Origin of the sequence: Robbsia sp. KACC 23696, assembly GCF_039852015.1 — a bacterium.
Taxonomy (GTDB): Bacteria; Pseudomonadota; Gammaproteobacteria; order Burkholderiales; family Burkholderiaceae; genus Robbsia.
In genome coordinates this window covers 1-57671 of record NZ_CP156627.1, presented here as the reverse complement: position 1 = coordinate 57671, position 57671 = coordinate 1, and the positions used below count along the sequence as shown (strand labels likewise).

The following is a 57671-nucleotide window of genomic DNA, read 5'->3' as shown; positions in this document are numbered from 1 at the left end:
GCCGAAGCGATGCACCGGCACGGCGCGAAGATCATGATTCAGGCAACGCATATGGGGCGGCGCTCATCTTATTATGGCGAGCACTGGCCGCATCTGATGTCGCCCTCCGGCGTACGCGAGCCGGTGCATCGCGGCAATGCGAAAATCATCGAGGTCGAGGAAATCCAGCGCATCATCGGCGACTTCGCGGCGGCGGCAAAGCGTGTCAAAGCGGCCGGCATGGACGGTATCGAGATCTCGGCGGCGCACCAGCATCTGATCGATCAATTCTGGAGTCCGCGTACCAATTTCCGGACCGACGAATGGGGCGGCTCGCTTGCAAACCGGCTGCGATTCGGCAAGGAAGTGTTGCTGGCCGTGCGCGAAGCGGTGGGCGCCGACTTCTGCGTGGGTCTGCGCATGTGCGGTGACGAGTTTCACGAAGACGGACTCGACCATGAGCAGTTGAAAGAGATCGCGCACGCGATGTCCGAGACGGGATTGATCGATTACATTGGCGTTATCGGCTCCGGTGGGGATACGCATAATACGCTCGCGAATTGCATGCCGCCGATGGCGCTGCCGCCGGAGCCGTTCGTGCATCTGGCGGCCGGAATCAAATCCGTGGTGTCCGTGCCGGTCATGCATGCCCAAAGTATTCGAGACGCCGCGCAGGCCGAGCGTTTGCTTGAAAACGGCATGATCGATCTGGTCGGCATGACGCGGGCGCAGATCGCCGACCCGCATATGGTGATCAAGATTCGCGATGGTCGCGAAGACGAAATCAAGCAATGCGTCGGCGCCAATTATTGTATCGATCGACAATACCTCGGTCAGGACGTGCTCTGCGTGCAAAACGCGGCAACGTCACGCGAAGCGACGATGCCTCATGTCATCGCACCGTCGTCCGGCCCGAAGCGCAAGGTCGTGATCGTGGGTGCGGGTCCCGCGGGGCTGGAAGCCGCGCGGGTGGCCAGATCACGCGGCCATGACGTGGTGCTTTTCGAGAAAAACGCGCAAGTAGGCGGCCAGATTTTGCTGGCGGCGAAAGCGCCGCAGCGCGAGCAGATGGCCGGTATCGTCCGCTGGTTCGATATGGAGACGAAGCGGCTGGGCGTGGATCGGCGCCTCGGGACGGCGGCCGACGACAAGATGATCATGGCGGAGAAGCCCGATATCGTCATCCTCGCCACCGGTGGCAGCGCTTTCACGCAGCAGGTGCCGGCCTGGGGCGTGGCGGAGGGGCTCGCGGTCAGTGCCTGGGATATCCTCTCCGGCAAGGTCGCGCCGGGAAAGCGCGTGCTCGTTTATGACGGCATCAGCACGCATGCCGGTGCCGGTGTAGCGGATTTCATCGCGAGCCGAGGCGGTCAGGTCGAGATCGTCACGCCGGATGTCAAGGTCGCGGATGACGTGGGCGGCACCACATTCCCGATTTTCTATCGTCGCCTCTATGCGCAGGACGTGATTCATACGCCCAATTTTTGGCTCGACAAGGTGTACGAGGAAGACGGCCAGAAGATCGCGGTGCTGCGTAACGAATATACCGAAGCGCTGCAGGAGCGCGCCGTCGATCAGGTGGTCATCGAGAACGGCAGCACGCCCAACGACGCCTTGTACTGGAAGTTGAAGCCCGAGTCCGTCAATCGCGGGCAGATCGACGTGCATGCCTTGTTCGCTTCCGAACCGCAGCCATCGTTAAGCGAGCCGCTCGGCCGGGGGCGCTTTCTGCTGTTCCGCGTGGGCGATTGCATCTCGATGCATAACATCCATGCAGCGATCTATGACGCATTGCGTCTTTGCAAGGATTTTTGATCATGGCGCCCGTCTACGTGATCACCGTCCTGTTATGGCTGTCCGTTGCCAGTTTGGGCTTTGCAATGGCGCGTCGCGCGCGCTACTGGCGCGCGGGGCGCGCGAGTGAGGCAGGCGAGACCCGCATCTGGCAATTGCTCACGGTGCCAAAACGCTATTTCGTCGATCTGCACCATGTTGTCGCGCGCGATCCTTATATTGCAAAAACCCATGTGGCCACGGCAGGCGGCGCAATCATGGCGATCGCATTGGTTTTCCTGAATTACGGCTTCGCACTGTATGCGCGCTGGCTCGACAAGCTGACGCTGCTGGCCGCGCTCGTGATGTTGGGCGGGGTATTCTTCGTATGGCGTCGTCGTCATGGCGCACAGCCGGCGCCGACGCGCCTGTCCAAAGGCCCGTGGGATGGCCTGCCATGGTTCCTCGGCGCCTTTGCCGCAGGTCTCGTCCTTTGGATGATACTGCCGGCCGGTGCGCTGTCCGGCGCGCTCGCCGTGATCGTCGCGTTACTGATTGCCGCCGGCGCGTATGCGATGACCTTCGGCGCCGCGGCGGGCGGTCCGATGAAGCACGCGATGGCGGGTTTGCTGCATCTGGCGTTTCACCCCAGACAGGAGCGCTTTTCAAGCGGCCCCGTCGCACGGGACGCGGTGCCACCCACGGCGCTGAAGCGCGTTGCGTTGACGGCCGCGGATTACGGTGTCGCCAAACCGGTGGAATTTCGCTGGAATCAATTGCTTGGCTTCGACGCCTGCGTGCAGTGCGGCAAATGCGAAGCGGCCTGTCCTGCTTTCGCCGCGGGTCAGCCGCTCAATCCCAAAAAGTTGATTCAGGACTTCGTCAGCGGCATGGTCGGTGCGAGCGATGCAGCGTATGCCGGCAGTCCGACACCCGGCATTCCGGTGGGACAGCATCATGGCGCGCCGGACAAGCCGTTGCTGGCGTCGATGATCGAAGCCGACACGATCTGGTCGTGCACGACCTGCCGTGCCTGTGTGCAGGAATGCCCGATGCTGATCGAACACGTGGATGCCATCGTCGATATGCGCCGTAATCGCACGCTGGTTAGCGGCGATGTACCGGGCAAAGGCCCGGAGACGCTGGCCAATCTGCGCGAGACCGGCAGCGCGAACGGGCATGACATCGCGGCACGCTACGACTGGGCGGTGGATCTGCAAGTGCAGCAGATCCGAGCGGGACGCCCGGTGGACGTCCTGCTGTTGGCTGGCGAGGGCGCGTTCGACATGCGCTATCAACGCACGCTGCGTGCGCTGGTCAAGATTCTGAATCGCGCAGGCCTTTCTTTCGCGGTGCTTGGCGCGAGGGAGACGGACTGCGGCGACACCGCGCGCCGGCTCGGCGATGAAGCCACGTTCCAACAACGTGCGACGACGCTGATCGCCACCTTGTCCGAATTCGATTTCAAGCGTATCGTCACGGCCGATCCGCACGTGCTGCATAGCCTGCGGAACGAGTACCGGACGTTCGGCGCTTACTTCACGGTACAGCATCATACCGCGCTGATTCAGGAATTGACGGATGCCGGCAAGGTCGTGTCGGCGTTACCGACGGCTCTCTCGGAAAAGCGCATCACCTATCACGATCCTTGCTATCTCGGCCGCTATAACGGCGAAATCGACGCGCCACGGAACGTCTTGAAAGGGATCGGCATTCGCGTTGTCGAAATGGAACGTCACGGCCTGCGTGGACGATGCTGTGGCGGTGGCGGCGGGGCGCCGTTGACCGATATTCCGGGTACGCAGCGTATCCCGAATATCCGGATGGCGGATGCAGGCGCCGTTGGCGCCGACATCGTCGCCGTGGCGTGCCCGAATTGCACGGCGATGCTGGAAGGCGTCCAAGGGGCAAGGCCTGACGTGCAGGATATCGCGGAGCTGTTCGCCGCGGGCTTGGAGTGACGATGACACAGCATTCTGCGCCGAACGGGAGGCCACCGCGCATCACGCCGCGGCGCCCCTTTACCATCGGCCCGTGTGGATTGATCCGCATCACGCTGGGCACCACGCCGTTGGCGGCGCTTTGTGACGACGACGCGGGTCCGCGCCACGACCATCGCCAGACGTCGAGCAAGCCGACACGGTTGGAAAAAGTCGCGGCACGCAGCCTGATGGTGCTGGCGTACTCCGATAGGGGCATGCTCGATGCGCATGCGGCGGAGGCCATTGCGGCCGCTGCCTTGTTGGCCGATGCGGACACCGAGGTCGTCTTGATCGTGTTTGGTGCCTGCCATGATGATGTTGCCGCGCTGGGTGCCGACCGGGTCCTGGTGTATCCCGAAAAGGAGCGGCACCTGTTCGCGCCCGACGCCAGCGTTCAGTTGCTGCGCGCCTGCGTCGATCGCTATCGACCGCTGCACCTGCTGATGCCGGATCGCGCCGGCGAGGCTGACCTGGGACGCCGTTATGCGGCATCGTCCGGGAAGTCCATCGCGACGCAGATCGTCGAGATCGATGCGCATCATGTCGCCGTCTACGCGGACGGCACTCGCCAATTCGCATCGCGGACGGTACCGGACATCGTTCTGCTCGCGCGCAACGCGGTCGTGCCGGCACTCCCGTTCGTGGGGAGCGGCGTAAGGATCGATGCGACGGAAATCGACGCGCTCGCAACGGGTGCCGGAAAGGCGGACACGCGCCCCGCGCGCTATCGCGACCTCGGCCTCGATGCGATGGATTCGATGCGCTTGCCATTGGAAGAGGCCGATGCCATCGTCGCGGGCGGCAACGGCGTACGCGACGTGTCGGCGCTGGAACGTCTCGCCGTTGCCTTGGGCGCCGCGGTGGGCGCGAGCCGCGTGGCCGTCGACGATGGTCGCTTTACCCGCGATAAGCAAATCGGCGCGACCGGCAAGACAGTGGAAGCCAGTGTGTATGTCGCGTTCGGCATCTCCGGCGCGGTCCAGCATCTGCAGGGGATCAAGTCCTGCAGGCATGTGATCGCCGTGAACACCGACGCCAGCGCACCCATCTCGAAACGCGCGAATCTGCTGATCGTCGACGATGCGGAGCGCGTCATCGCGGCCTTGACCGACGTAATCGAGACAGCAAGGACAGCGCACGAGCAATCGCGTGTACCGAGCGCGGCAACGGCAGTGTCGGCGGTGGCGCCGAGCGCATCGGCACCGCGAAGCGCCTCCCGCGACATCGACGCATCGATCGACGAAAACGCCGGAGCCGTGGCATGACGAAAATAGCGGTAATGGTCTCGATAGGGCGTCACCCGGTGAGCGGGACTTGGCGTTACAGCCGCAACGACGCCGCTGCATTGGCCTGTGGCCTGGCACTCGTTGCCGAGGACAGCGCGCAAGCGACGCTCGATGTCTGGCACGCCGGCGACCCCGGCAATCCTGCGCTGCGCGATTACCTGGCGCTCGGCGCTGGCAGGATCAATGTGATGCCGCTTGGCGACGACGAGGATGCAGTGGCGGCCCTCGGCGACGTCTTGAAAAACTACACGCTGATCTTGACCGGATCGCGTGCCGATCTCGGACTGGCCAGCGGCATGGTGCCGTATGCGCTGGCGTCGCGGCTAGGCGCCAGCGTCGTGCCGGATGCCGTGACACTGACGGTGCGAGGGGGCGACGTGGCGGTGCGCCAGTTCCTGCCGAAAGGCGTGCGCCGGACGGTCAGCGCGACGTTGCCGGCCGTGGTCGCCGTGCATCCTTTGGCAGAAGCCACGCCGCGTTTCGCGTATGCCCGCATGCAGGCCGGGCGTGTCGTGACGGCGCAGCGAGCGGCAACGCGCGACGACGCGGCCGCGTCTGGCGTTCATGCCGCGTGGCGCTGGGCGCCGGCCAATGCAAAGCCGGTGCGTTTGGCGGCAGTCGAAAAGCGCAGCGGGCACGCACGGATGCTGTCGGCGACCACGACGGAAAGTCGCGGCGGCAACGTCGTAAATGCAGGTAGTCCTGTCGAAAAAGCACAAATGATCCTGGCGTATCTGCGCGAGCATCAACTCGTTGATTACTGAGAAAACGTCGCATACGGAGCAGATGATGAAGGTGTCGGCGGAGGTTCGCGCATTGGTCGCGCGGCGGGAAAAAGGCTATACCCTCGAAGCGCCCTTTTATACGAGCGAGGCGCTATTCGATGTCGACATGGCGGCCATCTTCAAGCGCCATTGGATCCAGGTGGGCGTGGCGCCGGACGTGCCCGAGCCGGGCGATTTCATCACCGTCGATATCGGCAATGATTCGATTCTGATCGTCCGCGACGACGATATGCGGATCCGCGCATTGCATAATGTGTGCCGGCATCGCGGCGCACGGCTGTGCGAAGAGAGCAAGGGCTCGTTGTCGAATATCGTTTGCCCGTATCACAGCTGGACCTATGATCTGAACGGCAAGCTGTTGTTCGCCGAGCAGATGGGCGATACGTTCGACCGCTGCAAGCACAGCCTCAAGACGGTGCATCTCGAGGAGCTGGGCGGACTGCTCTTTATCTGCCTTGCCGACGACCCTCCCGACGATTTTGCCGCGATGCGCGAGAAGATGACGCCCTATCTGGCGCCGCACGAACTGGTCGACTGCAAGATTGCCGCGTCGATCGATATCGTCGAGGAAGGCAATTGGAAATTGGTGATGGAGAACAATCGCGAGTGCTATCACTGCATCGCGAACCATCCCGAATTGACGATCTCCTTATTCGAGTACGGTTTCGGCTATCAACGTACCGACGACAACGAGGAAGGCATGACGCACTTCGAGGACATCGTCGCGACACGCACCGCGCAATGGGACGCGATGAAACTGCCTTCGGCGGAAATCGATCACCTCGACGATAGGGTGACGGGTTTCCGTACGCAGCGCTTGCCGCTGGATCGGGATGGCGAGTCGCAGACGATGGATGCCAAAGTCGCGTCGCGGCGCTTATTGGGCCGTTTTCAGCGTGCCGATCTGGGAGGACTGTCATTTTGGACGCAGCCGAATTCCTGGCATCACTTCATGAGCGACCACGTCGTCAGTTTTTGCGTGATCCCGCTTTCCGCCGGGCGCACGCTGGTGCGGACGAAATGGCTGGTGCATCGCAATGCGGTCGAAGGCGTCGACTATGACGTCGACAATCTGACGGCGGTCTGGCGCGCGACCAATGACCAGGACCGCGCGCTGGTCGAGCGCTCGCAACGCGGCATCGTCAGCAGCGCGTATCAACCGGGACCGTACTCGCCTTTTACGGAAGGCTTGGTTGAAAAGTTTTCGGCCTGGTATATCGGACGTCTGGAAGCATACGACGCGCTCCCGGACCGTACCGACGATAGCGCTGCATCGCACACGCATGTGATCTCGCTGGTCCGCTGACGCACGCAGCGAAGCGATACACCGGACCGCCCGTCTGGGGGTCTCTTTGCATCGCGGAAAAGGTGATACGACGATGCCGTATTCAAGGTGACGAGGATGATGCGCGATTCCATAGAGTTGACACCCCCGAGTGGGGAGGCGTTCGCGGCGGCCGAACAGTCGCGCCACGCATCGGTTTCCGCGCCAGTGCACCGTGTCGCATCGTCCGGATTTTGGGATGCGTTGGCGCCGCGCTGGCATAGCGATACCGAGGAGACATTGATCTGCGCGCAGGTTCGGCAGGAAACGCACGATGTGAAGACCTTCGTGTTTCACGCGCCGACCGCGCGGACCTTCGTCTACGAGCCGGGCCAGTTCATTACGCTCGAATTGGAGATCGATGGGCAGGCGCTGAATCGGTGCTATACGATTTCGTCTTCTCCCACGCGTCCGCACACGCTGGCAATCACCGTGAAGCGCGTACCGGGCGGTGCCGTTTCGAACTGGCTGCACGATCATCTGCGGCGCGGCGACAGCGTACGCGCACTCGGTCCCGCCGGTGCGTTTACCAGCGCCCGTCATCCCGCGGAAAAATATCTCTTTTTGTCCGCCGGCTCGGGCGTCACCCCGCTGATGTCGATGAGTCGCGCGTATCACGACCTAGCCGAAGATCGCGATATCGTCTTCGTCCATAGTGCTCGGACGCCTGACGATATCGTCTTCGAACATGAAGTGGCCGCGATCGCCGCTGCCCAAACTCAGTTCCGCAGTGCCTTTGTCTGCGAGCGACGTGGCGCGCGGGCCGCATGGTCGGGCGTGACCGGCTATCTGACGCTACCGCTCTTGACGGTGATCGCGCCGGACTACCTGGAGCGGGAGATCTTCGTGTGCGGCCCCGCACCGTATATGAAAGCGGTGCGCGAGCTGCTTTCGGTCGCCGGATTCGATTCGCGTCACTATCACGAGGAAAGCTTTTCTTTCGAGACGATCGTCGATGTCGCCGCGCAACTGGCAACGGCCCATGTGGGCGCCGCCTTGGCGCCCGCCGATCAAAACCTGCTCGCCGATCCGGGCAACTCGACCGAGCCTGTCGAGCTGCCCCACGCGACGTTCGGTTTCCTCGAACACGACGGCATCACGTCCCCGCCAACCGACGCGGTGCCAACGCAGTACACGGTGCGTTTCGAGAAAAGCCGTCGCGATATCGTGTGCGCCAGTGATCAACTGGTGCTGGATGCCGCGAAGAAGGCCGGCGTCCGGATGCCGTCCTCATGTCGCCAAGGGATGTGCGGCACCTGCAAGGTAAAGTTGCTGAGCGGCGAAGTGGACATGCAGCATGCCGGCGGCATCCGTCAGCGCGAGATCGATCAGGGAATGGTGCTGCTCTGTTGCAGCAAGCCGAAATCGGATCTGCTGCTGGATAAGTGAGTATGCGTCGATCGTCCGGATGCCATTGCGCGTCGTATCGCGCCATTGGAGTCGTTTTCGAACAAGTGCCTGTCGCCTGCAAGCAGATTGGCGAATTTATGGGTGGATAAATTGTCTTTGGTTCGTGATGAAACGGTCTACATATAAGGGGTTAAAGGCAATGCGTACGCACGGTAAAAGACTGGCTTTTGCGGCACTCGTGGTATCGACGTTGAGCCTGTCGATGGCGGCGTCCGCTGCCGACAAGCCGACGATCAAGATCGGCTATGTGGACGGATGGGACGACAGCGTGGCGACGTCGAACGTGGCGGCGCTGATTATCGAGAAGGAACTCGGCTATCCGGTGCAGTTGGTTCCGGTCGCCGCCGGCATCATGTGGCAGGGCGTGGCACGCGGCGATCTGGATGCGACGCTGTCGGCGTGGCTGCCCGTCACGCACGCGGACTATTACAAGAAATTCGGTGCCGACGTGAAGGATCTGGGCGCGAACTTCAACGATGCGAAGATCGGCTTGATCGTTCCAGAAAGCGCGGACGTCACGAGCGTTGCCGATCTGGAAGGGAAGAAGGCCGAGTTCGGCGGCCGCATCGTCGGTATCGATGCCGGTGCGGGCGTCATGCGGAAGACCGATGACGCGATCAAGGCCTATGGCCTGAGCTATACCTTGATGCCGAGTTCCGGCGCGGCCATGACGGCCGAACTGGCGCGTGCGGAAGCAGCGAAGAAGCCGATCATCGTGACTGGCTGGAAACCGCATTGGATCTTCGCGAAGTACAAGCTGAAGTTCCTCGACGATCCCAAAAAGATCTTCGGTGAGTCCGAACACGTCGATAATGTCGTCGGCTTGGGCTTGGAAAAGAAAGCCCCGGATGTCGTCGCCTTCTTGAAAAAGTTTCAGTGGAAGCCGGGTCAGATCGACAGCGTTATGCTCGCGACGCAAGGGGGTGAAAAGCCGGCCGCCGCCGCTGCCGATTGGATAAAGGCGCACCAAAGCGAAGTAGACGGTTGGACGAAATAATAAGCAGCACGTCTATGTAGACGCCGCGATATATGCGGCGCGACCCGAGGAAGCCTGACGCCGCAGCCGAATGGACTGCGGCGTTTGCATTTTACGGTGCCTGCTGATTACAGCACGACCGTCCGATCGCCGTTGATGAAGACGCGCCGCTCGATAAAGGCTTTGACGGCACGTGCCAGGGTGATGCACTCGACGTCCCGACCGGTGGCGAGCAATTGCTCGGGCTTGTGCGCGTGATCCACCCGTTCAACTACTTGCTCGATGATCGGACCTTCGTCTAAGTCGTCGGTCACGAAGTGCGCCGTTGCGCCGATCAGTTTGACGCCGCGCGCATGGGCTTGATGGTACGGCTTTGCACCCTTGAAACCAGGCAGGAAGGAATGGTGGATATTGATCACACGGCCTGCGAGCGCACGGCTCGTCTCGGCAGAGAGAATTTGCATGTAGCGGGCGAGTACCAACAGCTCCGCGCCTGAGCGTTCATACAGGCCGAGCAGCGCGCTCTCCTGTGCCGCCTTTGTTTCGGGCGTGATGGGAAGATGGTGGAAGGGGATATCGTGCTGATGCGCCAGCCCTTCGAAATCGCGATGGTTCGACACGATGCCGACGATATCCATTTTCAGCTCGCCCATGCGCCAGCGGAAGAGCAGGTCTGCAAGACAATGCTCGAGTTTCGAGACCATGATCAAGACCTTCGCCGGCCGCGCCTGCGGATGCATCGACCATTGCATGGAAAACGGTCGCGCCACGGTCTCGAATTCGCGCATGACGTCGGCCGGCAATCCTTCGCCGGAATCGACTACATGAAAGACACAGCGAATAAAGAATCGCCCGCTGAGATCGTCATCGTAGACGGTGAATTCGTCGATATAGCAGTGATGCCGTTCGAGAAATCCGGCCACGGCCGCGACTTGACCTGGCGCGCTGGCACAGGTGGCAGTCAAGACCATCCGGGCATTTTTCGACGTATCGGGTAAGGCTGGCATGCTCTCTCCACGCATCAAGAAGCGCCGCGAGCGGGGTGCCGCAGCGGTAGAAGAGAGCAGTTAATCAGACGCCAATTTAAGCCGATAGAAGGGAAGCGCCGTGCGCATGGAAGTCTTTCGCCTTTCGCTTCACGCGCGATTTCGCGCCGAAAAAAGGCCGGTTCCGCGATGGTTTATTGCCGTGCGACGTCAGGCTCGAAGAACACCCAGCGCGCCGCGGGAAAACGCTGCTGCAGTTCCGTCTCCACGTCGTTGATCGCATCGACCTGCGCGCGTCCACTCGGATAATCGATCATCTCGGCCTGCACGGCGACGACGATATGCTCACCCCATTGCAACGTGATGAGGCTGATGATGCTGCGAATTTCGGGACGTGCCGTCAGAAAGGCGCGAATCTCGGCGCGGGTTTCCGGCGCGGCGGACTCGCCGATGATCATCGACTGCACTTCGCGTAGCACGAGGCCGGCCACCAGCATCAGCACCAGTCCGACACCGATGGACCCGCAAGCGTCGTAGACCGGATTGCCGGTCAAGGTAGAGGCGACAATCGCGATAAAGGCAACGGCCAGGCCGAACAAGGCCGCCGTGTCTTCGCCGGTGACCACCAATAACTCGGACTGCCGGGTTTCGCGAAACCATCGCCATATCGACTTGGTCGGGTTGCGGCGGCGGATCTGTTTCAGCGCGCCACGCAGGGAAATGCCTTCCAGCACCAACGACACCAGCAGCACGATGATCGCGACATAGGGATAGGAAAGCGGCTCGTGATGGGCAAGACGATGCACGCCCTCGTAGACCGAAAAGACGCCGCCGATGAAAAACAGCATCAAGGCGACGATCATCGAATAGAAATAGCTGACCCGTGCGTTGCCGAGCGGATGCAACTCCGAGGAGGGTTCCTTGGCGTGACGCAAGCCGACCAGCAGCAATAACTGGTTTGCGCAGTCCGCCAGCGAATGGATTGCTTCCGCGAGCATGGCGCCAGAGCCGGTGAAGGCGGCGGCACCGAATTTGCAAACGGAGATCAAGGCGTTCGCGCCCAGTGCTAAAAAAATGGCGGTTGGGGATTCAGTAGCCATGCATGTCCTAAAAAGGGGCGTTGGTAATGGGGCGCGCCGGGATGCACGTTATTGGTATGGCAATTAGATTAACGTATTTCACTGTAATCGACGCGAAAGGGGGCGCTGCGACAGCCGGCTGCGCCGTACCAGCTCGTCATCACGATTGTCGATAGCGCCTTTAGTAACGACGTCCAGTCAGTCTGTCCCGGCAAATGGCGGTAGCTTTTACCTGAAAAAGTGCCGTTTCGCACTTTCTTTCGATTAACCCTTCACTTTCCATCCCGCACGTCGTTATGACTGGCATATCACGAGACATACCTTCTGCCGCGGCATGCTTTTTCGGCGCATTGCGGCGGCCATTTTCTACCGGAAAGCAGGAATAAGCATGTTCAGCGGCCTCACCATCAAAGCAAAAGTCGGCATTACCATGCTCGCTTTGGCTGTTTTAATGACCGTTATCGGCGTATTGGGTCTGGCCGGCATGTCGTCGACCGACAGCGCCTTCGCCGACACGCACGGCAATAAGATGCCCGGCATGTTGAGCGCCGGCATGGCCAACCTCTTCGTTGCACGGGAACGGTTGAACTACGATCGCGCGGTCATGGTGATCGGGACTTCGGGCGTCGACACCGCCGTCGAGAAAGCGAAAGCGTTTCGCGCGCAAGCCGAGAAGGCGCTGAAGACATACGAGACCTTGCCGAATGCGCCGGGCGAGGCGAGTTTGCAGCAAGCGGTCAGGCAAACGTATGACGCGCATCAGCACATGCTGGATGAAGGCTGGGCGGCAGTGAAGGCCGGCGACGAAACGACGTCGAAGAAGATCGCATCCGATCTGTCGGTACGCTTCAACGAGTACGCCCAGGCAAACGAAGCCTTGTTCGCATTCCAGCAGAATGCCACCGACACGGCCTTCCTTGCTTCGGAAAATCAATTCAAGACGATTCGATTGGCCAGCATTGTCGCGATCGTCTTGGGGATCGGTCTCGCGATCTACTCCTGGCTGGCCTTGCGCCGCGCGATTGGCGCACCGCTCGCGGTGGCGCTGGAACACTTTCAGGCCATTGCAGCAGGCGATCTGACGCGACGCGTGGAGATCCATTCGAACGACGAGATGGGGCAGCTGTTGCAAGGTCTGTCGACGATGAAAACCGGCCTCGCGGAGACGGTCAAGTCCGTGCGGGCAGGCAGCGATGCCATCGCGTCGGCGACCGGCGAGATCTCGGCCGGCAATACCGATCTCTCGTCGCGGACGGAAGAGCAGGCCAGTGCCTTGCAGGAAACGGCGGCCAGCATGGAGCAGTTGACCGGCACGGTGCGTCAGAATGCCGACAATGCCACGCAGGCGAGTACGCTGGCTGCAAACGCCTCCGAGATCGCCTCGCGCGGCAACAAGGTCGTGGTGCAGGTCGTCGAAACGATGGGCGGGATCAATCAAAGCTCGTCGAAGATCGCGGACATCATCACGATCATCGAAGGCATTGCGTTCCAGACGAATATTCTGGCGCTGAATGCTGCGGTGGAAGCCGCGCGCGCGGGGGAACAGGGACGCGGTTTTGCCGTGGTGGCGGGCGAAGTGCGCACACTCGCGCAGCGCTCGTCTACCGCAGCGAAGGAAATCAAGGAGCTGATCGATGCGTCCGTGACGCGCGTGAAATCCGGAACGGCATTGGTCGACGACGCCGGCCGCACGATGACCGAGATCATTGCCGCCGTACAGCGTGTCACCGACATCATGGGCGAGATTGCCGCGGCGTCGAAGGAACAAAGCAACGGCATCGATCAGGTCGCGCAAGCGGTCGCGCAGATGGACGATGCCACGCAACGTAATGCCGCCTTGGTCGAGCAGTCGGCCGCCGCCGCCCACTCGCTGGAAGATCAGGCCGACAAGCTGCGCCAGACGGTGTCGGTGTTCCGCGTCGCTTGATTCTGGTACAGGTCCGCGCCGCCTGCGAGGTCGCGATGCGCCGCGGCGGGCTTGGATTCCAGCCTATTCCAATACGTCGGGCTCGGCCGCGACCAGGCCCTCGTACAAGTTCTGAAACGCATGCAGCGCGCCGCCGGGACGGCCCACTTGTTGATGCGTCAAGGCGGCGACGTCGTCAGGAATCGGCGACGGTGTGCCGGCTGCTTCTGCCAGTAATTGCGTGTGGCAGGCGTTTTCCAATGACAGATACCACCAGGCGGCCGCCTCGACCGTCGGGCCGGCCGTCAGAATGCCGTGGTTTTTCAAGATGACCGCCTTGCGGGAGCCGAGCGCTTCCGCGATGCGCGCGCCTTCGCTCGTATCGAGCACGACCCCCTGAAAATCGTCGAACAGCGCATGATCCTGATAAAAGGCGCAGGCGTCCTGCGTCAGCGGTGACAGTTCCCGACCGAGCGTCGACCAGGCCTTGCCGTACAGCGAATGCGTATGGGCGGCTGCCACCACTTCCGGCCGCGCCTCGTGAATCGCCGCGTGTATCGCGAATGCGGCTTGATTGACCGGGCCCTCGCCCACGACGATCTCGCCGTTCCGATTCACCAGCAACAGGTCGGACACGCGAATCCTACTGAAGTGCTTACCCAATGGATTGACCCAGAAGTGATCGTCCCATTCGGGGTCCCGCGCGGTGATATGACCCGCAAGACCATGCGCGAACCCATTCTGTGCGAATAAGCGAAACGCGACGGCAAGTCGTTGGCGTCGATGCAATCGCTCCTCGGCAATCGATCGCGGTGTTTGTGGATCGTCGAACCAGAAGCGGCGTATCGGTGGGTGCCGGATATCGTCGTGTTCGCGCGCGCGGTCCGCGAACGCGATGTCGTTGGTGTACGTGGGTAAAGTCGAGGGAAGGGCGCTCATACCGTAGGAGATTTATGCATTCGTGAGGAATCGTGCCTTCAGGCTAGCACCGATTTTCCCGCGATCGAAATCACGAATCGCGATAACGTTATCAGGAAAAGGCGTGCGTGCGCCGACATATGCAAAGGCGATAACGTTAGTCCAAATCCTTCGTTGTGCGCATCTAAGGGCGCTCCCTATCCTGTCAGACCATCAAAAAATTGAGACGGGAATATGGGCATCATGGCTGCACGCAGGACCTCGGATCGACAGGACGCGAACCCGTTCGACGCGCCGGTCGGCAGATTTTCAAGATCTGCCGCAGCGCAAGGCAGCGCATGGGTCATCGTGCCAGTGCGGGAAATCGCATGGCGCAGGCACACGGCGATTGTCTTGATGGCCGCGGCCTTGGCGGCCTGCGGGAAATCGCAGCCTTCGTCCGATGATGCTGCCCATGCCACGGCGTCTTCCGCTTCCGCTGCAGCAACCACGCAAGTCGCCGCGACATCCACCGGATCGGCGAGCGGCGGCAACGCGCAGCCGGTCAAAGGCGGCACCTTGACCTGGGGCGTCACGACCGAGCCGGTGTGTTTCGACCCGCACCGGGCCTCGCAGCAGAATGCCTTTTGGGTTATCCGAAACTTTATCGATTCGCTGATTTACAAGAACGCCGATGGCAGCTATTCGCCTTGGCTGGCAAAGTCATGGCAGGTTTCCGACGACGGAAAGCAGTACACCCTCGACCTGCGCGACGATGTGCATTTCACCGACGGCACGCGCTTTGACGCCGCGGCGGTGAAGGCCAACTTCGACTACATCCTGGCCAATATCAGCACGACGTCGGCATCGGCATCCTTACTGGTGCATCTGGATCGCGTAGAGGTGGTGTCACCCTATGTCGTGCGTCTGGTGATGAAACAAGCGGACTCGACAACGCTCGAATCGCTGTCGAGCGTCAAACTCGGTTTCATCTCGCCCAAGGCATTGGCCGAGGACAAAGACCTCTGCGCCGGCGGTCCGGGCCTGGTCGGCACGGGACCGTTCGTGTTCGCGGCGTATCAACGCGGACAATCGGCACGCTTCTCGCGGAATGCGGACTATCAGTGGGCACCAAAGAGTTCCCCGCATCAAGGGCCGGCTTATCTGGATCAGATCGTGTATCGCTTTCTGCCCGAATCGTCGGTTCGCACCGGGGCGCTCAGTTCGGGGCAAGTCGACTTGATCGAAGGCGTGCAACCGACGGACGTTGCGGTATTCGACCATGTAGACGGTTTCCAGTATGTGTCGGGACCGTCCGCCACGACTTCGTTCACGTTGAATATCAATTACACGGTGCCCCCGGCAAGTGATATCCGCGTGCGCCGGGCATTACGAGATGGCTTCGATCTGGACGGCATCGTGAAAAGCGTCTATCTCGGCACCGTGCCGCGTGCGTGGTCGAATATCGGTCCCGATAATCCCGAATACAATGCGGCCCTGAAGGGCAGTTGGGGCAATAAGATCGATGCAGCGAACCGCTTGCTCGACGAGGCGGGTTGGACGCAACGCGACAAGGACGGTTTCCGCACGAAGGATGGCAAGCGCTTGTCGATCGAGGTGGGCTATCCGCAACCGTATGTACGGGACGATCGCGATACCCTGATCCGTGCGATTCAGTCGGCGCTGCGACAAAACCTGGGCTTCGATCTGAAGCTGCACATCACGACCGCTGCCGATTTTTCGAATCAAAAAGCTACGGGCAATTGGACGATCTATCCGAATACCGACAATCCGTCCGATGTCGCGATGGAATTGTGGGACATGCTCGGCGATCAAGGCTTCCTGTACAACGCCATCCCGCACCCCGATGCAACGCTCGTCGGCGATATCAATCGAGCGCGGCTATTGCCGGTTGGCGCGGAACGGACAGCGTTGCTGCGGAAGATCCAGCAGTATGCCGTCGATCAAGCGTATATCCTGCCGCTCTTCGCGCCGTCCTACCATCTGGCGGCGAAGTCGAGCGTGCACGGAATCAGCTTCGAGCCAGAGCTTGATGGACCGTCGAGCGCCTACAGTCTCTGGCTCTCGAAATAAGGAAGGGCGATACCATGCTGCGAGCGATCGTCACGCGTTTATTGACCGGGCTGGTCGTGCTCTGGGGCGCGGCCACGGCAACATTCCTGGCGCTGCACGCCTTGCCGGGACGCATCGAAGATGTGCTGGCTGGGGATCTATCCTATCCCGGTCTGCGTGAGGCAATCGCCGCGCAATGGGGACTCGATCATAGTTTGCCCTGGCAGTACGGGCATTTTCTATGGCAATTGCTGCACGGCGATCTCGGCACGTCATACGTGATGCAGCAACCGGTCAGTGCGGTGCTGTCATCGCAGTTATGGCCGACCTTGCAGCTGGCAGCGGCAGCCGCGCTGCTGGCCATTGTCCTGTCGTTCGTGATCGCTTGCTCGACGGCTGGCATCGGCGGCAACGCCCACCCATTCGGCGGGGGCGCACGTCGCCTGCCTCGGATGGGTGTCTGGGCGGGCGCCGGCGCATCGGCCGTCGAGCAGGTGCTGACGTCGACGCCGGTCTTCTGGCTGGGCTTGCTGCTGTTGATCGGCTTTTCCTTTCACTGGCACTGGTTCCCGGTGTCCGGCGCGGCGGGTTTTTCCGCGCTCGTCCTGCCCGCGGTAACGCTCGCGCTGCCGACGGCAGGCGTGTTGTCGCAAGTCATGCGCGAATCGCTCGAACGGGCGCTGACCCAACCTTTTGCAACCACGGTGCGCGCACGCGGCGCCTCCGAATGGCGCCTGCGCGTGCGCCATGCCTTGCGCCATGCGCTCTTGCCGGTACTGACGTTGGGCGGATGGATGATCGGCGGTCTGCTGGGCGGCGCGGTCATCACGGAAAAGCTTTTTGGTCGGCCAGGATTGGGAACGGTCACGCTGGATGCGGTGACGTCGCAGGACGTGCCTGTCGTGCTCGCGGTGGTTCTGTTGGCGGCTTTCGTGCATGTGGTGATTTCGACGCTGCTCGATATTGCCTACCTGTTTGTCGATCCCCGGCTGCGGCGTGACTGACGCCGGACAAAAAGAGATAAGGTGCCTCATGTCCAAAAGCTTTTTGACGCCGCCGCCCAGCGGTAACATGCTCGACGCCGTCGGGCAGGCGGAAAGGGTGCGCGAGCGCTCGCGACCGGGCGTTGCGGCCCATGGCCTGCTGCAGTTGCCGTTGCCGGTGCAAGTCGCCATCGCCTATCTGACGTTGCTGCTCGTCGTCTTGGCGCTGCCGACCGTGTTCACCCATCACGACCCTTTGCTCAGCGATGTGGGTCATGCATTGCAGTCGCCTAACGGGACGTTCTGGTTCGGCACCGATCGCATCGGACGCGATGTGTTCGCCCGCGTCGTCTACGGCGCGCGCTATTCTTTATTGATCGGCCTCGCGGCAATGGCGGTGAGCTTGCTCGTGGGATTACTGATCGGTCTCGCCGCAGGACTGAGCAATCGCATCGTCGATGAGTCGGCCTCGCGTTTTCTCGATGTGCTGTCCGCCTTTCCGCCGATATTGCTGTCCCTGTTCGTCGTGTCGTTCATGGGCCAGGGGATCGTCAATATTGCGGTCGCCGTCGGCATCGCAGGCATCCCGAAATTCGGCCGTGTATTGCGCGCGCAGGCGCAGCGCGTGCGCCGCGCCGATTACGTGACCCATGCCGTGACCTTCGGCGCATCGCCGAGCCGCACCTTTTTCAAACATGTTTTGCCGAATGTCCTGTCGGCGGTGCCCGTCATTGCGACGTTGGATATTGGCGCCGTCATCATTGCCGTGTCGGCATTGAGCTTTCTCGGTTTGGGGCCGCAGCCGCCCACGCCCGAGTGGGGTGTCATGCTCGCCGAAGGTCGGGACGTGCTGCGCGTGGCTTGGTGGCCCAGTGTCTTCCCGGGAGCCGCCATCACGCTGACCGTGATCGCGTTTACAGTCATCGGCAAATACGTCTCGCGCCGATACGGAGGAGCAGGTCAATGAGGCATATCGAGACAGGCAGCGCGGGAACGGCGCAGGGCCTTGACGGCGGCGGGGCGCTCGACCGCGCCGGAGAGTCCGCGGCAGGGTCCGGGCGCCTATTGGTCGACATCCGCAATTTGTCGATCGCGTTTCCCGATCCCGCGCGCGCCCGGCATGCTCAGACCGTCGTGCGCGGTATCGATATTGCCGTGCGCGCTGGAGAATGCGTCGCCTTGGTAGGCGAGTCGGGGTCGGGCAAGAGCGTGACGGCGCGGAGCCTGTTGGGCCTGGCCGGCAATGGCGCGCGCATCGATGCGGAGCGATTCCTGATCGACGGTCGCGATGCACGGACCTTCGGTACCCGCGATTGGCGTGCGCTGCGCGGCGGTTTTGCCGGACTCGTCATGCAGGACGCGTTGGTATCGCTCGACCCGTTGCGGACCATCGGCGCCGAGATCGGCGAGGCCAGAGCGCTGCATCATCGTCGCGAGCCGCGGCGCGAACGCGAGGCCGGCGTGCTGGCTTTACTGCGCGCGGTGGGTATGTCGCGTCCCGAAAAACGCGTCGGGCAACGTGCCGATGCGCTCTCCGGCGGCTTACGGCAACGCGCGCTGATCGCCGCGGCGATGGCGGCGCAGCCGGCCTTGCTGATCGCGGACGAACCCACCACGGCGCTCGATGTGACGGTGCAGGCACAGGTGCTGGATGTCTTGCGGCAACGTCTGCGCGCGGGCGTGGGCCTGTTGCTGATCAGCCATGATCTGGCATTGGTCTCCGGTATAGCCGATCGGGTGATCGTCATGCACCACGGCGAAGTGGTCGATAGCGGACCCACGGCGGCGGTGCTGACCTCGGCGTCGCATGCGTACACGCGGCGTTTGTTGGCGGCACGTCCCTCCTTGCAGTCGCGCGGCTTTGCGTTGCGCTCGGCCGAGATCGTCCCGTCGGCGGGAACGCACCCGGGCGCGCGCGACGCGCGGATCGTCAGGCAGCCGCTGCCCGCGCCGACGCCGACGCGTGTATCGTCCACATCGGCGCAAGCAGTCGGGGATGCGGCGCCGGACGAGGCGCCGATTTTGGCGGTCCGGGGAATCGGCAAGCATTACGCCGAAAAAGGCGCGGAGAAAGGGCAGAGCAGACGGTTTCTCGCTGTCGACGACGTGTCGTTTTCGGTAAAGCCGGGCGAAGTCCTCGGCATCGTCGGCGAGTCCGGATCGGGCAAGAGCACGATCGCGAAGATCGCGCTCGGTGTGATGACGCCCGATGTGGGCAGCGTCCATTTTGCCGGCGCATCTTGGAATCATCCCGGTGCGGTCGAGCGCGACCGGCAGCAACGTCGTTCGCGCCTGCGCTACATCCCGCAAGATCCGTTGGGCTCGTTCGATCCGAGATACACGGTACGGCTGCTGTTGCAGGAAGCGTTGTTCGACGTGCAGCGCGCAGAGCGACTCTCCGCGCGGGCGGTGCACGAGCGAAGCGTGGCCCTCCTCGAGCAGGTGAGCCTGGATGCGAGTGTGCTGGCGCGGCATCCGCTGACGCTCTCCGGCGGCCAGCGGCAGCGGATCGCGATTGCACGCGCGGTAGCGTCGAAGCCCGACCTGATCGTCTGTGACGAACCGGTCTCGGCGCTCGACGTGCATGTGCAGGCACAGGTGCTCGACACGCTGACGACCTTGCAGCGTCGTCATGGCACCGCCGTGTTGTTCATCTCGCACGACCTCGACGTGATCGCGCACGTCAGCGACCGAGTGCTGGTGCTGAAGGACGGGCGTATCGTCGAGCAGGGTGCTACGCCAACCGTGTATGCCGCGCCGTCGCACGATTACACGCGTACGCTACTCGCGTCCGCGCCGAAGCTGGCGATATTCGAGACGGCCTGAACCCGCTTGCCAAACCGCGCTGCGCGCGTACGGCGCTTGGCGGCTTAGGGACGGACCGCGGTAGAATCTGTCTGACAGCTTGCGGCGTTTCCAGTCGATTTAATTGGAAATGCCGCACGCTAGCGGCCAACCGTTTCTTTGCCTCCGCCTCCGCCTCCGTTGCACGCGCCTATGTCCTCTCCGCCGATCGACCCGTCTGACGCCGCCCCCACCACGCGTAGCGACCATGCCTATGCCCAGCTGATTGTTTTATTGGATGAAGGCGACAAGACCCCTCATACGCGGCTGCCGGGCGAGCAGACGCTATCGCGGCAGTTCGGCGTCTCGCGGCCGGTGTTACGGCAGGCCTTGACGCGCCTCCATACGGAGGGGCGTATTTATTCCAAGAAAGGTGCTGGGCACTTTGTTTCCGAGATAGGGGCACAAGGGCCCGTGATCGCCTTGGGTACGCTGGCCAGCCTCGCCGACGTCCGGCGTTTTCTCGATTTTCGCTGCAGTCTGGAGGGGGAAAGTGCGCGCCTGGCGGCGTTGGCGCGCTCGCGCGGGGACCTGGCGCGTATTCAGCAATGCCGACGGAGGTTGGAGGCCGCGTTTGTGGCGGGAGAATCGGGGATTCAGCAGGACATCGCGTTTCACGTGGCCATCGCCCACGCCACCGGCAATCGATTTTTCGCGCATACGATCGCCGCATTGTCCGCGCCGATGCAGTTCAGCATTCGCTTGGTCCGCGATCTGTCCGAGGAATCCCCCGACGCACGCCGCAAAGCCGTCGTGCGAGAGCATGCCCGGGTTGCCGAGGCCATCGCCGACCGTGCCCCCGATGCGGCGCGCGCCGCGATGATCGCGCATTTGCAGCAGGGGATCATCCGGCTTTTCGGCGAAAAATCTGTCTGACAGATTTTGTGACTTGTTTGACGTCCCACGTCGCAGTAGCGAGAATCGTGTTTCCAACACTCGGACCCTGTGGCCATGCCGAAAATCACTGCACTGCGTACCATCCGTCTTCCTGAGCGGCCGAAACTGATTTGGGTGGAGATTGAAACGGAGGACGGTCTGACGGGATTGGGTGAAACGTTCCGCGGCGCACAGGCGGTGGAAGCCGTATTGCACGAGCAGGTTGCACCGGCGATCATCGGTCGCGCCGCCGAAAACGTCACGGCGATCTCACGCGAACTGTTGACGCCGTATGTCGGCTTCAACAGCAGCAGTGCCGAGACGCGTGCGGCGAGCGCCGTGGACATTGCCCTCTGGGACTTGGCCGGGCAGCGTCAGAACGTGCCGCTGCATGTGGCCTTGGGTGGTGCGATGCGCGACACGATTCCAGTGTACAACACGTGCGCCGGCTACGACTACAACACCAGCGCCGGGGGGCGCCGTGCGATCGGCAAGGGCGAGCAGCTCAGTGGGCCGTACGACGATCAAGTCGCGTTCATGCGCGATGCCGGGGCCTTGGCGGAAAGCCTGGTGGGGGAAGGCTATGCGGCAATGAAAATCTGGCCCTTCGACGACTTCGCGGTGAACAGTCCCGATAACATCACGCTCCAGGATTTAAAGATCGGCCTCGAACCCTTCCGCAAGATTCGGAAAGCGGTTGGGGACAAGGTCGAGATCATGTGCGAGTTGCATAGTCTCTGGGGCACGTTCGCGGCATCGCGCATTTGCAACGCGTTGGCGGAGTACGATGTGCTTTGGATCGAGGATCCGATCGCCAAAATGGACAATGTCGCGGCCCTCGCGGATCTCCGGCGGCAAACGCGGGCGCCGATCTGCGGTGGCGAAAATCTGGCGGGCGCGCGTCAATTCCACAATCTCCTGGTCGCCGATGCACTCGATTTCGTCATGCTGGACTTGACGTGGTGCGGTGGATTGAGCGAAGGGCGAAAGATCGCAGCGATTGCCGAGACATTTGGCCGTCCGCTCGCGCCGCACGATTGCACCGGGCCGGTAGCGTTGATGGCGGGCTTGCATCTGGCCATTCATGCGCCGACGGCGATCTACCAGGAGGTCGTCCGCGCGACACTGGCAACGTGGTATCCGGAACTCGTCGACCGCTTGCCGATCATTGAAGACGGCAAGGCGCTGGCGCCGCGCGACGCCGGTTTGGGTACCGCCCTGTTGCCGCAGGTGCGCCAGGGGAAAGGTGCCATCGTGCGGGAGAGTGGTACGCCCCGCTGAGCAGGGGGCAGACGATGCGAGACATCATTGCTCGTCTGTTAATGGCACGGCGCGTCGGACGTCAGATCCTCGCTGCTTCCGCCCTCTGATGCCAGCGCGTTGGCGTCGTTCGCGTGCGATGCGACCGAGCCGTTCGTCGTGACGGCGGTCGGTTGCGCGGATCCGGCTTGTCGCGTCGTGGTCGATGAGGGTGAAATCGGCGCCACGCGGGGCGTCGCGACGGATGGCTGATTACCGGGCGTCTGTGCGCTTGCCGCCGACGTCAGCATCGAACCCGTCAGGAAAAGGAGTGCACAGCAAGACAGCGTCATCCGCCTTGACGGTGTCAGGCGTCCCTCGCCAAAGCGGGCGACTGACAATGCGTTTCGTGAGGATAGGCCACGCGACAACTCCGACATCGCAATATCTCCTGACTGATCGCACGATACTAGGCATTTCCGCATTCGGGCGAAACGAATAAATTGCGATAACGATAGGCGGGATGCCGATTATCGCCGCTCATGACCATATACGAAATGATGCTTTGACAGTGATTTACCGTGCGAATTAGCATCGATGGCGTTGTTCTATAAAAACGCTTCGAAGCTTTCTCAAAGGGTTATTCCTTTCAACGTCGATTTCAGGGTCTGCACGCGATGCTTCGTTTGAATGCCTCTTCACGTAGGACGACCATTGGTCGCCAAAAGGGCCGTGTGCTGCGGCGCACCTTGGTCGGGCTCATTGCAGGCACTGCAGGCGTAGGCGGTATCGCCTATGCCTTCGCCGCAACGGATGCGCCTGCCGCAAAGCCCGCATTGACATCGATCACGTTGCAGCTCGATCCCATCACGGCGATCGCTCAGGACAAGGGCTTTTTAAAGCAGGAATACGCGAAAATCGGTGTCGACAAGGTGACCTTGGTGGCACCGGGCAGTTCGCAGATGATCGGCGCCGAGGCCGCGCAGTTGAACGGCGGCGGAATCGCCGTCGCGCAGCGGATGATTTATCCGGCCGTCGTGCATCGCGCGAATGGTCTCGATGCGGTGATCGTGTGGGAATCCCAGCCATCCGATAAATATCGTACGCCGCTGTTGGCGCGTGCCGATAACGATCAGATCAACAGCATCAAAGATCTCGACGGCAAGAAATTTGCCAGTAGCCGCGTCAGTTGCTATTGGACTGCACCGTTCGAAGACTTCACGAAGGCCGGTCTGCCATTGGACAGTCGGGAAAAGCAGGGCCGAGTGCGCTATCAATCGGTTGATTCTCCGAGTGTCGTGACGGCAGCGCTACTCAGTGGCGCGATCGATGCGACGGCAATGCATCTCGGCACATCGAACGCTGCGGCGCTCTATTTATCGCATCAGGTCAAGGTAATCGGCCGGAGCCCGGACAACGGCGAATATGTGAATGGCGCCGGGCGCGTCTCGTATTTCGCGATGCGGTCTTTCGCCGACAAGTATCCCGAGGCGATCCGCGCCTTTTTGCTGTCCTTGCAGGAAGCCCGTCAGTGGACGCTCGCGCATCCGGACGAAGCCGCACAGATCGTCGCCCGCGAGACCCGCGTGCCAGTCAATATCGCGCGCTTCCAGATCAGCGATCCGTCGCAATTCTTTTTCATGGGCGGTGAGCCGAACGCGAATAACGTTCGCTCGACGATCAAGCAGTTTCAAGCGTGGTATGTCGACCATGGCGACGATATTCTGTCCGAACGCCATCTGAGCGATGCGCAGATCGATGCCCTCGTCGATGGACGTTTCTTCGCCGGCGGGCAATATTCGATTTATCAATAAGCGTCATCGTCGCCGTCGTAACGTATCAAGCCTTGGCGTCGCGCGCGGCGGCCGTGCAGTGCAATAGGAGAGTATTCGATGGAACGCGCCGTACTAAGCGATCAATCCGCGGCACAGCGCGAGGCATTTCACGACGGCGCACGAACGACAGCCGCGTCTTCTGGGCGCGATGCCAGAGCGTCGTCGACGGAGGGCGGGTCCGGTGCGCTGGCGCAGCGCGTTTCGGCTATCGCGCGTATTGGCGCGCTCGCCTGGTCGTCGCTTCTGCCCGCCGGGATCGTGTGTGTCTGGACACTGGCGAGCACGCGCCACTGGATTCCGGCGGTGTTCCTGCCGACGCCTTTACGCACGATCGAATCATTTTGGGACATGCTCCTGCATCAGTCCTTCCTGCACGATTTTTGGGTCAGTATCTCCCTTGTCGTACAGGCTTTTGTTTACGGCGCCGTCGTTGCGATCGTATTGGGCTTCGCTGCCGGTCTGTCGCGTCCGGTAGAGCGCTTCTTTGGCCCAACGTTAGACACGATTCGGCACATTCCAGGCGTTGCGTGGTTCCCCTTGATCGTGTTGTGGCTTGGCGTAGGCGCACCGGCCAAGACCTTGGTCATCGCAAAGACCGTGTTCTTCCCGGTATTTCTCAATACGCTGCAGGGGATGCGAAACGCCGAGGCGAAGCATGTCGAGCTCGGGACGGTCCTGACGTTGAATCGTCTGCAACTGTTGCGGCATATTTTGATTCCTTCGGCGTTACCGACGATCATCGTCAGCCTTCGATACAGCGCCGGCCTGGCGTGGGCGATGGTCGTGGTTGCCGAAGGACTGGCCGGGCAAGAGGGCATCGGCTTTTTGATATTTCGCGCGCAGTCTTTATTGATGACGGATCAGTTGTTGGTCTGCATGGTCACGATTGGCGTCGTCGGCTTTGCGATCGATCGGGGCATGTATGCGATTCAACGTCGTGCGTTGCGGTGGAAGCTTAGCGCTTAGACCGTTTTCCGGACGTACGGGGTGCGCTCGTACGGCGCGCAAGAATCGCGAAGCAGTATTTTTGGAATAGCGAAATGGGATCGATCGAAGCGATAAAGCCGGCGCAACCGGACGGGGGGACGGGCGCGGCAACGTTGCCGACGCGACGCGTTCATCACGCGCTGCATCTGCGCGAGGTCACAAAGCGTTTTCGAACGCCATCGGGTAGCAAGACGGTCCTCGACCGCATCTCGCTGGATGTGCCTGCCGGCGCTTTCGTCAGTATCGTCGGTCCCAGCGGTTGCGGCAAGTCGACATTGTTGCGCATTCTGGCGGGCCTGGATGCGGAATTCGACGGTGAAATCACGCTGGATCGGAAGCCGATCCGCGGTGCCAGTCTGGCGCGGGGCATCGTTTTTCAGGATCACCGTTTATTGCCTTGGCTGACGCTCGAACAGAACGTCGCCCTGGCGCTGACCAATGTCGAGGCCGATGTCCAGACGAAACGCCAATGGGTCAGGGATCGACTGCATCTCGTCGGACTGGAAGGCAGCGCCAAACAATACCCGCATCAATTGTCAGGGGGCATGGCACAGCGCGGCGCGATCGCGCGGGGGCTGGTGACGGCGCCCGATGTGTTGCTGCTCGATGAGCCCTTGAGTTCGCTCGATGCCTTGACGCGTCTGCGGCTACAGGACGAATTGCGCGATATCTGGTCGACGCAAGGCGTGACGATGATCCTGGTGACGCACGATATAGAAGAAGCGCTGTATATGAGTCAGAAGGTGGTGATCCTTGCGGCCAACCCGGGGCGGGTGCAGACGATCGTGGACGTGCCGCTTCCGTATCCGCGCGATCGCGCGAGCTATGCCTTTGCGGATATGCGCCGAGAGATGGTCGCGGCGTTAGGGCATTGAGAAAGGGAATCGGGCGTGCAGCGTATGCGCGGCCTGAACGTCCGAACCCTTTTCCTTCGGCTCCCTGGCTTTATACGGCGGGGCGGAAATCGCGCTCGTTGCGCTCCACATCGATTGTCTGATCGCGCTCGCTTAAGGGAATGCTGCCGGCGGCCTGGCCGAATCCTCGGTCGTCGGCCCCGCGACGGGTCGATACCTGCTCGAGCGCATCTGCCCCCGTGCCACCGCCCACGCGTTCGTAATCGATGCGATGACGCATGTGTTCTTTTACTGGCAGGCCGACTTTGCGCGCTGCCCAGCGGGTGCCATCCTCGGCGCCATTGATCAGGGCATTGATTGCATCGCCTGCACCGCGCCCGAAGCCTTGAATATATTTTTCGACTTTGGGTTCGTGGATCGCAATGATTTCGTCCATCGACGTATCTTTGTTCTCCGCGGCATTGGCACTGACGCGGGTAGCGAGGTTCGCATTCTTTTCCGCACGCGTGGCGCCGAGAACGGAAACGTACTCACCTAGGAGACCGCCGCCCATTAGCGCGTGCGCCTCCATGGGATTCAGCAGCAGGCGCTGCATCGTCGAAACGATCTGACCTTGCGAATGTCCCGATTGAATCGCCCACGTGATGAAGCCGCCGGCAAAGCTCCAGGCCACGCCTTTTTGCAGCAGTTGCCCCATCGTGGCGACACGCTCCGATGCATCGATCAATTCCCCGACCTTCTTTGCACTCATCTCATTTTGCATGCCGTTGCTGATCGATTCGACATACGCGGCAAGATTGTGGTCGTTCCGCTTTTGACGGGTCATGGGGAGCGGCGCCGCGCCGCCGATGGCGGCCAACAGATTCGCCGGCAGGCCTGCAATGATCTTGGCGGTTTTCGAGATATTCGCGTAGGTGAGATAGCTGGACGGCAAGGCGGTGATGGTGCCGATCAGCCAGGCCTTCGTCATATTGGCCGGTGCATCGGCATCGGGTGCCGGGCTTTCGTTATGACTCAGTTTGTCCAGTCCGTCGATCAGCAAGGCGTCGCCCGCTTCGGAGTTCCCGGACGTACTTGCGTCGGCCGCGCCTAATATGAAGGCCTGCCGTCCGCTGAGCTGCGTCTGTTCGGGGGCAAGGTGGAGATCCTTGCGCACCGACTTCTCTTGCGGTCCCGCGAGATAGCCCATGCCGGCGGCCCAGCCCGCGCTCGCGATCCAGGTGATATAGCTTTGCCAATCGCGCGATACCTGTTGCTCCATATGCATCAGGCTGACCGCACCGAGATCGGCCTGGAGCTTCGGCATTTCGTGCATCAAATGCGCCATCGTTGCGGACAGCGCCGCGTCATTGGGCGCATGCAACTGCGTCAGCCCAGACAGGAAGGCATACGGGTGAAGCTCGCCGACTTTTGCGTCGTGCGGGAAAACGTTGCCTTCGGTAAGCGTGCGGAGAAGGGTCGGCATTGTCGGATTCGCGCTTATTTCGATCAATGCGCCATCTTTCAATGTGGCATTCTGGATCTGAAGCGCGGCACGAAATGCCTGGTACTGTTCCTTGATGTCGCCTTGCGGCGCGAGCGCGACGGCGGTTCCCGGCGCCACGCTGGCGAGGTCGACGGCGAGGCATTGGCGGATCTGAGCCGCACGCGCGGCATCGACATTCCCCGATTGCAGTTCGAGCCTGAGCGTTTGTTGCTTGTTCGATATCGCGCGCCACGCCTGCTCGACTTGGGCCTGTCCCTTCGACCATGGTGCCCCTGCGGCCGGAATGACGCCTTGATAGGTCGGCGTCGGCTTGACATGAGAGAGGTCTTCGACCGACGCTTGACTCGAGACGCTGGCCGTGTCGTCGGTGTGGCTTACGTCACGCGTGCCTTCCATGGCGGCGTGTGACGTAATCGAGCCGGCCGTGGGGCCGGACAGGCTATTGCGCGCGGATGTCGGTGGCGTCGTCGTCACAGCAATCGCGGCGTCGTGCGGCGAAATCGATTCGGGCAGTGTCGCACGTGGCCGTCGTGCACCGGCCGGCGACTCGGTACGAGACGCCGTCGATGTGCGGCGCAGCTTATGCAAACTGGCGTCCACCGACGCGTGATCGCTGCTCGCACGGCGGGACGGCGAGCGCGGGCGTGCACCGGCAATGTCGGCTGCTGAAGCCGGCTGGCCGGCGTTTTCTTGAATCGGGTCGGCGGCGTGGATCGCGCCAGCGGAAATCTTCGTCATGAGTTTCGCCTGCTGTCTTGGAATGAGGAGCACGCCGGCGGCCGTCATGCCGCGTCTTGGCGTCTCACAATGTCACGACTGCGTACACTATCGGCTGGGCGGCTGTCGTACCGCGTCAATGCGAATCGAGGGCGCATCAGGCGAAGAATCGATGCATGTCGGCCTCGCCTTTCGGATCGCCGTCGATCCGCCATGGCATCGGCCGCCGTTTCGGGTGCGGTCAAACCAGGCGCTGAATCAAGCGTCTCGCGCTCCAGCCGAATCCGGTGCAGATGAGGAAGTAGAGAAGGGCGACGAAGAGAAACACCTCGAGCGGATAGACCATCAGCCGACTATTGATCTGATTCGCGAGAAAAGAGAGTTCCGGTACACCGACGATATAGGCGAGCGAGGTATCCTTGATCAGCGACACCCACTGGTTGACAAACGACGGCGTCATGATCTTGAGAGCCTGCGGCAGGATGACGTAGCGCATCGTCTGCACGCGCGTCAAGCCGAGTGACGAGGCCGCCTGCTGCTGTCCGCCGCCTACCGCCTGAATGCCCGCGTAGACGGCGTGGGCCAGATAGGCGCCGCCGATCATCGACAGCGCGAAGACCACGCTCGCCCCGGCGGGAACATCGATCCCCAGGGCCAAGGGAAGAACGAAAAACACCCAAAATATCAACATCAGGACCGGAATGGCACGAAAGAAGCCGATCACGCCCAACAGCACCGCGTGTCCGACGGACCGGCTCATCGCGAGCGCGATGCCGAGAATCAGTCCGATGATGGCAGAGGTGATCGCCGACGACAGCGCCAGCAACAGCGTCAACGCGGCACCACCCAAAGGGCCGTCGGGAAAGGCGCCAATCAACAAATAGGGTATAGGGGCAAGCAGGGGCGCTATCGCGGCGGGAAGCACGGGCATCACCGTGCATTGTCGATGACGCCGATCGCCACGTCGCGCGGAGGCGCGGCATTTTGTCGGATAGGCGGCGTACGCTGATAGCGGCGCACGTACTGCAGAGCTACTTCCAATAATGCGATGACGCCGATGTAGAGCACGGTGGAAATACCATAGGTCTGAAACGTCTTGAACGTGGCAGATTCGACCGCACGCGTCTGGTACGATAATTCGGCGAAGCCGATCGCCATCGTCAAAGACGAGTTCTTTACGAGATTCATATATTGCCCGAACAGCGCCGGCGTTACGATGCGCAAGGCCTGCGGCAACGCGACGAAGCGGAAGTTCTGCACGCGCGTCAAGCCGAGCGCCGCCCCGGCTTGTCGCTGGGCCACGGGCACGCCGCTTAGGCCGGCACGACATTCCTCAGCGATAAAAGCCGCGCTGTAAAGCGTCAATCCCCACCAGCCCGCGACGAATTCGAAAGCAGGCCAAGACAGCGGTAATCCCAGAATGAGCACGCGATGGGGAGTATTGAGCCAGGTGACCAGCGCATCGGGCAGCACGCCGGCGACGCCGAAGTACCACAACAGCAACTGAACCAGCAACGGCGTATTACGAAAAACGAGCGTGTACGCTTTTGCAAGGCGCACCAATGCGTCGATGCCGGTCTCGTGGCATAAGCCGAGCAAGACGCCGATCAGCGTCGTGGCGATGCCACTGGCGAGTGCCAGCAGCAGCGTCATTTCCAGCCCGGACATCAGCTGGAAAAGGTATTGCGGCGAAAGCCAGTCGTGCATGAAACGATCGTGCCCTTTATTCCGACTTCAGCGGATCGCCGATCTTATAAAGGCGCGGCAGCGGTGCCTTGCTCTTCGGACCGAACCATTGATCATAGATCTTGGCTGCCTGACCGTCTTTTTCCAAGCCGGTCAGCGTCTCGTTGACGAAAGCCAGCAGACGCGGCTCGCCTTTCGGCACTCCGACGCCTTCGTAATCGTTGGAGATCGTGAACGGCGGGATCTCGTATTTCTGCTTGTCCGGCGCATTGGCCAGCAAGGCAACCAGCTTCGGGCCATCCTGCGTGATGGCCTGAACGGTGCCGGCGCGCAACGCGGCGAAGGCGAACGGCGTATCGTCATAGGCGACGATCGTCGCACCCGGGAATTTGGCCTTGACCTGGGCTTCGTTCGTCGTGCCCTTGTCCGCGCCCACGCGGAATCCATTCAACTGCGATGGCTCTTTCAAGACACCCTTTTTGGCGATGAACTGTGTGCCCGAGGCAAAATACGGCACGCTGAAATCGATCTCCTTCTTGCGCTCGTCGGTGATCGTGAAGTTGGCCAATACCAGATCGACTTTTTTCGAGGTCAGAAAGGCGATACGGTTTGCGGGATTGGTCGCTTGGATATCGAGCTTGACGCCGAGCTTGCTGGCCAAGGCCTGTGCATAGTCCACGTCGAGCCCGGTGATCTTGTTAGTCTTAGGATCGACGAAGCCGAACGGCGGATTGCTGTCGAAGGCCGCAACCTTCAAGACTCCGGCTTTTTTGATATCGTCCAAACGATCCGCGTGGGCCACGCCCGACAGCAACGCCAGGCTCGCCAGTGCTGCCCCTATAAGCCGCAATTTCATTCGATTTATCCTTCGGGACCTGTCCCTGATCACATGTTTCTAGTACGCGTCATACGGCATTGCTTATGCAGCCTGTATGGCCGGCCAAAGGTATCAGGACGGCCGCAAGGGACCAAACAACAAATAGACATAAGCATTCCCGTCACTGCATGGCAGATGGCGCCTCAAGCAGGCTAGGCGCATGTTCTGTCATCGATGCCATTTCTGGCGATGATCTCGGCGCCGGATGCGCTGCGTGATATGGAAAGCAGCTTTCCTCCTTAAAACCCACGCTGCTAACGACGGAAGGATTCGTTGTTTAGAACGGGTATGACGCAGCTTCTAGAATCATCCTTTCGTGCATAGCGTCCGGCACTTCGGCGCGGCCGACATGATGCGAAAAGGGGAGACGACATGACGAGCAGTGCGGATCACGATATCGAAGCGCGACGGACCTTGGATTTGATCGGACCGACGCCCGACAACTGGGTGCCGGAGCATCCGGGGATCGATCACAATGTGTTTATTATCGGCGGCGGACAAAGCGGGAGTGCATTTGCTTTCGCGTTACGGCGCGCCGGCATCGGCAAGGTAACGATCGTCGACGGCGCGCCGGACGCCGGCCTTGCGGGCGTCTGGCTGACCCGGGCGCGGATGAACAAACTGCGTACGCCGAAGGTCCTCGTCGGTCCGGAGGGCGCGCTGGCCGGCTTGGGGTTTCAGTCCTGGTTCGAGGCACGATTTGGCGAAGCGGCGTACCACGCCTTGGATCGCGCACCGCGCACGCTTTGGGCCGATTATCTCGCATGGTATCGGCGTTTTCTGAGCATACCGGTCCGCTATGGCACGCAGGTCGTTCGTATCGAGCCGTCGAATACGGACAGCGCCGGTTGGCACTTCCGTGTGCATCTTGAAATAGACGGCAAACACACGGTCGAAACCGCACGGAAAATCCTGCTGTGCAATGGTGTGGCAGGCAATGGCGCGGCTTTCTTGCCAGATGTTTTTAGAGACCTACCGTCCGCGCTCTATATGCATACGTCGCAAGCAATCGATTTCGCGGCGTTGCGCGGAAAGCGGGTTGCGGTGGTGGGAGGCGCCGCCTCGGCGTTCGATGCGGCTGCCAGCGCGTTGGAAGCGGGGGCCGCAGAAGTGCGGCAGTTCGTGCGTCGGCCGGCGCTGGCCTCGGTTCCCATTGCGCGTGCGCGCGGTTATCCGGGGGCCTACGATAACTACTGGGACCTTCCCGATGCGTTGCGATGGACGCAAGCGCTGCGCTATAAGCGCTCCGGCTCGACCGCCCCACGCGACGCAATCGATCGTGTCACGCAATTCGACGCCTATCATCTCCATCTCGATGCGCAGTGGGAAAGCGCGGAGGTGCTTGACGGTACGATCGCTGCCGACGTCAAGGGCGAGCGCTTCCCGTTCGACTTCGCCATCGCGGGCACCGGCTATTACATCGATCCGGGCGCACGGGGCGAACTGGCCGATTTCGCGCGCCATATTCGCCTGTGGGGCGATCAGTACACACCGGCATCCGGCGACGCCGACGCAGGCCTCGCTGCGCATCCCTATCTCGGTAGCGCACTGGAATATCTCGAAAAGCATGCCGGACAGGCACCGTACCTGAAGGATATTCACGTCTACAACCCTGCCGGCTTCGTCAGTGCTGGCGTACCGGTAGGCGATGTGCCGAGCATGAAACGCGACATTCCTGCAGTCGTACGCCGAATCAGCCGCGACCTCTTCCTTGCCGACATCGCGCAGCATACCGAACGCCTGGCCGCCGACATACCGGCCGACTTCACGTTGGCGGACTACGAGGCGCGGGTATGGCGCGGAGCGCCCCGTGCTTCGTCCGATCAACAGCGAAACATCCCCTGAAAGCCAGGACGACACAAGGAATCTTGAAAATGCATGCATCGATCGTATCGCTGATACGGCGCGTCGCTCGAACGGGTTTACTGGTTGGCGCCGCGGGAGGCGCCGCGGCGCTTCTGCTGCCGCCCGATGCCGCAGCGGCACCGGCAAGCGCCGAGCCTTACTACTTTGGGGTCAGTGGTCCACTGACCGGCGTCAATGCACAGTATGGGGAACAGTGGCGCGCCGGCTTCGATCTTGCGCTTGCAGCGTTGAATGCGGATGGGGGCGTGCAAGGACACCCGTTGGCTTACACGTTCGAAGATAGTCAAAGCGACCCACGTCAGTCGGTGACGATCGCGCAAAAGTTTGTCGGCGACGCGCGCATTCTGATCGAGCTTGGGGATTTTTCCAGCCCCGCTTCGATGGCGGCGTCGCCCATCTATCAGCGCGCCGGCCTTGTGCAATTAGGGTTCACGAATTCGCATCCTGACTTCACGAAAGGAGGGGACTATATTTGGAGTCCGTCTCTGAGTCAGGCCGAGGAGCAGCCGGAAGTAGCAAAGCTGGCGGTTTCACGCGGGCTGCATAAAATCGCCGTCCTGTATCAAAATACCGATTGGGGAAGGACCAGTCGCGATGTTTTTGCGGAAGCGGCCAAGCGTTTAGGCGCGACGGTCGTCGACAGCGAAGGCTATCAGCCGCTGGACAAGGATTTCCGTGCCACCTTGGTTCGCGTTCAAGCTGCACATCCCGACGGCATCGTGTTGATTTCCTATTACGCGGACGGTGCACAGATCGTCCGGCAGGCGCGAGGGGCCGGGATCGACTTGCCGATCGTCGCGACCAGTTCCGTGTATTCGCCAAAGTTTCTCGAATTGGCCGGGGATGCGGCCGATGGCGTGGTGACGCATACCAACTTCTTTGCGGACGAACAGCGTCCCGAGGTGCAACGGTTCGTATCGGCATTCGAAGCGCGCTATCATCGGCAGCCGGATGCGTTCAATGCCTATGCCTATGACGCCGTCAATATTGCCGCCGCGGCATTACGGCAGAGTGCGGAAGGCGGGCAGGCGCCGACACGGCGTGGCGTGCGGGATGCGTTGGCGCAGCTGCATAACGTGCCGAGCGTGATTTTTGGGACGTTTACCTTCGATTCAAGGACCCGTCGTGCGTCTGGCGCACGAAACATCAATCTGGTCGTACGCAACGGCACATGGGCCCTGCTGCCGGTGAGCACCGCCACGGTGGCAAACGCGGTGCGCTGACGCACGGCGTTTGCCGGGGTGGGCGCAATGCGCCAGGACTGTTGCCTATCAGGCCTGACGATCCGTCTCGAACGCCGCACACTGATCGTGCGGCGACGTCAAGCGATCATGCCGCCGGCAGAGCCGTGACACCCCGACGCTCGCCCCGAACGCGGAACCGAATACCGCGAGTCCGGGTACCGCGCGCTCCAAGGCGGCGCGATCGTGTTCACGGTGGCGGCAGTCGGCGCATCGACCGATCTCGCCCGCACGGTCTTCCCGGACGATGATCGACGTCAGCATTCGGGACGACAGCCGTGCAATGGACAAGACACGAGCGGGCAGCTTCATTGGCCCAGCGTCGCCCAATACGCGCCGAAGACGTGCACCGATAGCCAGTACCCGACGATCACGTTCACGACCACGCCGACGGTGAATGCCAGGAAGGGTTTGACGCCACTGGCGGTCAGATCGCTCAGCCTGGTAGTGAGGCCGATGCTGAGAAAGCAGAAGGTGAAGGTCCAGGTTCGCAATGCTACGATCGGTGCGATGAAATTCGGCGTGACCACGGATCGATAGTCGGCCAAGGCATAGTGACTGGCCAACCAGGTAACCAGGGCGGATGCAATTAGGAAGCCCACGACAAATTTGGGAAAACGTGCCCAGATTTCACGCGTCGGCGATGCGGTGACGATGACGACATCATCGTCATTGGCCGACGCTCCGTCCTGGTTGCGCCGCGCTTTCGCGTCTTCGCGATCCCATCGCGTGGTGGCCAGGATGGCCAGCACGAAGGCCCAGATGCCGATCCAGATATCGCGGCCGATTACTTTCATCAAGGTAAAGGCCTGGACCGATGCCTCCGGCGCGCCCGCTATGGCATTGCCCGAGTGCGCTGCGATATCGGAATAGGTCTGTGCCGCCGCGATGCCTGCGGCGTCTGCAAACTCCGACGTACCGATCCACGCGCCGGCAACGCCGGTTGGCAGCCCCAATGCATGCGAGACGAGGGGCAAGGCGAATACCATGACGATCGCCCAGATCACCACGAGCGTGATGGCCACGGCGGGCTGTTCTCGTTTTGCCCGCACCGCGCCGCCGATGGCGATCGCCGCGGACACGCCGCACACCGCGCCACCGACGCCCAGCACGGCCGCAAAGCGTTTGTCGATGCCGAGGCGCCGTGCCGCCCAGAAAATGACGAGATAAGTCAGCAGCGACACGATGCTTGCTTGTGCCAGTGCGATCGGGCCGGCCCATCCGAGCAGGGTGAGCGGCAGGGTCGCGCCAAGCAGCACGATACCGAGCTTGACGTAGAACTCGACCCGCAACGCCGGGCGCAACCATTCCGGCACGCCGAATACATTGGAAACCAATAAGCCCAATGCCAAGGCCACCAGTGGTGGCTCCAGATTATATCGAGACGCGCTGGCCCAGGCGCCGAAGGCGAACACCAGCGCGGACACGACGAAAACGACGGCAAAGCCGGGTAGAAAACGGGCAGCGCTTCGCTGCAATGCCGCTGCGGAAACGGAAAATAAGACGGCGAATAAAACGAACAGACTGAGATAGTTGCCGAGGTGGGCGGCGAGATCGTGGAGTACCGACGGCAGCGCAACCCATCGTGCCGGTGCGACGGCAAGCCATTTGATGCTGTTGCCTGCGGAAAACAATCCATAGGCAAGCAGGATCAACGCGAGGCCGATACCCACCGCCCACCAATCCTCGTTATGCGAGCGGCCGTGGTTATCGGCGTTCGATTCTCTTTCCGCCCCGTCGTGTGGATGCTGCCCCTCTGTTATCGTGCCCGGATGATGGCCCATGATCTCTCTCGTATGGTTCTTGCTTTGCTTTCATATCGCCGCGTCGTAGCGATGATATGAAAGATCCCATCAGGCATTATGTTGGAAGGCCTTTGGAATTCTAAGCAAACGAAAGTGCTTTAGATATGTGCCAGATGACGTAGGCGCTTTAAACCAGTTCCTCGACCGTGTCCTTTTCTCGCGCTCTGATATGCGCTTCGACGTTGGGTGAAAGCCGGTAGCGGCTAAGCACCTCGGCGGCCAGTGTTTCCGCGCCATCGATCAGGCCGAGGCAGCTTTTCGTACCGCATTCACATTGAAACGACTCGATCATTTTCCATTCGGTGCTAGGATAAAACCAAACCAGATCGTCGCCGTTTGCGATGTCACGTAGTGCACGGACAACGTTGGCACCGATATCCATTGCGATATTGGGATCACAGGAATGGTTGCTCCACGAGAGAATTGGCGGCAGAAGTTCCGCATGCTTCCGCGGCCCGAGCTGAACCGTCCAACGGGTAGGCGCATCGACTGCATCGGTCCAGTTCAGCTGTGCAAGAATGTCATCTTTATGCCAGGCCTTGCCTGCAATCAAGCCGCCGCCGTAGCGCGTACGCCGAATCGAAAACGGGTTGTGATCGGTTTCTGCTTTTATCAACGCGCGCAAGTGCGCGCTGAAATGGTCTCTATAGGTATCCTGAAGCGAAGCAAGCCGGTAGTCGGTTCCGGTCACGGTGACACGACACGAGGGTGTCGCGCACAAACACGTGAATGGCGTCATTGTCGGTCCACAGAACGTCGCATAATCCAAGGTGATCGCTTCGCCGCGCGTGATGTTCCGTCTTGCGACCTGATCGAGTCCAGTCAATACGGTGTTTGGATCGCAAGAGTGATTGAGCGGCTTCCAATCGGCGGGGTTGTCGGACCAATATGCCGATACGCCGGCATTCACCGGCCAGCAATATCGGTTGAAGACGTCACGATTGGCTTGCGTCCATTCGTGCTCGACGACCGCATTGCTGATTAGCCGTAGGCTCAGACTCTCGCCCGGCACGACAACGACGCCTTCGGAGATGTCGATTGCCGCGTGCAGGCCGAATCCATGCGTGGGATCGAATCGCACTTCATACGCATTTTTGGTCTTGCGATGCCGTTCCACGGCGAGTTCGATTTGACCGACGAGGACGCCGCACATGTCGTCTACCGGACGCTGACAGTTATCCCAGATAGATCCTTGGTCGTTTGATTCCGTCTTGAAGATGTCGGCGTTGAAAGATACGTCTAATAATGAGACGTCGCCCTGTTCACCGAGTTGCAACTTACAGAGGAGGTAACCGCTCTCCGGTATCGCTTGGAAGAGGGTAACGGCCGCCTCCTGGAGTCGCGCGATCGCGAGATCATCAACGTGCGCGCTTTTTGTGAGACTCGACTGTGCGTCGATTGCATTGCTATATTCGTGCGGCAAAAGGGCTTTCGCTACCCGTTCTTTTCCCCACTTCCCGACGACAGCAACATCGAAGATACGGCCAGTCTTTGTCTCTTCGACGAGCAGGGTGTTAATGCCCGGACGTAATAAATGGGCTATCCGCTCCGTGAGCACTTTGCCGTTATTCGCTGACACGCTGGCACCCGGCATGGTGTCGAGCCGTGGCAACGAGGTAACGCGAAAGGGCGCGTCTAGAAAGCCGACGCGGGTATCGAGATCCTCGAGCGTGTCGATAATAGTGAATCTAGGGATGGCGAGCCCTGCGGAATGCGCAACCATCCGTAACGCGGAACCGTGCAGCAGGCCGGTTTGGCAATCCGCACCGGTAAATGGAAGCGCTAAGGACTTCAACGCTTGTTGCACCATCCGACCAAGAGAACGGTCGGGTGGGGAAATGGGGCACAGGTTGACTACGCTGTCGACGTTCTTTTGTGCAATGTCACAAAGGTCGTCGTGTAGTGTGGCGAGAGACGTACCCATGAAAGTGACATCATAGTGTTCCCGCAGGAAGCGCGATGTATCGGCACGCGCGTCGCGAAAGTCGACGGGTGTCGGGTAATGCGCTGAATCGTAGACGATCGCTATTTTCAAAATCAAGCTCCAAGCGGTTATTGGATCAGTGAAGAAAATGTTCGGCGCTGGCGGTTCGGTGCGCTGGTAGCTATCAAGTCAGCCATTTCAGCCGATTGATCTGGTCCGTGCTCTCTCGAGGATGTGATGGACAAATGCCGGGAGAGAACGATCGTTGATGAGAATGGTATCGGCGCTACCGTAACTTTCCGGGGTCGGCATGAAAATCGAACAATTAGGATTAGTCTCCAGGAAAAATAGCACCGATAGTAGGTTCAATCGGAAGTCGAGGCGGGCGTAGCCTGTACCTGAAAGTTGCTGGAAAATTCCGATCGAGGCAAGCTGAAGCCTTTTCGATAGTGTCTGATCTTCGACTGGAAACAGCGACATCTCCGCGCAGTCCTTCCACTTAAGATCGTGTTCCGCATCGTCACTGTCATGCAAGGTGACGTGTTCCGAAGGATCTTGCCCACTGAATAGAATTCCTACATGCATGGTGTCATCCTGTATGCCTAAATCGTATTAGGTTGAATCCGTACGAAGATGCCGAAGCTGTGCACTATCGAAAAAAATAAGGCATCCTATGCGAAGTATTTGGACGACGGTGCAGATGGACCCCGTTCGCTTACATGATTGACCTTGCGCATGCTCTATCGAGGATATGGCGAGCGAAACTCTGGTGTGCGCCGTCGTGGGCCAGAATCGTGTCTGCGCAGCCGAAGCTTTCCGACGTCGGCATGAATATCGTGCAGTTTGGGTTTATTTCCAGGAAGATCAGATCGGACATTGCATTCATTCGGAAATCGAGGCGTGCATAGCCATTGCCGTTAAGGTGTTGGAAGATCGCGATGGAGGCATCCTTCAATTTTCCGGATAAGGTCTCATCCGCAATCGGGCGCAACGTCATATCGGCATAGTGCTTCCACTTTAGATCGAAATGTTTAAACGTCTCGCCGATGGGAAAACCCACTTCATGCGGGGTGAATACCCATGGAAGATCCTCGCCCAAACGCGGCTCGGTTACCAACACTGTGAATTCCCGACCGTCGATGAATTCCTCAATCAAGGCACCGCCAAACGCACTGATCATCCGATCTAGCTCAAGGCGCATACTCACGTCATCGACTACGCGGGAAGCCCGTGTGAGTCCGATGCTGTTGTAACTGTGGGGGTGCTTGACGATGAGCGGATAAGCGAGTGTCGATAAAACGGGATGCGTGATCTCCGTCATCGAATGGACCGCGAGGGAGCGGGGCGTTGCAACGCCCGCGTTCGCGGCGGCCTGCTTCATTTCTTCTCGCGTAGGGTCATAGAACGCGGAAGCAGCACCGGTAAAAGCGATTGTGGCGTTTTCCAGATAACGAACGACCTCTATGCCCGGGATGTGCTCGTCATTGCCGCCGTCACAGAGATTCACAACGACATCGAAGTTCTTTTGCGACACTGCTTTCATGGCCATCTCGAAGTCGCTATTTCGGATGTCGATATAGTGTAGATGGTGCTCAGGAAGATAGCGATCTAGAGACGGTTTGGGATTGTCTGCAGCATCGACATTGAAGTGTTCAGACGCATCGCGTGGGCTGGTGAGAATTCCTATTTGCATGACACCGTCCTATAAATGCGTTGAAACCATGAAAGCAAACGCGCCTGCCGCCGTCCTGGCATTTATATCGTTTGAAGGTGAGTCAATCATAGGGGGTGTCGATTCACCGCATGCGTGTGCATGCGAACGCGCGATACGCGATACGTAAGATGCGTTGGCACTGCAGTCTCATCGGTTTTCTGTGCCGATCGGTCCCTTGCGATGCGCAACGGCGTCGGCGCGGGCCTGCGCTACCGCTAGCGCGTGTTGCAAGCGGTAGCGCGGCCTGACTTTGCGAACTGGCTTCGTTATGCGGGCTTAGAGCTGGAAGATGGCTACTGCCTGGCGCAGATGGCTAGCCTGCTGTTCCAGTGATTGCGCGGCGGCCGCCGCTTCTTCTACCAGGGCAGCGTTTTGTTGCGTGACGCCGTCCATCTGTTGCACGGCATGCGAAATCTGTTCGATACCGTTGCTCTGCTCGTCGGTCGCCGTTGAAATTTCTCCCATGATGTCGGTGACGCGTCGCACGGCCGTCTTGACGTCGTTCATCGTCGCACCCGCTTCGCCAACCAGTTGGGTACCGGCCTGAACGCGATCGACCGAGGCGTCGATCAACGTCTTGATTTCTTTCGCCGCCGATGAGGAGCGTTGCGCCAGCGTCCGCACTTCGCCTGCGACCACCGCGAATCCGCGACCTTCTTCCCCCGCACGTGCGGCTTCCACGGCAGCGTTCAATGCGAGGATATTGGTCTGGAAGGCAATACCTTCGATGATCGTGATGATGTCGGCGATCTTGCCGGATCGATCGTTGATTTCCTGCATTGTCTTGATGACATCGCGTACCACGACGTCGCCCTTCAGCGCCAGTTCCGATGCGGACAGGGCCAATGTGCTGGCTTGCCGGGCATTGTCGGCATTTTGACGCACGGTGCCGGACAGCTCCTCCATGCTGGCAGCCGTTTCCTGCAAGGAGGCAGCCTGTTGTTCCGTTCGGCTCGACAGGTCCATATTGCCCGAAGCGATCTCGCCTGAAGCCACCGAGATCGATTCCGTCGACGAGCGGATGTCGCGGACCGTCGACGCAAGCTCTACCTGCATATGCTGCAGCGCGGCCTGCAGTTGCCCGATCTCATTCGTGCCTTGCGGCACGACCGGCTTCGCCAGATCGCCTTTCGAGATACGATCGAAGTCGACGATCATCCGATTCACCGGGTCTACGACAGTCGTCGACAGCACCCGTCGCACGATGAAACCGATGATGACGGCGATCAGTGCACTGGCGAGCAGCAGGATATTGACATTGCGTGCGCGACGCTGCGAATCGTCGTAACGTTGTTTGGCGCGCTGAGCCGTGTACTCGGACAGAGGCTTTACCAATGCATCGAATGCACCGTACAACGGGCTGCTGAATTGCAATTGGATCTTGTCATAACCGTCGAAATCCTTCGCTTTCAACGCGTCGAACTCGGGCATGATGCCCTTGTCCATCATGGCTTGGTGTTTGCTTTTCGCGTCGTCCAGCAGACTCTGGGTGCCGGCGTCGACCGGCACCGAGGAGAAGGCGTCCCACGCTTTTTGGGATTGCGCGCAGAAGGTGCCGGCGAGCGTCAATTGCTTTGCCGCACCGTCTTCGTTATTTGACATGACCAACGACACGTAGCGATTCTTTGCGGAACGGCAGCGCAATAGCAGACCCGTCGTCTCGGAAAGGGCATTGCTCGCCGTGAGGTCGTTCGCATACATCGAGGCCAGCGCGGCGTTTCCCGATGCCAAAGAGGTGTAGGCGACGCCCCCGACAAGGAGCACCAGCGCGACGAAGACGCCGGTCGCCAACGTCAACGCAGTTCTGACAGACAGATTATTAAACACACCGTTTCTCGATGAAAGAAATGAAGGGAATAGCAGGCACGTTGTAGTCCGTGCGAGGCCGATCTGCTGATATAGCGGCGCTATCCGGAGAAAATTTAATCAAACGTTTATGTACTGCAAAAAAATCGTGGAAATTATATTTTTCCAAATGCGTGATGCAAATACGTTGAATAAGGGAAAACACTTATTTCAAAAAGATATAGATGACTAGTTGAGTTTTCGTGGCGCGAGGGTGAGGGCGGCGGGCGCTTGTGCGCGAATGGGCACATCCGCATGCTGATCCGCATTTGCTTGTGTCATCACCCCGTCGCGGTAGCGTGACCTCGCTTGCCTGAACGTTGATGACTCAGCACGGTTTCAACTGATGAATGACCAGACAATTTCTACTGATAGCGGGAAATAGTCGGTCATATTTACTGAAATGCGCTCAATTTCCCAGTTTTTCGTCCAAAAATACCAAAGAAATCCCCTAAAGGAATAGTCAAACTCTCCGTTAACGTGTGTGCAAGCCGATATATCAGTGCTGTATCAACCCTTCCCCTCGCGTTGGGACCTCGACGCGACTGACTGCCAGAGAGAACAATGGACGACGTACACATCAGCAAGCGATTTCGCAATGACGCGGAACCTCTTACCCAACAGCCCAGTGGCACATCGCACGATTTGGCGAAATGGATCGCCGAAAATGCGACGCGATTGCAGGGTATGGATCTGTCGGTACTCATCGCGGTAGGTCGGGCTTTGTACACCGCGGAAACAGAGCAGAAGTGGCGGGAGTGCTGGTAAAGAACCGGCCGGCTAATGCGAACGCATATAAGCTGGCGTACGGTTTAGCGCATTGAAAAAAGCGAAGTGACGATATTGCGTCACTTCGCTTTTTTTCGTTTTGCTAGCGTGAAGGCGCCGCTCAGAAATCGTCCAACGCACCGGCCGCGGCATAGGTGCCGATGGTCCGCTCTACGTGCCGTGAGACGTCCCCCCGCACCACATCGACGTCCTCGTGCATCAATGCGCGCATCAGCATCGGCGAGACCACCGCATCGAGCACTTGGGTGGCAAGCGCATGCGCTGCGTGCCCTTCCGTAGCGGGTAGCGCGCCGAGGCCAACCGATGCGGCATGCTCGACGATCATCCAGGCGACGCCTTGAATCGCCTGCGCGCGGCCGGCATTGCGCGTGAGTTTCGCCAAGGACGGGAAGCGTGGCGCTTCGGCCATCACCATACGTATCAAACCGAGCACTTCGTCACTGAGGAGGCGGGTAACGATCGCCTGCGTTACCGAAATAAGCTGCTCGGCGAGCGAGACGCCGTGCTGACGATGGTAGGCCATCTGCAGGCATCGCTCGCAGTTCCGCCGTACCACCTCGGAGAAGAGCGCTTCCTTGCCACTGAAACGGCTATAGACGGTCGCCTTACTCGCGCCGGCCGCCTCGGCAATGCGATCGAGCGATGCCCCGCCAAAGCCGTTTCTCAGAAAAATGACGGTGGCGGCGTCGAAAATACGCTCCTCTACATCGCCCGCCATCGCATTGGACGGGCGTCCCGCCTTTCGCGAAAACATCGACTTCAGCGGGCAGGGCGAAGTCGAGACGGTTTCGGGATCGACAGATAAACGATTGGGGCGCACCACGACATTTCTCAAAAATTCGGTTCGGATGAATTATCGCAGATTTCCAGAATGAAACGAAACCGTTTCGTTTCATTGTAGAATATCCTGAAAACCTATTTGGAGATGGCGATGGCCGGTAGTGACAGCGCAGACGAGGCGGAATCCCAGCATAGCAACAACGCCGACGACGCGCACGGCGAGGGACACAAGCAAGACGACGGACAGAAGCCGGCTGCGCCGATGAGCCCGGAACGCAAACGTCGAAATGCAATCATCGGCGGGGTTGTGGTGCTGGTACTCGTGGTGGCCTGCGTGCTGTATTGGCTCCACAGTCGGCATTACGAGACGACGGACGACGCCTTTATCGACAGCAATCAGAGTCAGATCGCGTCGCAGATCAGCGGCCGCGTGGTCGAACTGCTGGTTGCCGATAACCAGCATGTCGAAAAAGGGCAGCCGCTGCTGCGGATCGATCAGCGGGACTATCAGGTCAAGCTGGAGCAAGCGGAGGCGCAGGAAGCAAACGCCGAGGCGCAAGTTGCCCAAGCCCGGGCGGATCTCGTTTACCAGACGGCGACGCTTTCGCAGCAGGCGGCGCAAGTGCGCGTATCGCAGGCGGATCTGACGCAGGCACGCCAGGATCTGGCGCGCTATACCGGGACCGATCCGGCCGCGATCACGCGTCAGCAACTCGAGCAAAGCCAAGCCAGCACCAAGAGTGCGGTCGCGCGCCTCGACAGCGCTAATGACGCCGTAAAAGCCGGCGAGGCACAGGTCGCATCGCAGAAAACGAAGATCGATGCGGCGCTGGCGCAGGTTCGTCAGTATCAGGCCGACGTCGACAATGCGAAGCTTCAGTTGAGCTATAGCGAGATACGCGCGCCGCAGCCGGGCAAGGTCACGCGGCGGACCGTCAATCTCGGTAACTACGTGACGCCGGGGCAGGCATTGCTGGCAGTGGTGCCGGACGATATGTGGGTGACGGCCAACTTCAAGGAAACCCAACTGACAAATATGCGCGTGGGGCAGCCGGTCGAGATCACTGTCGATGCCTATCCCGATGTCGATCTGCACGCGCATATCGACAGTATTCAACGCGGCACCGGTTCGGTCTTCAGCAGCCTGCCGGCGGAAAACGCGACGGGGAACTACGTCAAGGTCGTGCAGCGCGTCCCGGTGAAAATCGTCTTCGATAACGACGACTGGCGCCATCTGTCATTGGCGCCGGGCCTGTCGGTCAGCCCGCGTGTGACGGTGCGATAGCCATGGCGAGCGAGAGCGCGAGCTTGCCCCGGTCCGCAGCCGGATCGTACAACCCGTGGCTGATCGCGGTGATCGTTTCGATCGCGACCTTCATGGAAGTCCTCGACACGACGATCGCCAACGTCGCGCTGCGGCATATCGCCGGCGGCTTGGGCGCCAGCCTGGACCAAAGCACGTATATCACGACCAGTTATCTGGTGAGCAACGCGATCGTCCTGCCGATTAGCGGCTGGTTGGCAAATGTGATCGGGCGCAAGCGGTTCTATATGATCTGCGTTGCGCTTTTCACCGTCAGTTCGGTTGCCTGCGGTTTTTCGACGTCATTGACGATGATGATCGTCTTTCGGGTGCTACAAGGATTGGGCGGGGGCGGACTGGCGCCGGTCGAGCAAAGCATCTTCGCCGATACCTTCCCGCAGGAAAAGCGGGCCATGGCATTTGCCTTGTATGGTTTCACCGTCGTGACCGCACCGGCGATCGGCCCGATGTTGGGCGGTTGGATCACCGATAATTTTTCCTGGCACTGGGTGTTTCTGATCAATCTGCCGGTGGGGATGTTGTCATTGGTATTGACCGGCATGTTCGTCAGCGACAGCAAGCTGGTGAAGCAGGAACGAAAGGCCTTGCTCGACAAAGGATTGCGGATCGACTACATCGGCTTCTTTCTGATTGCCGTGGGTTTCGGCTGTCTGCAGATCGTGCTCGACAAATTCGAGCGGGACGACGGCTTCGACTCTACTTTCATCTGCACGCTATCGGCGATTTCCGCGATATCGTTGATCTTATTGGTCATTCGCGAATTGACGACGGAGCAACCGATCGTCAACCTGCGGTTGTTCAAGTCGTCCGCCTTTGCGATTAGCTGTACCGTCATGTTCGCGTTCGGCTTCATCATCAACAGCACGACGCAGATCCTGCCGCAATTTACGCAGGAATTGCTTGGCTATGACGCGACCAATGCAGGCTTGACGCTCGGGCTGGGCGGCTTGATGACGTTGTTTGTCATGCCGGTCGCCGGGATCGTCACGGGGCGTTTCGTTCAGCCGAAGTGGCTCGTGATGATGGCTTTGGTGGGTACCGGCCTTGCGCTGCTGCATGCATCCGGCATCGATGCGGTCGTCGGCTTTTCCGACGTTTCCTTATCACGACTGTATCAGGTCATCTGGCTGCCGTTTCTCTTTATTCCGTTGTCCACCGTGCAGTTCGTCGGTGTGCCGCCGAAGGAGAACAACAATGCCTCGGCGTTGATCAATATGATGCGCAATCTCGGTGGTAGTTTCGGCGTGTCGATCGTGACGACGGAGTTGGCCTGGCGCGAACAGTTTCATCATGCCCGATTGGCCGAGCACATCACGCCGTATAACGGATTCGCCAATTCGTTCGGCACGATTGCGTCGGCGCTCGAAGCGCAGGCCTCGGTCATGAGTTATCTCGATGTCTTCGTTCTGTTGGGTGCCGTGTCGCTGGTACTGGCGCCCATCTGTTTCTTCCTGCCCAAGATGCCGAAGGGGGCGCAGAGCAATGCCCATTAATACACGTTTGATCCCGGCTGCGGCGACGTGTCTCGTCCTGCTGTCCGCCTGTACGATGGGCCCCGATTTCAAGCGCCCGGACGTGCAGGCGCCCACGGCCTGGACCGGACAAGCCACGCGTCAGGATGCCGACGCTTCCCTGCCCGTCACGGAGCCTGTGGACGCGCAATGGTGGAACAGCTTCAATGATCCATTGCTGACGGCATTGGTCAGCCGGGCGATGAATGACAACCTCGACATTCAGGTCGCCGCGGAGCGGGTGGCGGAATCGCGTGCGCAGTTCAAGCAAGCGCGAGCCGATGCACTGCCCACGTTGAATGGCAACGCGTCGTACACGCGGGAGCTGCAGAGTGCCGACGGCGTGATCGGTCTGCTTGGCGGTAGCGGTTCGTCGAGTGCGACCGATACCAATGGTTTGGGCGGCCGCCAGGGAGGCGTCCCCACGCAAAGCTCGGCATCGAGCGGATTGCCGCCGTTCAATTTGTACCAATATGGATTCGATTCTTCATGGGAACTCGATCTATGGGGGCGGGTACGGCGCACGGCGGAAAACGCGGGGGCCACGGCCGACGCACAGAACGAGGCGCGCCACGACGTGATCGTTTCGACGGCAGCCGAAGTGGCGCGCGACTATCTGAACCTGCGCGGCACACAGCAAAAACTCGCGCTGGCGCGTCAGAATCTGGCGTTCGCGGAGCAAACGGTGCAGTTGACGCGGGAGCGTGCACAACACGGTCTGACAACGGACCTGGATGTGGCGAATGCGCAAAGCCAGGCGGAAACCACTGGCGCCGATATCCCACAATTCGAACAGCAGGAAGCGCAGTTGATCAATGCGATCGGCTTGTTGCTGGGCGATTATCCGCAGACGCTTGCCGCGCAGTTGCGGCAGCCCTCGGCGATACCGATGACACCGCCGCGTGTGCCGATCGGCGTGCCCTCGGACTTGCTGCGCCGGCGTCCCGATATTCGGGAGTCGGAAGCGCAATTACACGCAGCGACCGCCAATATCGGTGCTGCAAAGGCCGATTTCTTCCCGAAGATCACGTTGTCGGGCAGTGTTGCCATCCAGGCTACCGCTTTTACGAATATGGCAAGTTGGGGCGCCCGGAGCTATAGCGCAGGACCCAGTATCACGCTGCCGATCTTCGAAGGCGGGCGTTTGCGCGCCACGCTGGCCATGCGCAATGCCCAGCAGAAGGAAGCGGCCATCAGCTATCGCAAGACGGTGCTGTCCGCATTTCAAGAGGTCGACGATGCGTTGACCGGCTTCAGCGCGGAGCAACGTCGGCGCGACAAGCTCGCCGCCGGCGTGCAGGCATCGCAGCGTGCATTGGCGATCGCGAATCAACGCTATGCCCGAGGACTGACGACCTACCTCGATGTCCTGACAGCACAGAAAAACGTTCTGAGTAGCGAGCAGCAATGGGTCGACAGCACGGCGACGGTCTCGACCGATCTGGTGGCTTTATATAAGGCGCTCGGTGGCGGATGGGACGTCGCCGCCGATGCCGCGGACTCGAAGCCCGGTGACGACGTAGTGGCAGCGCAACCTGCGCGGTAGGCGACGCCCGCGGAATCCGCCACGTCGGGTCTTTTTAAACATTTCAGGATGGGGCGCCCGAGCCCGTTGCGGTGAAGCGCGCGCGCCATTGCGAGGGGCCCAAGGTCAAGCGGCGCTCGAAGACTTCCCGCAGGCGCGTTTCCCGTCCAAAGCCGGTTCGGCGCGCAATTTCCGAAAGGGACAGGCTGGTTGTCGACAGCAGGGACTGGGCGCGCTCCAGGCGCAATCCCTCGATCGCCTTGGCCGGCGTCATGCCGAGTTTCTCATTAAAACGGCGCGCGAACGTTCGGGGCGACATATTGGCCTGCTCGGCGAGATCGTCGACTTTGATCGATCGGTGCAGGTTCGCATCGAGCCAATCGAATAGCGGGCCGAAACTATCGGCCGCCTGCATTGCCAATGGCATGCTGAACTGCTCCTGGCCGCCGGGGCGCCGCATATAGACGACGAGCAGACGCGCGGTCCGCGCGGCCACCGCACTGCCGAGATCGCTTTCCACCATGGCGAGAGACAGATCGATTCCGGCAGTGACCCCCGCTGACGTCCAGATGCGTCCTTGCCGAATCCAGATCGGGTCCGGCTTGACGCGAACGCGCGGAAACTCCTTCGCCAATGCGGCGCAGGAACGCCAATGCGTGGCAATGTCGAGATCATCGAGCAATCCTGCTTGAGCCAACAGGTAGGCGCCGGTACACACCGAGCAGACGCGCTGTGCGCGCTGCGCCAGCTGCGCGATATTCAGGACGATCTCAGGGGCGAGGCGAGCGGGATGCACCCCAGGGCCACCCGGAATGAGTAGCGTGTCGATGACGCAGTCGTCGGCGGCTGTCTCGGTCATGACCGTCAGACCGCCTTCGAGACGAATGGGGCCGCCATGCTGCGAGAGGACGCTGCATCGATACGCCTCGCCGCCCGCTTCCTTGTTCGCTGTCTCGAAAGTCTGCAGCGGACCCGCAATATCGATGGGCTGGGCGCCAGCGTACACAAAGATCGCGATGTGGCGAGGCGTCGGAGGCGATGTCGTCATTGGCAGAATTTACGCTTTTTTTGGCTTTTTTGCCAGGACCGATCGCGGTCTAATGGATGTGCCTTTTCTTCCTGATCCAACGGAGCGATCGATGACGACGCCATCCCCTTCACACTGTGCCGGATTATTGCTCCTTCCCGGCATGACGCAACTCGATTTGACGGGGCCCCTCGAAGTACTCGCGCGGCTGCCCGGCTGGCGGGTGGAGATCGTCGCGCGAAGCACGGCGCCTGTACGGGCCGATAGCGGCTTGATTATTCAACCCGACACCGATTTTGCGCATGCCGCGGATTACGCGCTATTCGTCGTGCCAGGCGGTCCCGGTATCGACGACGCCATTCTGGATGCCGCGACGGTCGATTTCGTCGCGCGGAAATCCGCGGCTGCACGCTATATATTTGGGATATGTACCGGCTCGCTGTTGCTGGGGGCGGCCGGCTTGCTTATCGGTCGTCGTTCCGGCGGACATTGGCAGGCGCGAGACCTGTTGTCGGCGTTTGGCGCGACGCCGAGTGACGATCGGTTGACCGTTGACGGCAATATTTATACGTCGGGTGGCGTTACGGCTGGGATCGATATGGCATTGCTGGTCGCCGCCGATTTAGTCGGTGAGGACATCGCGCAGCAGATTCAGTTGCAAATCGAATACGACCCGCAGCCGCCGTTCAAGGCGGGAACGCCGTTTGTCGCGCCGGCAGCCGTTGTGCAGCGTGCCGTCGCGGCAAATGCCGGTCGCCGGGCCTTACGCGTTGCGGCGGTGAACCAGGCTGCGGCGGCGATGCGTCGCCAATGCTGACGGGCTCCCACGCGACGACACACGATTTGTCGCGCGGCGCTTTCCGCAACGTGAACGGCCCATCGCGTCGACCCGGCCGGCCGTGCCCGGCCGGCGTAATGTTCTACGGGATGGCACTTACGCCAGCGGCACGCCTAACTTGGCGAGTGTTTCGCGCAATAGATGGCGGCCCTTCAGTGCCGAGATCGGGCCAAGCCGACCGAGGAGCAACGTGGTCCATGATTGCGACGGAAGTCCTTGCTCTGCGCGGAACGCTTCGGTGGCGACATCGTGATCGGCGATGGCCGCTTGCTGGTCCGTATGATAGCGCTCACGGTGCAAGACGGCGCGCTGCGGCAGCCGTGGCTTGACTGCGGTTGCCACCGTCGGATCGGGATGGCCGATGACGAGGCCGGCAACGGCCCATGCGCCCGCCGGCAGGCCGAGCAAGGCCGCCACACGCGCCGGGTCATTGCGCAAGGCGCCGATATAGACGGTCCCCAGGCCTAATGACTCCGCGGCGACCAATGCGTTTTGCGCGGCGAGGATCGCATCGACGATGGCAACGATGCCCGTCTCGGCCAGGCCAAGCGTTTCCATGGGCTGACCGGCGGCTTTGCCGATCGCGTCTGCGCGTGCGAGGTCGGCAATCCAGACCAGAATCAACGGCGCGTCGACGATATGTTTCTGTCCGCCTGCCAATTCCGCGAGCTGCGCGCGGGTGGCGGCATCGCTGACGGCAACGACGCTCCACGCCTGCACGTTCGACGATGTCGGTGCCGACGACGCTGCGGCAACCAGCGCTTCGACGGTCCCTTCAGCAAGCGGCGTCGACAAAAAACTGCGCACCGAACGATGGTCCAGCATCAGTCCCAGCGTTTCGCTCCATTGCTGTGTCGGAACCGCTTCGCGATACCGTTGGAAGTAGGCGGCCTGGATCGCTTCCGATGCCGGTGCGTCGGTGCGCGACACGGGGGTCGAGACTGTAGGGGATGGTTGGCTCATGGACGTCATGTTTTGTGCGGGTGGCGCAGTGACCGTGCGATGCGCCAGGAGGCGCTCAGGAACGGCCCGGCGGTGTGTGCGTATTATGCCGTGTGAGCGGATATCGTGCTGCGCGCGGCGCGAATCACCGGCGGCACGATCCGAACGTACGCCGAGCGATCTTTGGGCCCCTTAGGCGAGCGTTTTTCGTAGGGCGAGATAAAAGAAACGGATTGAACCGATTCGGACCGCTTTCAGTCTTTCGCATTTTGCAGAAAGGCAATAAACGCGGTGTTCGCGGCCTCGGCGGCCTCGCATTGCAGCCAGTGTCCGGCGCCGGGTACCAGGACGAGTTCGTGCCGTATATGTGCCTCGCGGAGTTTCGCCGAATAGTCGGTCGGTGAGGCGAGGGTGACATCCTGGTCGCCCCACAGCAATAGGGTTTTGACTTTCGCTGTCTGTAGAAAATCCTGAAGCGTCGCGCCGCCCCAGGAGCCACGGCTTCGAAAGCGCGTGCGAAGGCATTGCCGTGCGTAAATCGATTCGATAAGTGGGCTGACCGCGGACGCGTCGTGGAACATGAAGGTCCTCACGTTCGCATTGAGCATGGTGATGCGCGCCTCGGCATCATCGGTTTTATGCCAATTCAATAATGCGGGGTGATCGCGTCCGACGGAACGGTGGCCGCCGCTGCCGACCAGTATCAAGCGCGTGACGGGCCGCTTTGTCGCGATGGCGGCCGCGACCATGCCACCGAATGAAAATCCGACGAGATCGATCGCTGTGCCGGCGCCCAATAGCGTGTCGAGCGACGACAGCGTGGCATCACATAAATGCGCGAACGACGAAACGGGCAAGTCGCCGGAGTCGCCGAAATTCGGCATGTCCGGGATCCAGACTTCGCGATAGGCCGAGAGCGCCGCGACATTGCGGAACCAATGCATCCAGTCGCCATGCCCACCGTGCAATAGGACCACGGGCGTCCCGCTTCCGAAGCGGCGCCAGAGGATGGGCGTGCCATCTGCGGCGGGTACGGAATGCGCCTCGCCCGACTCGATCATCCGCGCAATGTGAGATGAAGGGGACAGGGACGATTGTTCAGCAGGAAAAGGTGGCGGCATGTCGCGAATGCGCATTAATGGTTAGATCGGCGCTGGGGTGCCGATGCCTTAGTGTAATGCACCGCCAAACGGAAGCCTCTGCGGGCGGCCGTTTGGGGCAAGCCTCGGTGTCTGAAGCCCCACAAGCCGGCAGCCGACAGGGCGCCGACCGTTTTTGCGCTATATTGGATTGGTCCTCGTGCGCAGTGGGATAGTGCGCCGGCCGAACCCAAGAGAGCAAGAATGATCTGGATGCTGATTGCCGCCACGGCGATTTTGACCGCGATGGCGGTGATGGTCGCCGTGAATTTCAAGGTCCCGGAGAAGGCCGTTCGTCACGCCATCGGGCACTGTCACGCCATCGAGGATCCGCAGTTCGAGTTGGAAATGGACGCGATGCTCGGTCCCGATATGCTGCAAGGCAATTCGATCACCGCGCTGCACAATGGCGACGAGATTTTTCCGGCGATGCTGGCGGCCATTCGCGCGGCAAAGCAGAGCATCACCTTCGAGACGTATATCTACTGGTCCGGCAGTATCGGTCGCGAATTTGCCGATGCGCTGAAGGAGCGGCAGCTCGCCGGCGTCGCGGTGCACGTGATGCTCGATTGGGCCGGCAGTTTCAAGATGGATCAGTCACTGCTCAGCGAGTTGCGCGATGCCGGTGTCGAGGTTGAAAAATATCACCCATTGAAGTGGTACACCGTTTCGCGTCTCAATAATCGAACCCATCGAAAATTGCTCGTCGTCGATGGCACGATCGGCTTTACCGGCGGCGTGGGCATTGCCGATCAATGGCGGGGCCATGCGCAGGATCCGGAGCACTGGCGCGATATGCACTTTCGCATCGAAGGCCCGGTAGTGGCGCAGCTACAAGCCGGTTTCATGGACAACTGGATCAAAACGACCGGTCGGGTGCTGCACAGCGCCAAATACTATCCGGCGCTGGCGGCAGCCGGCTCGCGCAAGATGCACATGTTCGTCAGTTCGCCGTCCGGTGGCAACGCCAGTATGCAGCTGATGTATTTGTTGGCGGTCGCAGCTGCGACGAAAACGATCGATCTGCAAGCCGCCTATTTCATTCCGGACCGCTTAATGAACGATGCGCTGGTGGAAGCCACGCGTCGTGGCGTCAAGATCCGCTTGCTGGTGCCGGATCGATACACGGACTCGATGTTGATCCGCGTGGCGTCCAAGCGGCAGTGGGGCAGCTTGCTGGCCGCTGGCGTCGAGATCTACGAGTATGAAAAGACGATGATGCATAACAAGATGTTGATCCTCGACGGACTGATGGTATCGGTCGGTTCGACGAATTTCGATATGCGATCTTTCAACCTCAATGACGAAGCCAGCCTGAACGTTTATTCACCGGAATTTGGTGCGGCAATGACGCGCGTCATGGAGAGCGACTTGCGTGGTGCGACCGCTTGCACGATGGAGAAATGGCGCGCCCGACCGATGCTGCAGAAAATCGGCGAATGGCTTATTCGACCGATCGAATCGCAAATGTGATGACGGCGCAATCGAAGGAGCGTGAAACAGCATGAAAGTAGGCTTATTTGGCGTGGGTGCCGTTGGCGGTAATGTGGCGGTGCGCTTGTTGCACGCAGGGCATGCCGACGTCTCACTGGTCGTGCGCGAGCGTCAACGCGCGCGGATTGCGGAGCAGGGACTGACGCTGCGCGGCCTCGACGGCACGTTCACCGTGCATCCGACTTCGACGCAGGTCTATACCGATCTCGCAACGCTCCCGCCGCAAGACATTCTGATCATCGGACTGAAGGCCGGAAGCGTGCCGGACCATGCGGCGGCCTTACGTGCCGCATTGAAGCCGGACGGCATCGCGGTGTTCTTGCTGAATGGCGTGCCGTGGTGGTGGACCTACGGGCGCGATGCCGAGCCGGGGCCGTTGCAGGACGTCGATCCGCACGGCGCACTGTGGCGCACGGTCGGTGCGGAACGGGTGATCGGCGCGGTCGTCTATTCGCCGAACGAAGTGCTGGACGACGGCACGATCTTCAACAATGGCAGCAACCTATTCATTTTGGGCGAGCCTGACCGGACGCGCCTCGGCCCCGACGGGGCCCCCAGCGAGCGTCTGCGCGCTTTGACGGATCTCTTCACGCAGTCGGGTCTGCCGGTGCGGAACGATGCCGACATCCATCTGGAAGTCTGGCGCAAGCTGTTGACGAATGTGACGGCCAATACCGTGTCGGCACTGACACGGCTCTCGAGTCAGGACCGGAACGGCGACCCGCAGATCAGCGCGCTGATGTCGGCATTGCGTACCGAGGTGATCGAGATCGGTCAGGCGCTGGGCTTGGCTTTGACCGCGGAGGACGCGGTGTTGTATCCCGCCAGCTCGAATACGCGGCCGTCCATGTTGCAGGACGCGATCTTGCAGCGGCCGATGGAGGTGGACGCGATCGTGCGTCAGACCCAGACGCTGGCGCGGCAACGCGGTATCCGTACGCCGGTGCTCGATACCGTTCTAGCCTTGTTGTATGGCCTCGATCTGAGCAACCGGCTGGCGCGTGAGGCGCCGGAACGCGCCTGAGCGATACGACGCGCCAAACGCATCCAACAGCAACCGTCAAAGGGCCTTCGTCAGCCCGATGGTTTTTTCGAGGATGACTAGCGCGACGATCGCCAGGCCGATAAAGAGCGCCGAGACGGCGTTCACCGTCGGATCGAAGGTCTGGTCGATGTAAGTGAAGATCCGTACCGGCATCGTCACGGTGTCGGGAGCGGTCAGGAACAGACTCACCGACACCTCGCCGAAAGACGTGACCGCAGCGAACACCGCGCCCGCGACGATGCCCGGTTTGATCAGCGGCAAGGTCACGCGGCGAAAGGTCGTGGCCGGGCTCGCCCCCAGATTCATCGATGCCGATTCCAGACGACGATCGACGCTGGCGAGGCTGACGCTGACGGTTCGCACCGCATACGGCAGCGCCACGACGATATGCCCGGCTGCCATCCCGAGCAACGATCCCCCGAGTCCCGCCGCGGTCAGCACATACAGCAAAGCAATCCCGAGCACCACTTGCGGAATGATCAGCGGCGACAGGACAAATGCCTGAAGGACGGCGCGCCCCCGGAACTGCAGGCGTGCCAACGCATAGGCAGCCGAGGTGCCGAGCACGACCGTGGCCGGGGTCACGATCAGCAGCAGCCAGCCGCTCACGGCCAGCGCGCGCAGCCAGTCCGGGTTTGCAAACAAGGCGTGAAACCAATGCAAGGACAAGCTGCGGGGCGGAAAGCTTGGATAGGCGTCGGGCGTGAATGCGGACAGCACGATGACCAGTACCGGCAAGCATAGAAAGCCATACACAAGCCAGCCGGCCAGCATCGCGCACAGGCGTCCGACACTGAAAGCGGCACGTGGCGAAAGTGCGGCGCCCGCAGGCGAGCGTGCCCCATCTGCATCCGCTGCCGCAGGGCGGGTGTCATTGGCCATGGACGCGCGCCTCCCAGCGTTTCTGTATCGTATTCATGCCGGCCGCGATCGCTGCGGTCAACACCAGCAAGGTCAGCGACAACGCCGCCGCAAGCGGCAGGTTCGCGATCTGCAAGGCTTGCTGATAAATCGTGATCGGCAGCAGCGGCTGGAGCCGTCCTCCTATCAGCAGCGGTGTGATATAGCTTCCCGCCGCCAGCGTGAAAACGATGATGGCGCCGCTCATCATGCCGGGGAAGGTCAGCGGCAACGTCACCTTGAAGAAGGTGTAGGCCGGACCGGCACCCAGGCTCTGGGACGCCCGTGTCAACGACGTCGGGATCTCGCCGAACGACGTCGCCAGCGGCAGCACCGCGAAGGGCAGCATCACCTGGACATAGGCCACGACGACCGCTTTCAAGTTCCAGAGCAGGGCCAGCGGTTGGTGCAGCAGGCCGAGCTTGACCAGCGTCGTATTGATCAAGCCGTTCTGTGCCAGCAGCACAATCCACGCGAACGTCCGGATCACGACACTCGTCAGCAACGGCGAAATCAAGATCAGATACAGCAAGGTGCGCAACGCACGGCTGCGCGTCGACACCAGCAGCCAGGCGGCGGGGTAGGCCAGCAGGATGCAGATGCCGGCCGTCAACGCGGCAATCCAGATGGTCGTCCACAGCGCGTCGAGATACGCCGACGTCGTGAAAACCGCGACGTATTGCGACAGGCTGTACGTCGGCAACACCATCAACATGCTGTCGACGTTGTGCAGGCTCAGCACGAGCAGCAACAGGGCAGGCAATAACAGAAAGGCGAACAGGAACACCATGCTGGGTGTCAGCATCAGCCAGGCGAAACGCTGTCCTCCGGGCGCGCCGGGACGAACGAACCGGCGCAGGTCGATTGCGCTCATACCGCGTGCTCCTGAGCCGATGCGCGCTCGCGCCCGGCTTCCGGCAGCGGCACCAGGTCGTCGGCGTGCCATTGCAAGGCGAGCGTGCTACCGATCGCGGGCAGGACGTCGAACGCGCGCTCCGGTGTCTGCAATTGCAACTGCCCCGCGCCGCCGAGTCGCACGCGCAAACTCAGCGTGGCGCCTGTGTAGGCCGCTTCCTCGACGATTGCGATCGCTTGATTCGGTGCGTCGGCCGATGCACGGGACGGCTCCGATGCGCCGATTGCCGTCACGCGGATGCGCTCCGGGCGCAGCAGAAATACGTCGGCGTCGATGCCCGTCGGCACTTGCAAGATCAACGGCGCGCCGTCGCGCGTCGCGTAATCGCTTGCGAGTCGGGTCCCGGGTGTCGTCCCCGGGACGGTGGCCATCAAATTCGCCTGACCGACAAACTCGGCAACGAAGCGATTCGCCGGACGCCGGTACAGCGCCTGCGGCGAGCCGACCTGCTGCAGCCGCCCGGCACCCAGAATCCCGATGCGGTCGGAAAGGCTCAATGCTTCTTCCTGGTCGTGCGTCACGAGCACGGTCGTAATGCCCACCTCGCGTTGCATCCGGCGCAATTCCGATTGCATCGCCTTGCGCAACTTTGCGTCGAGGTTGGAGAGCGGCTCATCGAGCAGCAGGACTTGCGGTCGGATCGCCAACGCGCGTGCGATGGCGACGCGTTGTTGCTGGCCGCCCGACAACTGATGCGGCATCCTCTGCGCATGGGCATCGAGGTGCACCAGCGCCAGCATTTCCGCGACGCGTTCGCGAATCGCCGCGCTTCCCAGCTTACGCACGCGCAAGCCATACGCGACGTTCTCGTACACGTTCAGATGCGGAAACAGCGCATAGTTCTGAAACACCATGCCGATGTCGCGTCGATGCGCCGGCAGCGCCGTCACATCGCGCCCGCCGATGGAAATGCGGCCGCCCGACGGCTCCAGAAAGCCCGCGACAATGTTCAGCAATGTCGTCTTGCCACAGCCGCTCGGTCCGAGCAGCGAGAAGAACTCGCCTTGCTCGATGCCGAGATCGACATGGTCGAGTGCGCGTGTTTCGCCGAACTGGCGGCTGATCCCGCGTATATCGATTGCGCTCATTTGGCCGTGCCGCTACCCAGTGCCTGCGACCAGCGATTGGTCCAGTCGGCCAACTTCGGCGTGGCGGCGCTGTAGTCGATCCAGATCAGGCGCTTATAGGCGTCTTCGCCGGTCTGCGCTTCGTTCTTCAGCTCGTCGCTATAGACCACGTCACGATTCGTCATGCCATACAGCGAGCTGTCCGAGAATGCTTTCTGGACCGCTGCGCTCGACAGGAAATCGACCAGCTTGTAGGCGTTGGCCATATTCGGTGCGCCCTTGGCGATCACCCAATTCGCGGCGCCCACCACCGGGCCGTCGCTCGGATAGACGAAGCCGATCTTCATACCGGTCTTCTTCAGCGCGAAGACGCGCCCGTCCCAATAAGGCACGACCCAGGCATCGCCCCGTTCGAGCAAGGTCTGGATGGCGCCCGGACTGTCCGGGAAAGCCACCGCCGAATCCTTCAACTGCGCGAGCTTCGCAAAGGTCTTGTCGACATCGGCGTCGTTCTTCAACTCGCCACCGAGTGCATGCGTCAAGCCGGCGAAGAACTGCAGGCCGGCGGCATAGGTCGGCGAGGAGATCGCCACGTGGCCTTTGTATTCCGGCTTCCACAGATCCAACCAGCTGGTCGGCGGCGTCTTCACGAGGTCGGTGCGATACGCGATGCCCAGTTGACCGAGACTGAAAGCGGCCGCATAGGTCTTGCCATCGGTGACGAATTTCTGTTGCACCGAGTCGTAGAGATGCGCGAGATTCGGGATGTGCGTGCTGTCCAGCGGTTGCAGCAGGCCGGCGGCACTGGCGCGCTGTACCGAGTCCGGCTGGAACACGACGATATCGTAGGGCGGCTTGTTGCCGTTGGCCGCGCGCAGTTTCGCCAGCCATTCCGCATCGGCGCCCGGAACGATGTCGACGCTCAGGTGATTATCCTTTGCGTACTGCTCCAGGCCTGCCGCGCGAATGTTCTTTTCCCAATCGCCGCCATAGACGCCGATGACGACGCGATCGGTCGCGGCAGGCGTGGCGTCGGCGCTGTCTTTCGATGGCGTCGATTTGCTGCAGGCGCCCAGCCCGATGACGGCCGCGGCGAGCAGGGCGCCAGTCAGCAGGGAGAAAAGCGGTTTCATTTTCAC

The 57671-nt window shown here is 60.9% G+C and carries 47 protein-coding genes (1 of these 47 running past the window's edge); 25 read left to right on the top strand and 22 right to left on the bottom strand.

Going from position 1 to position 57671, the window contains the following annotated elements:
• The 7 genes from ABEG21_RS15115 to ABEG21_RS15085 all read left to right on the top strand — a co-directional run.
• Window positions 1-1794, top strand: partial view of an NADH:flavin oxidoreductase gene (locus ABEG21_RS15115; RefSeq protein ID WP_347557467.1) — the 3' portion only. Its footprint begins 270 nt before the window's first position; the window shows 1794 of its 2064 coding nt (coding positions 271-2064); its start codon lies off the left edge, out of view; it ends in the stop codon at window positions 1792-1794.
• A 2-nt stretch (window positions 1795-1796) separates the two neighbouring features.
• Window positions 1797-3713, top strand: a complete 1917-nt coding sequence (locus ABEG21_RS15110; protein ID WP_347557466.1) for a (Fe-S)-binding protein — start codon at window positions 1797-1799, stop codon at window positions 3711-3713.
• Window positions 3714-3715: 2 nt separating this feature from the next.
• On the top strand, window positions 3716-4999 hold the full coding sequence (locus ABEG21_RS15105) for an electron transfer flavoprotein subunit alpha/FixB family protein (protein WP_347557465.1): 1284 nt from the start codon (window positions 3716-3718) through the stop codon (window positions 4997-4999).
• Window positions 4996-5784, top strand: coding sequence for an electron transfer flavoprotein subunit beta/FixA family protein (locus tag ABEG21_RS15100; RefSeq protein ID WP_347557464.1), 789 nt, complete (start codon window positions 4996-4998; stop codon window positions 5782-5784). The genes ABEG21_RS15105 and ABEG21_RS15100 overlap by 4 nt, the downstream gene beginning before the upstream one ends.
• A gap of 25 nt (window positions 5785-5809) precedes the next feature.
• Window positions 5810-7111 (top strand): aromatic ring-hydroxylating dioxygenase subunit alpha, encoded by a 1302-nt coding sequence (locus ABEG21_RS15095; RefSeq protein ID WP_347558109.1) that lies wholly within the window; start codon window positions 5810-5812, stop codon window positions 7109-7111.
• Window positions 7112-7210: 99 nt separating this feature from the next.
• Window positions 7211-8518: a hybrid-cluster NAD(P)-dependent oxidoreductase gene (locus ABEG21_RS15090; RefSeq protein ID WP_347558108.1), complete on the top strand. Its 1308-nt coding sequence runs from the start codon at window positions 7211-7213 to the stop codon at window positions 8516-8518.
• Window positions 8519-8678: 160 nt separating this feature from the next.
• Window positions 8679-9536, top strand: a complete 858-nt coding sequence (locus tag ABEG21_RS15085; RefSeq protein WP_347557463.1) for a glycine betaine ABC transporter substrate-binding protein — start codon at window positions 8679-8681, stop codon at window positions 9534-9536.
• Between the two features lie 107 nt (window positions 9537-9643).
• Here the strand turns inward: ABEG21_RS15085 and purU are convergent, their stop codons facing one another.
• A complete protein-coding gene (gene purU, locus ABEG21_RS15080; RefSeq protein ID WP_347557462.1) occupies window positions 9644-10522 on the bottom strand; it encodes a formyltetrahydrofolate deformylase in 879 nt (292 codons plus the stop codon).
• A gap of 173 nt (window positions 10523-10695) precedes the next feature.
• The gene (locus tag ABEG21_RS15075) at window positions 10696-11601 is read right to left on the bottom strand and encodes a cation diffusion facilitator family transporter (protein WP_347557461.1); all 906 of its coding nucleotides are present in this window, start codon (window positions 11599-11601) and stop codon (window positions 10696-10698) included.
• A 367-nt stretch (window positions 11602-11968) separates the two neighbouring features.
• Here ABEG21_RS15075 and ABEG21_RS15070 point away from each other — a divergent pair, with 367 nt between their 5' ends.
• Window positions 11969-13507 (top strand): methyl-accepting chemotaxis protein, encoded by a 1539-nt coding sequence (locus ABEG21_RS15070; protein WP_347557460.1) that lies wholly within the window; start codon window positions 11969-11971, stop codon window positions 13505-13507.
• A 63-nt stretch (window positions 13508-13570) separates the two neighbouring features.
• On the opposite strand, the gene ABEG21_RS15065 is transcribed toward ABEG21_RS15070, so the two are convergent.
• Window positions 13571-14425 carry a class II aldolase/adducin family protein gene (locus ABEG21_RS15065; protein ID WP_347557459.1) on the bottom strand — a complete coding sequence of 285 codons (855 nt, stop codon included), beginning with the start codon at window positions 14423-14425 and terminating at the stop codon, window positions 13571-13573.
• 222 nt (window positions 14426-14647) lie between these two features.
• Here ABEG21_RS15065 and ABEG21_RS15060 point away from each other — a divergent pair, with 222 nt between their 5' ends.
• The 6 genes from ABEG21_RS15060 to ABEG21_RS15035 all read left to right on the top strand — a co-directional run bounded on the left by ABEG21_RS15060 (window position 14648) and on the right by ABEG21_RS15035 (window position 22440).
• Entirely contained in the window at window positions 14648-16477 is a 1830-nt protein-coding gene (locus tag ABEG21_RS15060) for an ABC transporter substrate-binding protein (RefSeq protein ID WP_347557458.1), read from the top strand.
• Window positions 16478-16491: 14 nt separating this feature from the next.
• Window positions 16492-17460, top strand: a complete 969-nt coding sequence (locus ABEG21_RS15055; RefSeq protein WP_347557457.1) for an ABC transporter permease — start codon at window positions 16492-16494, stop codon at window positions 17458-17460.
• Window positions 17461-17488: 28 nt separating this feature from the next.
• Entirely contained in the window at window positions 17489-18406 is a 918-nt protein-coding gene (locus tag ABEG21_RS15050) for an ABC transporter permease (RefSeq protein ID WP_347557456.1), read from the top strand.
• On the top strand, window positions 18403-20265 hold the full coding sequence (locus ABEG21_RS15045) for an ABC transporter ATP-binding protein (protein WP_347557455.1): 1863 nt from the start codon (window positions 18403-18405) through the stop codon (window positions 20263-20265). Before ABEG21_RS15050 ends, ABEG21_RS15045 begins: the two co-directional genes overlap by 4 nt.
• Window positions 20266-20436: 171 nt before the next feature.
• Window positions 20437-21159, top strand: a complete 723-nt coding sequence (locus ABEG21_RS15040) for an FCD domain-containing protein (RefSeq protein WP_347557454.1) — start codon at window positions 20437-20439, stop codon at window positions 21157-21159.
• Between the two features lie 75 nt (window positions 21160-21234).
• Complete coding sequence (locus ABEG21_RS15035; protein ID WP_347557453.1) at window positions 21235-22440, top strand: mandelate racemase/muconate lactonizing enzyme family protein; 1206 nt, start codon at window positions 21235-21237, stop codon at window positions 22438-22440.
• A 38-nt stretch (window positions 22441-22478) separates the two neighbouring features.
• Here ABEG21_RS15035 and ABEG21_RS15030 read toward each other — a convergent pair whose 3' ends face one another.
• Entirely contained in the window at window positions 22479-22799 is a 321-nt protein-coding gene (locus ABEG21_RS15030) for a hypothetical protein (RefSeq protein ID WP_347557452.1), read from the bottom strand.
• Between the two features lie 285 nt (window positions 22800-23084).
• Between ABEG21_RS15030 and ABEG21_RS15025 the strand changes: the two genes are divergently transcribed.
• The 3 genes from ABEG21_RS15025 (at window position 23085) to ABEG21_RS15015 (ending at window position 26095) form a co-directional block, all read left to right on the top strand.
• Window positions 23085-24212, top strand: a complete 1128-nt coding sequence (locus ABEG21_RS15025; protein ID WP_347557451.1) for an ABC transporter substrate-binding protein — start codon at window positions 23085-23087, stop codon at window positions 24210-24212.
• A 78-nt stretch (window positions 24213-24290) separates the two neighbouring features.
• Window positions 24291-25199 carry an ABC transporter permease gene (locus tag ABEG21_RS15020; RefSeq protein ID WP_347557450.1) on the top strand — a complete coding sequence of 303 codons (909 nt, stop codon included), beginning with the start codon at window positions 24291-24293 and terminating at the stop codon, window positions 25197-25199.
• A 74-nt stretch (window positions 25200-25273) separates the two neighbouring features.
• Window positions 25274-26095, top strand: a complete 822-nt coding sequence (locus ABEG21_RS15015) for an ABC transporter ATP-binding protein (protein ID WP_347557449.1) — start codon at window positions 25274-25276, stop codon at window positions 26093-26095.
• 70 nt (window positions 26096-26165) lie between these two features.
• Here the strand turns inward: ABEG21_RS15015 and ABEG21_RS15010 are convergent, their stop codons facing one another.
• The 4 genes from ABEG21_RS15010 to ABEG21_RS14995 form a co-directional block, all read right to left on the bottom strand.
• On the bottom strand, window positions 26166-28298 hold the full coding sequence (locus ABEG21_RS15010) for a hypothetical protein (protein ID WP_347557448.1): 2133 nt from the start codon (window positions 28296-28298) through the stop codon (window positions 26166-26168).
• A gap of 220 nt (window positions 28299-28518) precedes the next feature.
• Window positions 28519-29208 carry an amino acid ABC transporter permease gene (locus ABEG21_RS15005; protein ID WP_347557447.1) on the bottom strand — a complete coding sequence of 230 codons (690 nt, stop codon included), beginning with the start codon at window positions 29206-29208 and terminating at the stop codon, window positions 28519-28521.
• Window positions 29208-29984 (bottom strand): amino acid ABC transporter permease, encoded by a 777-nt coding sequence (locus tag ABEG21_RS15000; RefSeq protein ID WP_347557446.1) that lies wholly within the window; start codon window positions 29982-29984, stop codon window positions 29208-29210. Before ABEG21_RS15000 ends, ABEG21_RS15005 begins: the two co-directional genes overlap by 1 nt.
• Before the next feature lie 16 nt (window positions 29985-30000).
• Window positions 30001-30819 (bottom strand): ABC transporter substrate-binding protein, encoded by an 819-nt coding sequence (locus tag ABEG21_RS14995; RefSeq protein WP_347557445.1) that lies wholly within the window; start codon window positions 30817-30819, stop codon window positions 30001-30003.
• Window positions 30820-31212: 393 nt separating this feature from the next.
• On the opposite strand from ABEG21_RS14995, the gene ABEG21_RS14990 reads away from it, so the two are divergent.
• Entirely contained in the window at window positions 31213-32685 is a 1473-nt protein-coding gene (locus ABEG21_RS14990; RefSeq protein WP_347557444.1) for an NAD(P)/FAD-dependent oxidoreductase, read from the top strand.
• A gap of 29 nt (window positions 32686-32714) precedes the next feature.
• Window positions 32715-33929 (top strand): ABC transporter substrate-binding protein, encoded by a 1215-nt coding sequence (locus ABEG21_RS14985; RefSeq protein ID WP_347557443.1) that lies wholly within the window; start codon window positions 32715-32717, stop codon window positions 33927-33929.
• Window positions 33930-33977: 48 nt separating this feature from the next.
• Here the strand turns inward: ABEG21_RS14985 and ABEG21_RS14980 are convergent, their stop codons facing one another.
• The 7 genes from ABEG21_RS14980 to ABEG21_RS14950 all read right to left on the bottom strand — a co-directional run bounded on the left by ABEG21_RS14980 (window position 33978) and on the right by ABEG21_RS14950 (window position 42778).
• Window positions 33978-34259, bottom strand: a complete 282-nt coding sequence (locus ABEG21_RS14980) for a hypothetical protein (RefSeq protein ID WP_347557442.1) — start codon at window positions 34257-34259, stop codon at window positions 33978-33980.
• Entirely contained in the window at window positions 34256-35731 is a 1476-nt protein-coding gene (locus tag ABEG21_RS14975) for a putative sulfate exporter family transporter (RefSeq protein WP_347557441.1), read from the bottom strand. Before ABEG21_RS14975 ends, ABEG21_RS14980 begins: the two co-directional genes overlap by 4 nt.
• 148 nt (window positions 35732-35879) lie before the next feature.
• On the bottom strand, window positions 35880-37787 hold the full coding sequence (locus tag ABEG21_RS14970) for an SET domain-containing protein-lysine N-methyltransferase (protein WP_347557440.1): 1908 nt from the start codon (window positions 37785-37787) through the stop codon (window positions 35880-35882).
• 87 nt (window positions 37788-37874) lie between these two features.
• Window positions 37875-38261, bottom strand: coding sequence for a hypothetical protein (locus tag ABEG21_RS14965; RefSeq protein ID WP_347557439.1), 387 nt, complete (start codon window positions 38259-38261; stop codon window positions 37875-37877).
• A 130-nt stretch (window positions 38262-38391) separates the two neighbouring features.
• Window positions 38392-39369 (bottom strand): hypothetical protein, encoded by a 978-nt coding sequence (locus tag ABEG21_RS14960; RefSeq protein ID WP_347557438.1) that lies wholly within the window; start codon window positions 39367-39369, stop codon window positions 38392-38394.
• A gap of 297 nt (window positions 39370-39666) precedes the next feature.
• Window positions 39667-41217 (bottom strand): methyl-accepting chemotaxis protein, encoded by a 1551-nt coding sequence (locus ABEG21_RS14955; RefSeq protein WP_347557437.1) that lies wholly within the window; start codon window positions 41215-41217, stop codon window positions 39667-39669.
• A gap of 907 nt (window positions 41218-42124) precedes the next feature.
• Window positions 42125-42778 (bottom strand): TetR/AcrR family transcriptional regulator, encoded by a 654-nt coding sequence (locus ABEG21_RS14950; protein ID WP_347557436.1) that lies wholly within the window; start codon window positions 42776-42778, stop codon window positions 42125-42127.
• Window positions 42779-42955: 177 nt separating this feature from the next.
• Between ABEG21_RS14950 and ABEG21_RS14945 the strand changes: the two genes are divergently transcribed.
• The 3 genes from ABEG21_RS14945 to ABEG21_RS14935 are packed head-to-tail and all read left to right on the top strand — an operon-like array spanning window position 42956 to window position 47185.
• Complete coding sequence (locus tag ABEG21_RS14945) at window positions 42956-44089, top strand: HlyD family secretion protein (RefSeq protein ID WP_347557435.1); 1134 nt, start codon at window positions 42956-42958, stop codon at window positions 44087-44089.
• Between the two features lie 2 nt (window positions 44090-44091).
• Complete coding sequence (locus tag ABEG21_RS14940) at window positions 44092-45621, top strand: DHA2 family efflux MFS transporter permease subunit (RefSeq protein ID WP_347557434.1); 1530 nt, start codon at window positions 44092-44094, stop codon at window positions 45619-45621.
• A complete protein-coding gene (locus ABEG21_RS14935) occupies window positions 45611-47185 on the top strand; it encodes an efflux transporter outer membrane subunit (protein WP_347557433.1) in 1575 nt (524 codons plus the stop codon). Before ABEG21_RS14940 ends, ABEG21_RS14935 begins: the two co-directional genes overlap by 11 nt.
• A gap of 43 nt (window positions 47186-47228) precedes the next feature.
• On the opposite strand, the gene ABEG21_RS14930 is transcribed toward ABEG21_RS14935, so the two are convergent.
• Window positions 47229-48212 (bottom strand): helix-turn-helix domain-containing protein, encoded by a 984-nt coding sequence (locus ABEG21_RS14930; protein WP_347557432.1) that lies wholly within the window; start codon window positions 48210-48212, stop codon window positions 47229-47231.
• A 91-nt stretch (window positions 48213-48303) separates the two neighbouring features.
• Here ABEG21_RS14930 and ABEG21_RS14925 point away from each other — a divergent pair, with 91 nt between their 5' ends.
• The gene (locus ABEG21_RS14925; RefSeq protein WP_347557431.1) at window positions 48304-49008 is read left to right on the top strand and encodes a DJ-1/PfpI family protein; all 705 of its coding nucleotides are present in this window, start codon (window positions 48304-48306) and stop codon (window positions 49006-49008) included.
• Window positions 49009-49125: 117 nt separating this feature from the next.
• On the opposite strand, the gene ABEG21_RS14920 is transcribed toward ABEG21_RS14925, so the two are convergent.
• The gene (locus ABEG21_RS14920; protein WP_347557430.1) at window positions 49126-49992 is read right to left on the bottom strand and encodes an NADPH-dependent oxidoreductase; all 867 of its coding nucleotides are present in this window, start codon (window positions 49990-49992) and stop codon (window positions 49126-49128) included.
• 233 nt (window positions 49993-50225) lie between these two features.
• The gene (locus ABEG21_RS14915; RefSeq protein ID WP_347557429.1) at window positions 50226-51092 is read right to left on the bottom strand and encodes an alpha/beta fold hydrolase; all 867 of its coding nucleotides are present in this window, start codon (window positions 51090-51092) and stop codon (window positions 50226-50228) included.
• Window positions 51093-51314: 222 nt separating this feature from the next.
• On the opposite strand from ABEG21_RS14915, the gene ABEG21_RS14910 reads away from it, so the two are divergent.
• Complete coding sequence (locus ABEG21_RS14910) at window positions 51315-52583, top strand: phospholipase D-like domain-containing protein (RefSeq protein ID WP_347557428.1); 1269 nt, start codon at window positions 51315-51317, stop codon at window positions 52581-52583.
• 31 nt (window positions 52584-52614) lie between these two features.
• Complete coding sequence (locus tag ABEG21_RS14905) at window positions 52615-53628, top strand: 2-dehydropantoate 2-reductase (protein WP_347557427.1); 1014 nt, start codon at window positions 52615-52617, stop codon at window positions 53626-53628.
• A 36-nt stretch (window positions 53629-53664) separates the two neighbouring features.
• Here the strand turns inward: ABEG21_RS14905 and ABEG21_RS14900 are convergent, their stop codons facing one another.
• From ABEG21_RS14900 to ABEG21_RS14885, 4 genes are read right to left on the bottom strand one after another with little or no spacing between them, the layout of a single operon-like run.
• Window positions 53665-54531 (bottom strand): ABC transporter permease, encoded by an 867-nt coding sequence (locus ABEG21_RS14900; protein ID WP_347557426.1) that lies wholly within the window; start codon window positions 54529-54531, stop codon window positions 53665-53667.
• Window positions 54521-55423: an ABC transporter permease gene (locus ABEG21_RS14895; protein ID WP_347557425.1), complete on the bottom strand. Its 903-nt coding sequence runs from the start codon at window positions 55421-55423 to the stop codon at window positions 54521-54523. The genes ABEG21_RS14900 and ABEG21_RS14895 overlap by 11 nt, the downstream gene beginning before the upstream one ends.
• The gene (locus ABEG21_RS14890; RefSeq protein ID WP_347557424.1) at window positions 55420-56553 is read right to left on the bottom strand and encodes an ABC transporter ATP-binding protein; all 1134 of its coding nucleotides are present in this window, start codon (window positions 56551-56553) and stop codon (window positions 55420-55422) included. The genes ABEG21_RS14895 and ABEG21_RS14890 overlap by 4 nt, the downstream gene beginning before the upstream one ends.
• Window positions 56550-57665: an ABC transporter substrate-binding protein gene (locus ABEG21_RS14885; protein ID WP_347557423.1), complete on the bottom strand. Its 1116-nt coding sequence runs from the start codon at window positions 57663-57665 to the stop codon at window positions 56550-56552. Before ABEG21_RS14885 ends, ABEG21_RS14890 begins: the two co-directional genes overlap by 4 nt.
• Window positions 57666-57671: the final 6 nt, after the last annotated feature.

Excerpts from the sequence above, each read along its gene's own strand:
- ABEG21_RS15110 (WP_347557466.1), top strand. The coding sequence starts at position 1,797 with ATGGCGCCCGTCTACGTGATCACCGTCCTGTTATGGCTGTCCGTTGCC.
- ABEG21_RS15105 (WP_347557465.1), top strand. The coding sequence starts at position 3,716 with ATGACACAGCATTCTGCGCCGAACGGGAGGCCACCGCGCATCACGCCG.
- ABEG21_RS15100 (WP_347557464.1), top strand. The coding sequence starts at position 4,996 with ATGACGAAAATAGCGGTAATGGTCTCGATAGGGCGTCACCCGGTGAGC.
- ABEG21_RS15095 (WP_347558109.1), top strand. The coding sequence starts at position 5,810 with ATGAAGGTGTCGGCGGAGGTTCGCGCATTGGTCGCGCGGCGGGAAAAA.
- ABEG21_RS15090 (WP_347558108.1), top strand. The coding sequence starts at position 7,211 with ATGCGCGATTCCATAGAGTTGACACCCCCGAGTGGGGAGGCGTTCGCG.
- ABEG21_RS15085 (WP_347557463.1), top strand. The coding sequence starts at position 8,679 with ATGCGTACGCACGGTAAAAGACTGGCTTTTGCGGCACTCGTGGTATCG.
- purU (WP_347557462.1), bottom strand. The coding sequence starts at position 10,522 with ATGCCAGCCTTACCCGATACGTCGAAAAATGCCCGGATGGTCTTGACT.
- ABEG21_RS15075 (WP_347557461.1), bottom strand. The coding sequence starts at position 11,601 with ATGGCTACTGAATCCCCAACCGCCATTTTTTTAGCACTGGGCGCGAAC.
- ABEG21_RS15070 (WP_347557460.1), top strand. The coding sequence starts at position 11,969 with ATGTTCAGCGGCCTCACCATCAAAGCAAAAGTCGGCATTACCATGCTC.
- ABEG21_RS15065 (WP_347557459.1), bottom strand. The coding sequence starts at position 14,425 with ATGAGCGCCCTTCCCTCGACTTTACCCACGTACACCAACGACATCGCG.
- ABEG21_RS15060 (WP_347557458.1), top strand. The coding sequence starts at position 14,648 with ATGGCTGCACGCAGGACCTCGGATCGACAGGACGCGAACCCGTTCGAC.
- ABEG21_RS15055 (WP_347557457.1), top strand. The coding sequence starts at position 16,492 with ATGCTGCGAGCGATCGTCACGCGTTTATTGACCGGGCTGGTCGTGCTC.
- ABEG21_RS15050 (WP_347557456.1), top strand. The coding sequence starts at position 17,489 with ATGTCCAAAAGCTTTTTGACGCCGCCGCCCAGCGGTAACATGCTCGAC.
- ABEG21_RS15045 (WP_347557455.1), top strand. The coding sequence starts at position 18,403 with ATGAGGCATATCGAGACAGGCAGCGCGGGAACGGCGCAGGGCCTTGAC.
- ABEG21_RS15040 (WP_347557454.1), top strand. The coding sequence starts at position 20,437 with ATGTCCTCTCCGCCGATCGACCCGTCTGACGCCGCCCCCACCACGCGT.
- ABEG21_RS15035 (WP_347557453.1), top strand. The coding sequence starts at position 21,235 with ATGCCGAAAATCACTGCACTGCGTACCATCCGTCTTCCTGAGCGGCCG.
- ABEG21_RS15020 (WP_347557450.1), top strand. The coding sequence starts at position 24,291 with ATGGAACGCGCCGTACTAAGCGATCAATCCGCGGCACAGCGCGAGGCA.
- ABEG21_RS15015 (WP_347557449.1), top strand. The coding sequence starts at position 25,274 with ATGGGATCGATCGAAGCGATAAAGCCGGCGCAACCGGACGGGGGGACG.
- ABEG21_RS15010 (WP_347557448.1), bottom strand. The coding sequence starts at position 28,298 with ATGACGAAGATTTCCGCTGGCGCGATCCACGCCGCCGACCCGATTCAA.
- ABEG21_RS15005 (WP_347557447.1), bottom strand. The coding sequence starts at position 29,208 with ATGCCCGTGCTTCCCGCCGCGATAGCGCCCCTGCTTGCCCCTATACCC.
- ABEG21_RS15000 (WP_347557446.1), bottom strand. The coding sequence starts at position 29,984 with ATGCACGACTGGCTTTCGCCGCAATACCTTTTCCAGCTGATGTCCGGG.
- ABEG21_RS14995 (WP_347557445.1), bottom strand. The coding sequence starts at position 30,819 with ATGAAATTGCGGCTTATAGGGGCAGCACTGGCGAGCCTGGCGTTGCTG.
- ABEG21_RS14990 (WP_347557444.1), top strand. The coding sequence starts at position 31,213 with ATGACGAGCAGTGCGGATCACGATATCGAAGCGCGACGGACCTTGGAT.
- ABEG21_RS14985 (WP_347557443.1), top strand. The coding sequence starts at position 32,715 with ATGCATGCATCGATCGTATCGCTGATACGGCGCGTCGCTCGAACGGGT.
- ABEG21_RS14980 (WP_347557442.1), bottom strand. The coding sequence starts at position 34,259 with ATGAAGCTGCCCGCTCGTGTCTTGTCCATTGCACGGCTGTCGTCCCGA.
- ABEG21_RS14975 (WP_347557441.1), bottom strand. The coding sequence starts at position 35,731 with ATGGGCCATCATCCGGGCACGATAACAGAGGGGCAGCATCCACACGAC.
- ABEG21_RS14965 (WP_347557439.1), bottom strand. The coding sequence starts at position 38,261 with ATGCATGTAGGAATTCTATTCAGTGGGCAAGATCCTTCGGAACACGTC.
- ABEG21_RS14960 (WP_347557438.1), bottom strand. The coding sequence starts at position 39,369 with ATGCAAATAGGAATTCTCACCAGCCCACGCGATGCGTCTGAACACTTC.
- ABEG21_RS14950 (WP_347557436.1), bottom strand. The coding sequence starts at position 42,778 with ATGTTTTCGCGAAAGGCGGGACGCCCGTCCAATGCGATGGCGGGCGAT.
- ABEG21_RS14945 (WP_347557435.1), top strand. The coding sequence starts at position 42,956 with ATGGCCGGTAGTGACAGCGCAGACGAGGCGGAATCCCAGCATAGCAAC.
- ABEG21_RS14940 (WP_347557434.1), top strand. The coding sequence starts at position 44,092 with ATGGCGAGCGAGAGCGCGAGCTTGCCCCGGTCCGCAGCCGGATCGTAC.
- ABEG21_RS14935 (WP_347557433.1), top strand. The coding sequence starts at position 45,611 with ATGCCCATTAATACACGTTTGATCCCGGCTGCGGCGACGTGTCTCGTC.
- ABEG21_RS14930 (WP_347557432.1), bottom strand. The coding sequence starts at position 48,212 with ATGACGACATCGCCTCCGACGCCTCGCCACATCGCGATCTTTGTGTAC.
- ABEG21_RS14925 (WP_347557431.1), top strand. The coding sequence starts at position 48,304 with ATGACGACGCCATCCCCTTCACACTGTGCCGGATTATTGCTCCTTCCC.
- ABEG21_RS14920 (WP_347557430.1), bottom strand. The coding sequence starts at position 49,992 with ATGAGCCAACCATCCCCTACAGTCTCGACCCCCGTGTCGCGCACCGAC.
- ABEG21_RS14915 (WP_347557429.1), bottom strand. The coding sequence starts at position 51,092 with ATGCCGCCACCTTTTCCTGCTGAACAATCGTCCCTGTCCCCTTCATCT.
- ABEG21_RS14910 (WP_347557428.1), top strand. The coding sequence starts at position 51,315 with ATGATCTGGATGCTGATTGCCGCCACGGCGATTTTGACCGCGATGGCG.
- ABEG21_RS14905 (WP_347557427.1), top strand. The coding sequence starts at position 52,615 with ATGAAAGTAGGCTTATTTGGCGTGGGTGCCGTTGGCGGTAATGTGGCG.
- ABEG21_RS14900 (WP_347557426.1), bottom strand. The coding sequence starts at position 54,531 with ATGGCCAATGACACCCGCCCTGCGGCAGCGGATGCAGATGGGGCACGC.
- ABEG21_RS14895 (WP_347557425.1), bottom strand. The coding sequence starts at position 55,423 with ATGAGCGCAATCGACCTGCGCCGGTTCGTTCGTCCCGGCGCGCCCGGA.
- ABEG21_RS14890 (WP_347557424.1), bottom strand. The coding sequence starts at position 56,553 with ATGAGCGCAATCGATATACGCGGGATCAGCCGCCAGTTCGGCGAAACA.
- ABEG21_RS14885 (WP_347557423.1), bottom strand. The coding sequence starts at position 57,665 with ATGAAACCGCTTTTCTCCCTGCTGACTGGCGCCCTGCTCGCCGCGGCC.